Consider the following 57,671-nt stretch of genomic DNA (forward strand, 5'->3'; position numbering starts at 1 on the left):
GAGATCATCGCCGCTCAAAGCGGCCATTATCCCTTCGTCGAGGTGTATCAATTCCTCAGTGCCGACGGTGTATCAATTTACAGGTGCCGATGACACCAGTGTCTAACAAGTGCGAAGTGGGAACAGGCAGTCGGCCAAGACACGTCCTATATAAGCTTTTGGGTCCCGTACGATGCCGCTCATAAGGGGAGCTGGGACGGCGGTAGCTTTCCGCTTCATGATTTCCTTCTGTCATGCTGCAACCGACTCAACGTTACACAAGGGTACGCAGGTCTGGCAATCGCGCTCCCTCACGAGTACGCGCGCTGGGAGTCATACGAACTGGAACTTGCTCAAAAATACTACGGAGTCGAGATCGACAATCCGATTAACGTCCTCGGGATGATTGAAAACTGGCAAGGCGTTAAAGGTGCAAACTGGTACACCATTCTCGGCAAGCATTATGCGGACAAGCTGGGGGGCGGCAAAGCGATCCGCTCGAAACTTCCAGATCCAGCATTCCACGCTTATGACACTTCAGGTGGCGGAGTATTGATCCGCGCCGGAAAAGAGCCACAAATGGCTCCTGTCGAGGAAGGCTTACCCTCTCTCTATGTTGCGGTCAACGACGTAATCCGCCCGGTTCGGACGACGGAGATCCGCTCTATCGGTATGGGTTCAAACGCCGGGGAGCTTCGCTTTAATCTGCGCTTGACTGACCTCTGGATGCGCCGTTTTGATGCGCCAGGTATCTGGCCACCGGCACACCCTTGACTGCTATCAATTCTTTCTACGAAACGTGGAAGGAGGCATTAGTGTATGGCGATAACTCGCCAGGGCAGCGGGCCGACCGGCATGGAATGACGTTTGTGTGACGACCACTGAGCCTATCGGCCATCGCGTCCACTGCCCTTCTTCTGTCCGCCCTCCGCCTGGATTCTCGTTCGCATTGCCCATGACCTACCGCGCCATTACAGTAACCCTTGACGACATAGGAGGCGTTGTTTTTGAGAAAGACAGGAGTGGCGGCACGGTCGCCACAATGTTTAACGTAACAATCGCTGGACGACGTCAGTACGCCGTGAAGATGGACGGCAAGCCGAGGCTTGAAAGCGGCACGGTAGTGACCGCAGTACTGCGCGACCCGGATAACTGGCAGACACTGGTCGGCTGGGTGGATCACGCGACTGGGCAGATCTGCGGCGTCAATTCGCCCGTAAAGTCTTTGGGTTCGTTTGTCGTTATTGCCGTTATCTCAGCCGCTTTTTCAATTAAGTGGTTGGGTGAAGTCCTCAGTGGAGGCGCCAATACGGTCGGAACCGTCGTTTGCCTTCTCGCGGGTTTGGCGATGAATGCATGGGCGTTCTCCCGTTGGCGGAAGTCAGCGACGGTGTACAAACTGCTGAGGCCATGAAGTTGCATCGCTGCCACTGCGTTGCGCCTGGGGTTTTGCCACCTTTCGGCGCGGAATGGCAGATGTCATCCATAGGCTATTCGAGACAGCGATTGGGAGAATGGCCGTTTTCCCTGCACCGCAGCGGGCGTGCGGGGAAACGTAGGTGAACAAATGTTCGAACGACAGCGAGGAATACATTTTTCCGCGCAGGCCGCGATGAAAGCGTACCAAGGGCAGAGTACTCAAACCCACCCCTCCCTGCCCATACATCACCCGCCTGCAAATTCAGCCATCGCATCAACCACTTGCGCCGACTATAAGAACGTTATCCACAGCAATATGAACAATTTACGTGGATAACCCCGCTCCCCCCGCCGCCTCTTCCCGCGACTGAACCTGCAACACCGCATCGCGCTTATCAAGCAGATGCTGCCGAAGAATCGCGCTGAGCTTCTTGCCGTCGCGCGCCTCGAGCGCCTTCAGCATTTCATCGTGATCGTGAATCGCGCGATCCCACTTCGGAATCTGAAAATTCGATCGAAAGCGCAGCGCCTGCAAACGTCGGTTCACCGACACATACGTCTGGCGCAGCGCGGAATTGCGCGCGGCCTCGTTGATCTTGTCGTGAATCGCCTGATTGCGGCTGTAGTACCCGGCGAGATCGTTCTGCGCGCGACAAGCGAGCATTGCGTAATGCAATGCCTTGATTTCGGCGAGCTCGGCCGCCGTCATTCGCTCGGCCGCGAGTTCGCCCGAGAAAGCCTCGAGACCGCTCATCAGTTCGAAGGTCTCGCGCAGTTCGGCTTCCGACATCTTCGACACCGACGCGCCGCGATTCGGCGAAATCTCGATTAGCCCTTCAGCGGCCAACACCTTCAGCGCCTCGCGCAACGGCGTGCGTGAAATGCCGAGCGTTTCGCACAACTCGCGCTCGTTCAACTTCTTGCCCGGCTCCAATACGCCTTCGACGATAAACCGGCGAATGTGCTCGACCACCGTGTCGTGCAAACGCTGACGCTCCACTTTCGGCAACACTGCCGAACCCGCCGAACCTGCTTCAATTTCAGAATTTTGCATACAAACGTCCTCAGATGCCTCTCCAGCGCAATTTTATCGGATCACCGCCGACAGCGATACAGCGCGGGTAAACACCTGTGCCCGCACGCAATTTTCGCCTTTCGCTCGCGCGACTTCGTCTGATATAGTTTTTTGCATGCAAAATTCAATCGGAGGAGCGTAATGCTGAAGTTAGATTTCCATCCCGCTGGCCGTCACTTCCTGCAGATCCCTGGGCCGAGTCCGGTGCCGGATCGCATCCTCCGGGCGATGAGCTATCCCACCATCGACCATCGCGGGCCGGAATTCGGCGAACTGGGTTTGAAGGTGCTCGACGGAATCAAGAAGATCTTCAAGACGCAGCATCCGGTCGTGATTTATCCGGCGTCCGGCACCGGCGCATGGGAAGCGGCGCTCTCGAACACATTGAGTCCCGGCGATCACGTGCTGATGTACGAGACCGGCCATTTCGCGACGCTCTGGAAAAAGATGGCGGAGAGTCTCGGCCTGAAGCCCGAGTTTCTTGGCCTTCCGGGTATCGAAGGATGGCGGCGCGGCGTTCAACCGAACCTGATCGAAGAACGGCTGCGCGCCGACACGCAGCATTCGATCAAGGCAGTGTGCGTCGTGCACAACGAAACGTCGACAGGTGTCACGTCGGACATTGCTGCCGTGCGCCGCGCAATCGACGCCGCGGGCCATCCCGCGCTGTTGCTCGTCGACACGATTTCGGGTCTCGCCTGCGCCGATTATCGCCACGATGAGTGGGGCGTCGACGTGACGGTGTCAGGCTCGCAGAAGGGCTTGATGCTGCCGCCGGGCATCAGCTTCAACGCAATTTCGCCGAAGGCTCTGGCCGCCAGCAAGCACGCAAAACTGCCGCGCAGCTTTTGGGACTGGAGCGACATCGTCGAGATGAACAAGACCGGCTACTGGCCGTACACGCCGAATACGAATTTGCTCTACGGCCTTCACGAGGCAATCGACATGATTCTCGGCGAAGGGCTCGACAACGTCTTTGCGCGTCACGAGCGTCTTGCCGAGGCGACGCGTCGCGCGGTGCGTGCGTGGGGGCTCGACATTCAGTGCGCCGATCCTTCCGTGTATAGCCCGGTGCTGACCGGCGTGATGATGCCCGAGGGCATCGACGCCGACGCGGTGCGCAAGCTCATCTACGAACGGTTCGACATGTCGCTCGGCACGGGCCTCGGCAAGATGAAAGGCCGCATGTTCCGCATCGGCCATCTGGGCGATTGCAACGATCTGATGTTGCTCGCCACCTTGGCCGGCTGCGAAATGGGCATGCGGCTCGCGGGCGTGCCGCTCGACGAAAGCGGTCTGCCTGCCGCGATGGACTGGTTGAGCGAGCCGACGCAAGCCTCGGGTTTGAGGGCGGCAGCGTAAGCGAGGCCGCATCAATAACAACAAGCAGGCATCAACGAAGTCAGTTCCGTCATGAAGCCGCGCACAGAACGCGGCCCGAACAATGCGATGGCGAGGCGGCGCGTGCCGTCTCGCGACGACGAAGCGCGCCATCTCAGGAACGCCGTCGATACATGCAAATGGAGAGAGACGATGAAGCGGTTTCGTGTGACGAGTGCGACCAGTATCGTTCTATTGATGCTCTGCATCATGTACTTCATCACTTACCTGGACCGCGTCAACGTCAGTACGGCGGCGGCGGGCTTCGGCAAGGAATTCCATCTTTCGCATACGGAAGTCGGCCTCGTGTTCTCGGCTTTCGCGTATCCGTATCTGCTTTTCCAGATCATCGGCGGCTGGGTCAGCGACCGTTTCGGCGCTCGACGCACGCTGCTCGCGTGCGGCGCGGTGTGGGGCATCGCGACCTTGCTGACCGGTTTTGCCGGTGGCCTCATTTCGCTGCTGGCGGCGCGCGTGCTGCTCGGTTTCGGTGAAGGCGCGACCTTTCCTGCGGCGACATCCGCGATGGCGCGCTGGGTCGCGAAAGAAAAACGCGGTTTCGCGCAGGGCATCACGCATGCGGCGTCGCGCGTCGGCAATGCGGTCGCGCCCGGCATCGTCGTACTCGTGATGGCGAACTGGGGATGGCGCGAATCGTTCTACATCTGCGGTGCGTTCAGTCTGTTGTGGGTCGTCGTGTGGGCTTTGACGTTCACCGAGCATCCGAAAGACCATCCGCGTATCACGAAGGAAGAACTCGAAGTGCTGCCCGCGCCGAAAGCAAAGTCGGCGGGCGTGCCCTGGGGCAAGCTGTTTCGCCGCATGGCGCCGGTCACGATCGTCTACTTCTGCTACGGCTGGACACTGTGGCTGTTCCTGAGCTGGATTCCGCAGTACTTCCTGCACAGCTATCACCTGGAATTGAAGAAGTCGGCGATCTTCGCTTCGGCCGTGTTTCTCGCGGGTGTCGTCGGCGACACGCTCGGCGGCATCGTGACCGACTTCATCTATACGCGCACCGGGAGCCTCAAGCGCGCGCGTAGCTGGATGGTGTCGGTGTGCATGTTCTTCTGCCTGCTGTCGCTGATTCCGCTGATGTTCACGCACCACCTGTATCTGTCGATGGCGTGTCTCGCGTCGGGCTTCTTCTTCGCCGAAATGACGATTGGACCGATGTGGGCGATTCCGATGGACATCGCGCCGGACGCCTCGGGCACCGCGAGCGGCATGATGAACACGGGCTCGGCGCTCGCGGCGATCATCTCGCCAGTGGTGGGCGGCTTCCTGATCGACTATTTCGGCAGTTGGGAATTGCCGTTCGTCGGCAGCATGCTGTTGATGGCGCTCGGTGTCGTGCTCGCGTTCCGCATGCAGCCGGAAAGCAAGTTCGCAGGCAATGCCGCGGACAAGGGGCAGGTTTCCACCAGCATGGGCGTGTGAGCGATGCTCAAATCCCCTCACGCCGACGCAATGAAGCCGGGCGCCTCGCCCCTTAGCCGCCTGCTTGCCGATGCCCGCCACGATCATGCGACGCTCGGCAAGCCGCAGCCCAACCTCACGCCCGCCGACGCCGACGCGGCCTATGCGATCCAGCACGAGATTCTGGCGATCGGCGGCGCGCGCATCGGCGGCTGGAAGATCGGCGCCAAGTCGCCAACGGGCCCGATCCAGGGTGCGCCGCTGCCGCGCATCGACTTGCATTCCGACGGCTCCACGTTGCCGCGCGCGGCCTTTGCACCGTTGGGGCTGGAACTCGAAATCGCCTTTCGCTTCGGCCGCCGCTTCGAGCCTTCGGCCACGCCTTATAGCGAGGCCGACGTGCACGCGGCAATCGGTTCGTTCGGCGCGACGATTGAAATTGTCGCGAGCCGTTTCGCCGCGTGGCCCGACATCGACAAGCTCGCGCAACTCGCGGACTTGCAGAACCACGGCGCGCTGATCGTCGGCGAATTCATGCCGTATCACGACGATTTTCCGTTTGCCTCGCCTGCGCTGCGCTTCGATTTCAACGGACGCGATGTCGTCGAACTGACGCCCGCCAACCCGGCCGGCGATCCGCGCCGCTTGCTCACGTGGCTCGTCAATCACGCGACATCGCGCGGCATTGCGGTGACGCCGGACATGGTCGTCACCACGGGTTCATACACCGGCATGTTCTTCCCGCGAAGCGCGGGCCTCGCGCACGGACGCATCGAAGGACTGCCGTCCGTGAGCGTCACGTTGTACTGAACCTTCGCGCGATGCACGCAACGCACGCAACGCACGCAACGCACGCAACGCACGCAATGCACGTAATGCACGCAACGCACGCAATGCACGCAACGCAATAACCATCGACGTTATGACGAATCCCACTTCCGCTTTGCTGGTCAAGCCGATTCATCTTGTGCCGTCCGCCGCGCGTCTGACGAGTCCGCTCGCGCAGCATCTGCGCAAAGCGTTGCGCGGCGACGTGCTGTTCGATGCGGCGAGCCGCGGCCGTTATGCGACCGATGCGTCCATCTACCAGATCATGCCGGTCGGTGTCGTGGTGCCGCGAGATCAGGACGATTTGCGCATCGCGCTGGACATCGCGCGCAGTGAAAAAGTGCCGCTGCTCGCGCGCGGCGCCGGCACCAGCCAATGCGGACAGACTGTCGGCGAAGCGCTCGTGATCGACACGAGCAAGTGGCTCAATAACATCGTCGATTTCGATGCGGACGCACGCACGGTTACCGTCGAGCCAGGCGTCGTGCTCGATCATCTGAACGCGTGGCTCAAGCCGCATGGCTTGTGGTTTCCCGTGGATGTGTCGACGGCAGCGCAATGCACGATCGGCGGCATGGCGGGCAACAATTCGTGCGGCTCGCGTTCGATCGAATACGGCAACATGGTGCACAACGTCGAGGCCATCGACGCGATTCTCGCCGACGGCAGCGAAGCACGTTTCGCATCGTTGCGACAAGTGCCGCAAGGCGCGCGCTTGCAGCAGATACTCGAAGGCGTGAAGCGGATCGCGGAGCGCGAGCGCGACGAAATCGCGGCGCGCGTGCCGAAAGTGTTGCGCCGCGTGGCCGGCTACAACATCGACCTGTTCGATTGTCAGAACCCGCGCGCTTATACCGACGACGGCGTCGCCAACCTCGCGCATCTGCTGGTCGGTTCCGAGGGCACGCTCGCGTTCAGCCGTCAGTTGACGTTGAAGCTCGCGCCGCTGCCCGCGCACAAAACGCTCGGCGTCGTCAACTTTCCGACCTTCTGGCAGGCGATGGATTTCACGCAGCACATCGTCAAGCTGAAGCCGGTCGCGGTTGAACTGGTCGATCGCACGATGATCGATCTCGCGATGAGCAACCCCGCGTTTCGTCCGGTGGTCGCGAAGGCGCTGGTCGGCGAACCGCAAGCGGTGTTGCTCGTCGAGTTCGCCGGCGAATCGCGCGACGCACAACTCGAGTCACTCAGGCAGCTCACCGAATTGATGGCCGATCTCGGCTTGCCTGGCTCTGTCGTCGAAATGCCGGACATGAATGCGCAAAAGGCGCTGTGGGAAGTGCGCAAGGCCGGGCTCAACATCATGATGAGCATGAAGGGCGACGGCAAACCCGTGTCCTTTATCGAAGACTGCGCCGTGCCGCTCGAACATCTCGCCGAATACACGAGCAAGCTGACGGAAGTTTTTCATCGGCATGGCACGGAAGGCACCTGGTACGCGCACGCAAGCGTCGGCACGCTGCATGTGCGGCCGATTCTCGACATGCGCCGCGACGGCGCCGTCAAAATGCGTGCGATCGCCGAGGAAGCCGCGGCGCTGGTGCGCGAATACAAGGGCGCCTATTCGGGCGAACACGGCGATGGCCTGTGCCGCGGTGAATGGGTCGCGTGGCAATACGGCCCGAAACTGAACGAGGCGTTCAGCGAGATCAAAACGCTGTTCGATCCGGACAACCGCTTCAATCCCGACAAGATGGTGCGTCCGCCGAAAATGGACGACGCGCGCTACTTCCGCTTCGCTCCAGGCTATCGCGAACGGCGCATCGACACCGCGCTCGACTGGTCCGCGTGGAATGTGGAACGCGATCCGCTGACGGGCCGCGAGAGCGCGCCGGGCAGCGGCAACGATCTGTCGGGCGGTCTCGCGAGGGCCGTCGAAATGTGCAACAACAACGGCCACTGCCGCAAGTTCGACGCGGGCACCATGTGCCCGAGTTATCGCGTGACGAAAGACGAGCAGCATGTCACGCGCGGACGCGCGAACACGTTGCGCCTCGCGATCTCGGGACAACTCGGCGAAGCCGGCCTTGCCAGCGACGACGTCAAGGACACGCTCGATCTCTGCGTATCGTGCAAGGGCTGCAAGCGCGATTGCCCGACCGGCGTCGATATGGCGAAGTTCAAGATCGAGGCGCGCGCGGCGCGCGTGAAGCGGCACGGACTGACGCTGCGCGACAAGCTGGTTGCCTTCATGCCGCGTTACGCGGCAACGGCGAGCCGCGTGCCGGGCCTCATCGCATTTGCCGACAACGTGCCGCTGCTGTCGACGTGGTTCAAGCGTTCGGTCGGCTTTGCAAGCGAACGGAGCTTGCCGCGTTTCGCAAAACCGTTTCTGTCGAGCGCGAAGCCGACTGTGAACGCGCGCGGCGCGGCGTTGAACGAAGTGCTGCTGTTCGTCGATACGTTCAATAACAACATGGAGCCCGACAACGCGCGGGCCGCGCAGAAGGTGTTGGAAGCCGCGGGCTACACGGTGCATTTCAACACGCGGCAAGGCGAGCGGCCGGTCTGCTGCGGGCGCACGTTCCTGGCCGCAGGACTTGTCGATGAAGCGAAGCACGAAGCGCGGCGCATGCTTGATCTGTTCAAGCCCTACGTGGAGCGCGGCGTGCCGATTGTCGGACTCGAGCCTTCGTGCCTGCTGTCGTTGCGCGACGAATTCCTGCACTACGGTTTCGGCGACGAAGCGAAGCGGCTCGCCAAACAGGCGTTTCTCTTCGAAGAATTCCTCGTGCACGAGCAACAGGCCGGGCGCTTGCAGCTTGCGCTGAAGCCTTTGGCGACGCAGCAGGCGCTCGTGCATGGGCATTGCCATCAGAAAGCATTCGACGCCTTCACGCCCGTGCAAACCGTGTTGAAATGGATTCCTGAACTGACGGTATCGACGGTGGAATCGTCGTGCTGCGGAATGGCCGGCAGCTTCGGCTACGAAGCGGAGCACTACGCGACTTCGCAGGCGATGGCCGAGCTGTCGCTACTGCCGGCGGTGCGCAAAATGGACGCCGGTACGATCATGGTCGCCGACGGCACGAGCTGCCGTCATCAGATTCATGACGGCGCGGGTGTCGAGGCGATCCACGTCGCGCGCGTGCTGGCGATGGCGCTGCAATGACATGACGCGCGCGCTGCGCTGGAGCCCGCTGCTATCAGACCGCCGACATAGCCTGCCGGTACGCGCCCGGCGACACACCGACGCCTTCGCGGAAACGATGGCTCAAGTGGCTGGCGTTCGCATAGCCGCATAGTCCGGCGACTTGGGCGAGCGGCAGCGCGGTGGTGCGCAGCAGCGTCCGGGCGCGTTCTAGCCGCTGCTGCGCGATCCATGCAGCGGGCGGCAATCCGAACGACGTGCGGAACATCCGCGCCAAGTGAAACTCCGACAATGCGGCGACACTCGCGAGTTCGCCGAGCGTGAGCGGCTCGGCGAGATGGTTCTCGATGTAATCGCGCAGACGCCGCCGCGTCCCGACCGACAAGCCGCCCTTCAGCGCGACGCCGCTGCGCCGCACGCCTTGCGCCTGCAGCAGCAGACTCAGCACTTCATGCGCGGTTTCGTTGGTGCGCAGCAAGCCGTCGGCATCGTCCCAATGCTCGTTGGCGAGCGACTGACATAACCCGGCAATGCGCGCGTCTTCGAAATACGTGCGATCGGCGAGCGTCAGCTCGCGCGGTTCGCGGTCGAGTTCCTGCACGGCGCGCTGCGTGAAATGCTCGGGCAGAAAATACAGGTGCATGAAGTGCATATGGCCGCGGACCCACCAACGCGATTCATGATCGCCGGGCAATGCGCACAGCCGGGACGGCGCACCATAACGCCCGGGCATTTTCTGACGCTCCGTGCGATAGCCGCCGTCCAGATAGCACGACAGCGTGTGATGGCCTGGGCGCTCGTAGACGGTTTCCGCGACTTCCGTGTCGCGCGTCCAGACGGCAATCGCGAGACCGTCGCCGAGCCACGCGAAGCGGTCCAGATTCGCATTCGAGGTGCCGAGCGTGTGACATACCGACTGAATGCCGAACGGCGTTTCAGTGGCGTCGATGACGGGGACGGGCGGGCTCGTGTTCACGGAATGGGCGGGTGTCTTTCTTGCGAGGAATAGTCACAAGTATACGACCCGCCGCGCATGACGACACACGCCCCGGCGACGCGCGCCAAAAAATGCGCAATCCTGGACAAGTGCCGCGAGCCGCGCCGACGCATAGTCGAACTCCCGTATCCGCTGCTTGCAGGCTTGACCATGAATCTCTTTCTTTATGCCATTACCGTCCTGATCTGGGGCACCACGTGGATCGCGATCAAGTGGCAACTGGGCTCGGTGCCGCCGCCGGTGTCGATCGCGTGGCGCTTCTGGATCGCGGCCTTAGTGCTGTTCGCGCTGTTGCGCATCATGCGCCGGCCGATGTGGCCGCCGCGCGCCGCATGGCGCTTTCTGTTCGCGCAGGGGCTCGCGCTCTTCTGCGTCAACTTTCTGTGCTTTTACTACGCCGAACAGGTGGTGCCGAGCGGGCTCGTCGCCGTCGTATTCTCGACGGCGCCGCTTCTCAATTCGATCAACGGACGGCTTTTCATGGGGCGCCCGTTGCAGCCTTCGGCGATTGCGGGTGCGATGCTCGGCCTCGTCGGCATCGTGTGTCTGTTCGTCCAGCAGATGAGCGGGCATCTCGGCGATCACGCGGCGTGGCTCGGGCTTGGCATCGCGTTTCTCGGCACCTTGTGTTTTTCGGCGGGCAATCTGCTGTCGAGCCGTATGCAATCGATGGGCTTGCATCCGTTCGCCACGAATAGCTGGGCCATGCTGATCGGCGCGAGCGTGCTGACAGTGGGCAGCGTGGTCGCCGGTTTCCCGTTCGCGATCGAGCCGTCCGCGCGTTACGTCGGCGCACTCGCGTATCTCGCGATCTTCGGCTCGGTGATTGGCTTTACCGCCTATCTGATGCTGGTGGGGCGCATCGGCCCGGAGCGCGCGGCCTATTCGACGGTGCTCTTTCCGATCGTGGCGCTCGCGGTGTCGACGGTATTCGAAGGCTACCAGTGGTCCGCGTTGGCCGTGGTCGGATTGCTGCTCGTGGTGGCCGGCAACCTCGTCGCCTTCGACATGACCCGGCGCATCTTCGGGCGACGCGGCCATTGCACGAACATGAAGGCGTAAGGACATAACGACATAGAGACGACGACGCACGGACGCCGCGTTCATCAAGGCCATCGGTGAGCTATTTCGGGAGCGCTGCGAACCTCAGCGCGCGGGCCCGTGCGGCGAATCGCTTCGGGCTCGTCGCGCGGATCACGAATAGACGGCAACGCGCGATCGGTATATAACAAACGTGAAAGGATCGCTCGTTTACCGAAGCTTCAACGGGGAGATGCATCATCATGACGCAAGACGTAACGCCCACGCCCAAGCCGCCCACCGGCGACCGGCCCGATCTCGACAACCTCGACGCGGCGCTCAGTCACGTGAATCAGCAGGTGTCATCCGGCAGCATTGCGTCGGGTGCCGCGAAGGGCATTCTGTACAGCCTGATCGAAACGCTAGGCACGTTCGTCGGCGATCCCGACTTGCCCGAGCATGCGCGTTCCGGTTACGAAGGCTTGCTCGAAGCCGCCCGCGAACTGCGCGCGAAGCTCGAGCACTGAGCGGACTCTCGCGGCTCGCCGCTTGACCCTTGACGATTGCGGCCGGTTATCGCGATAGAGCCTGTTTGCGGGCCGAATCCGCTTCTGTGATAAAAAGGCGCACTGTTTCCAACATTGCGCCTTTTCCATGTTCTCTGTGTCCGCTATCGCGTTATTAGCCGTCGGCATTGTCGTCGTGCTCATCACGCCGGGCCCCACCAATACGTTGCTCGCGTCGGCCGGTCTGCGCCAGGGCGTGCGGCGCTCGCTGCCGCTCATAGCCGCCGAACTCGCCGGCTATCTCGTCGCCATTTCCGTCTGGGGACGCTTTCTCGCACAGGCCGCGCACGCGCTGCCCTGGCTGCCCGCGCTGCTGCGCGTGGCGGCGGGGACGTACATCGCGTGGCTCGCCGTCGATATGTGGCGCGCGGCCGTCGCGTTGCCGGACTCGACGCAAAAAGCGAGCGGCACACTGCGCCTGTTCCTCGCGACGCTGCTCAATCCCAAGGCGCTGCTGTTCGCGGGCACCATCTTTCCGGCTGCTGCTTTCGTGCTTTGGCCGGCGTATCTGCTGTCGATGCTGATATTCGCGTGCCTTCTCGCGCCGATCGCGCTCGCGTGGATTGCGTTCGGCGCGGCGCTCGGCAGCGGCAAGCTCGGCTGGCTCGATCCGGCGAAGATCCAGCGCGGCGCGTCGGTCGTGCTCGGCGTGTTTTCGCTGACGCTTGCATGGTCGGCGTTGCATTGACGGCACGCGCTGAAGGCGTGCCTATGCGCTCGCTTTCACTTTCGGTTTCGGTTTCACGTCTTCGGCTTCGGCTTCCGCTTCGTTGTCACCCGTGCTGAGCGCTTCGCGCCATTCCGGCGCCGCCGACGTGATCTGCAGATGCGGCGTGCCGTGCCAATCCGCACACCGTTGCAACGCGCGCCGCAGATCGCCCGCGAGCCGCGCGCTTGGGCGTACGCCCGCTTCCATGTGCACCGATTTCAATTCGAAAACGCCTTCTGCGCGGTGCGCTTTCGCATCGACGCGACCGACCAGACGCCCGCGGCTTAGCAGAGGCAGCACGAAGTAGCCGTATTTGCGCTTGGCCGCCGGCGTATAGCATTCGATCGCGTAGTCGAAGTCGAACAGCGCGGCCACGCGTTTGCGATCCCACACGACCGGGTCGAATGGCGAGAGCACCGTCGTCACCGTCGATGCGAGCTTGCCGCTCGCGGCGTCGTCGAGCATGGGGCCGAAGTCGCGATGCACGAACGTGTCCTGCTTCCAGCCGGGCACCTGCACAGGAATCAGTTCCCCTTGATCGGCAAGCGCATGAAGTTCGTCGCGATACGGACGGCGCGGCAGCCGGTAGTAGTCCGCGACCCAGTCGGCCCGCGCGACGCCGAGCGCGCGGCACGTGCGGCGCAGCAGTTCGTCGGCGACGGCCTGTTGCGGCGGCAGATCGCGGGCGTCGTCCCAATGCGGCAACACGCGTTCCGTGACGTCGTAGACGCGCTGAAAATTGCGCCGCTCGGCCACCATCAATTGCCCGATGGCGAACAGCACTTCCAGATGACGCTTCTCCGGCTTCCAGTCCCACCAGCCGTTGCCTTTGCCCGACTCGCGAGCGAAATCCGCCGAGCGCACGGGGCCCGTTGCGCGAATGTGTTCGAGCAGTGCGTCGATGTCCTTGCGATGTTTGTGGTGCCAATCGGCCGCGTATTTCCAGCCCATGCCGCTCGGGTCCAGCATGCGATGGCGCAGCAGCCCGTAGTCTTCGATCGGCAGAAAACAGGCTTCATGCGACCAGTATTCGAACAGCTTGCCTGCGGCGAGATGTTCGTCGAGCCATTGCTGCGGATAGGCGCCGAGCCGGCTAAAGAGCACGAGATAAGGACTGCGCGCGACCACATGAATCGTGTCGATCTGCAATTGCGCCATGCGGCGGATTGCTTCGAGCACGTCGGCCCTGGTGGCCTTGCGGCGCGGCGGCGACAGCAGACCTTGCGCGGCCAGGTGGAGTGTGCGGGCGGCGGAAAGCGAAAGAGTCTTCACGCGGACGTCGTTCAGTAAGTGACTGCGATGAAGCGGGCAGAAAGCCCGCCTGAATCAGCAGACGCTACTGTAGCGTGAATGCGTCGGCGCTGTGGTTGACGTCGTGACGAGCGAAGCGCGCAGTGACAAGCGAAGCGGCGAGCGGCCGCGTTGCTCGCTCCGACGATTACCAGCCGCGGCCGTGATGCTTGTCCCAGCCGCGATGACGGCCGTGATCGTGATGCCAGCGGCGCTCCCGGTAATAGTCGTCGCGATAGCCGTAACCGTAGACCGGCTGAGGCGCATAGACGACCGGCGGCGGCGCGTACATGACCGGCGGCGCGGCATAGACGGGGCCCGGCGTGTTGACGAACACGCCGACGTCGACGCGAGCGGAAGCGGCAGTCGATGCGCAGGCGGCGGCAAGTCCGAAGGCGGCGAAGACGATCGCGCGTGTGTTCATGCTTTTCTCCTGTGTCCCAGCAAGACAATGGCTGTTTCGACGGTCGGCATTCACTGTCGAATGGCTGACGTCTATCTTACGAGGCAGAAAGAAAAGCAGGTGCAACGAGTTGCAGGCGTGTGTAACAGGGGATTACTTCGGAGGGGACTACTTCAGGGCCGCCGCCCCGCGTGTGGCGGCGGCAACGGCCCTTGTATGAGCGCGGTTCAGGCCACGGAGGCGACGGCTTCGTCCGCGGAAACGGCCAGCAGCTGATGAATCTGCGCGACCACGGCCGCGCCTTCGCCGACCGCCGCCGCCACGCGTTTGGTCGAGCCCGCGCGGGCGTCGCCGATCGCGTACACGCCTTTGACGGTGGTCGCGAGGTCGCAAGCCGACGCGCCGTCCGCGCCCGTGCCCGTCAACACGAAGCCCTTCTCGTCAAGTTCCACGCCGCAGGTGCGCAGCCAGTCGGTGTTCGGGTCCGCGCCGGTGAAGAGGAACAGATGCCGCGTGTCGATCTGCTCCGTGCCGTCGGGCAAAGGCTTTTTCAGGGCGACCGCCGCGAGTCCGCTTTCGTCCGCGATGAGCTGGCCGATCTCCGAATTCGGATGAACGACGACGTTCGGCAACGAACGGATACGGTCGATCAGATAGCGCGACATGGTCGCCTCGAAGCCGCTGCGCCGGATCAGTACGTGGACCTTGGCCGCGTGCGTCGCCAGATAGACGATCGCCTGGCCGGCCGAATTGCCGCCGCCCACCAGCACGACCTGCTGGCGCTTGCACAGCTTTGCTTCGACGGGCGACGCCCAGTAGTACACGCCGCGTCCCTCGAAACGATCCAGGCCTTCCAGCGCGGGGCGCCGGTACACCGCGCCGCTCGCGATCACGATGGTCCGCGCGCTGATATGGCCGCCGCATTTGAGCTCGAGCCGGTACGGCGCCTCGCCGCAATGCAGCGCCTTCACATGCACAGGAATGGCGACGTGCGCGCCGAACTTCTGCGCCTGCACGAACGCGCGGCCCGCCAACGCCTGACCGGAGATGCCGGTCGGGAAGCCGAGATAGTTTTCGATTCGCGAGCTCGCGCCCGCCTGGCCGCCGGGCGCGCGGCTGTCGAGCACGATCACCGAGAGACCTTCCGACGCCGCGTACACGGCAGTCGCCAAGCCGGCCGGCCCCGCGCCGACGATCGCGACGTCGTAGACCATGCAGTCGTTCAGATCCGGCAGCAGGCCGAGCGCGGTTGCCAGTTCCGGCATGCTCGGATGACGCAGCACCGAGCCGTCGGGGCAAATCACCAGCGGCATGTCGCCGTCCTGCGCGCCGAACTGCTCGACGAGGCGCAACGCGTCCTCATCGCATTCGTCGATCGTGGAGTGCGGATGGCCGTTGCGCGACAGGAAGCCTTGCAGCATCACGAGCCGTGCGTCGGTACTGCTGCCGATCAGGATCGGCCCGCCCGCGCCTTTCTCGATCAGCGATACGCGCCGCAGAATCAGCGCGCGCATGATGCGCTCGCCAAGCTCGGCTTCCGCCACCAGCAGCGCGCGCAGCCTCTCCGGCGGAATCAGCAACGCCTTGACGTGAGTGAGCGCCATGCCGTTGACGAGCGCGTGACGCCCGGACAGTTGACCGACCTCAGCGAGGAAATGCCCCGGCCCGTGTTCGCCGATCACCACTTCACGGCCGATGCCGTCGCGCTGGGAAATCTTCACGCGCCCTTCGAGCAGCACGAACATGCCCGGGCCGGTGTGGCCCGTCTCGAACAGCAGCTCGCCAGCCTGCCATTGGCCGACTTCGCCGAACTTGCGCACGCGATCGATCTCCGCCGCGGTGAGCTCGGGAAACATCTGGTGCATGCGCGTCGACAGATTGGAAAACGGTGCGTCCGCGACTACCGCATCGGGCTGTACTTCGGGTTCTGCAGTGGAAAGCATCGAACCGCTCCCTCGATGTTCGTTGATTGACTGAACGAAGGCGCGACGGCGCGCATCCGCCAGCGCGCGCGCCAGCGAATGCGCCGCGCGCGGCGTCAGACCGCTTTCGGCGCGATGTGCTCGACGGCGGCTTCGGGTGGCGGCATGCCGGGCAAGCCCTCGACGGGCCGGCCGGAGTCGCGCCAGGCTTCCATGCCGCCGCGCAACGGCAGCACGTCGTCGAAGCCCGCTTCGTTCAACTGCTTGGCCATCCATGCGGCCGAAATTTCATTCGGGCACGAACAGTAGATCACCAGTTTCTGATCGCGCGGATAAGTGGCGACGATCTGATCGAGTTGCCGTTCATCGGCGAATTGCGAGCCGGGAATCACGAACGGATCGAGCTTGCGCTTCTCGTGCGAGCGGATGTCGAACAGCACCGGCGTGTTGCCCGCGGCGACCAGCTCGGCGAGCTCGTCCACTTCGATGCGGGCGGATGCGAGCTTGTTGATCAACTGACGACGGCGAATCCAGCGGTACACCGCATACAACAGCAGCAACGCGATCGCGACCGCGCCGGCGGTGCGCCCGAGACGCCCGGCGGCTGCGAACACCATGTCGATCTGACGCGCGAACAACGCGCCGACGATGAGCCCCGTGCCCGACCACAACGCGGCGCCAATGCTGTCGTAGGTGAGGAACGTGCGGTAGCGCGTGCCCATTGCGCCCGCCATCGGAATCGACACGATCGACAGGCCGGGGACGAACTTGGCGACGGCCAGCACGCGCACGCCCCAACGCCCGAAAAAGCGCTCGGTTTTCTTGACGCACGTGTCACGCGACAGCGACAGACGGCAGATCGTTTTCAGCGTATTGCCGCCGTACAGCCGGCCCGCCAGATACCAGGCGCTGTCGCCGATCAGCGTCGCGAAGATCGACAGCACGAGCACCGGCAGCAATTCCGTGCCGACGGACCCCGGATGCATTGCGGCCATCGCGCCGAACAACACGAGCGACGGCATGGCCGGCACCGGCAGGCCGATGGAGGCGGCCAGCACGTTCACAAAGATGAGCGCCGGGCCATATTGCTCGACGAGGTCATGTAGCATCGACTTACATCCGCGGCCTTTTCAGGCACGGCGCGCAGTAGGGAAGCAAAGGAGAATGGAGCGATTATGGACCATTTTCAAGACGTGCAAAGCCCTTGAAATGCCCCGGTTATTCGGGGTTGGAAGCGCTACCGCCGCGCGGCCCGGATTCTAATAATCAAAAACGATTAAAGCTCGCGCGCTCTGAATAAAATCGGCGCGCGAAGACTGCGGGAAAGACGAGCAACAGAGCGGCGAGCATCAGAACCGCGAGCAACAAACGCCGACTGCAATGCCGGCGAAAACCGCTGCCTACGCGGCGCCCACCGCGAGGCGCCGCGCGTTTGCGTTATTGACGATGATTGTGCTGCTCGCCTGGCAACTCGGCGCCGTGCGCGCGAATCGCGGCAATCAGTTCCGCCGGCGTGATTTCGTAGCGGACTTCCCGATGGATGCCAGGCTTGCGCTCGTCGACTTCGACCAGAAGGATGCCTTTGCCGTCTTCTGTCGATTCGAGGCGCAGCGTGCGCAGTTCACGCCCGGTTGCGTCGTCGTATTCGGTGAGCAGGGCCATTGACCCGGAGGACCCGGTAGTGCGCATCGAAGTTGTCCTTGTTCCGTTGTTGATCGAATCATTGTACGGGCAGCATGACGCGCCGTCTGTCGCGCAATGTTGACGCTTTGGCGATTGCCGGCGCCTCTGCCTGCAAGCCCGAGCGCCGCCGTGCGCGTGGCCTTGCGGGCCGCGAGTCCATGCAGGCAATGACGTTCGCAGTGACAATGAGTTTAACGGAGTCGTCGCGACGACGGCTGCATTTTTCCTGCCCCGTCGCGGTGCAATCGTTCTTCGACGTTGTCATGCGCGTGACGCGCGGTACGGTTAGACGCGACGCGCAACCGCGTGCGCGCTGATCGGCAAAAACGCCCGATGCAAAGCGCACCTGAAGAGATCATGAGGCGCGTGTCGCAGCCTCGGCCCGCAACCCTTGCGCGCCGCGACGCTATAGCGGCGGCCGATCACGCTCGTCACGCATGCGCTCCAACTCCCGCATCTCCGAGGCGCGCAGCGGCGCGTCGGCATCGAGAAAGAACTCGTCGAGTTGCGGCGGCGCGATGGCGGTGCCGCTCAACATCGCATGAACCTGTCCGCGATGATGGATCTGATGCACGAACACATGCGGCAGCACGTTGCCGATGCGTTCGCGTTGCACGCCGATCGACGGACCCCGGTCGATTTGCACTTCGCGCTGCAAGTCGTCGGCCGTCAGCGATTCGCAGAAGCTCAGCAGCGCGTGGTCGCTGTCCGCCTGGGCCTGCCATAGTTGCGCCGCGTGCGGATAGGGCACTTCGTCGTCGAAAATCGTGAGGCCCTGGCCGCCGCCGATCAGCGCGTCGAAGTAGTAGCGGTCCACCAGCAGAATGTGATTCAGCGTGAGCTGCAACGACGGAAAGAAGCTCACCCGGTGCGCGGCCAACGCTTCGTCGCTCAAGCTCAGACACGCGCGGTAAAGGCGCAGGTTGGACCACGCGTTGTTGCGCGCCATATCGCTGAAATGCTCAGACAGCACATCGCGCGGCGCAGCGCCTCGCGAGTCGGAACGAATCATGTCTGCCTCCGTGGATGGTGTGCGCACATCGACCGCTGCGCCTGAACAGCATAGACCGCGCGCAAAAAAAACGGCCCGTCTTGCGACGGGCCGCTAAACGCCGTTGTTACTTGGGTCAGTCCGCCCCATGCATTCATCGGGCACTGACGCATGCATCGTGGGTCGCCAATTCATCGCTGTCGAGGTGGGAGTAATGCTGATCTATCCGATCAATGCGTAAGGTCAATGCGTGAAAGGTCAATGCGTAAAAGGTGCCGGATGCGTCGCGCATCATCTTCAAAAAGACTACACTGCGCCGGTATAGGTCAGCAGACGTGGTTTGCCAAAGATCGCAGCGGTCTGCCTGCGCGAACCGCAACGTACTTGGGCCGATGCAGAAAATCCTTGATCGTACTCAAGAGTCACTCGCTCAGGCGTTTGCCTCGCTCGCAAAAAACGCGAAGCGCCAGCGGCGGGTTTATCTCGCGACAATCGGCTCATTGATGCTGATGGTGGTGATCTTTTCCCTCCTGCTGGCTGTGGTCGCGGGGCTGAAGCAACTGGAATACCGCCGTACGTTTGCCACGCAAAGCGCCACCGACCTGTCGCTACTCCTGCATCGCAAAGAGTCGTTCTTGCGGCGCACCGAATTCACTCTCGACTATTACTACAGCGCGACCCAGGTGCGGCGCGCGCCCGAAGCGGTGGAGCGATCCATCGCGCAGACGGGCGCGGCGCGCGGCAAGGTCGACCGGGTCGACGCGGAATTCGACATCGTCATCGGCCAGGCAACGCGCGCGGCGTGGGGTGCGCAGTTCGGCGACAAAGTCTGGCGGCTGTATGAATCCGCACAATCGACGCTGGTCACGCAGCAGGCGTTCGAACTCGCGCAGCACGCGACGCTGATCGGCCTCGATGAAAATTACGCCGTGATTTTGCCTTCGCTCGCGGATTCGGCAACCGACGTTGGAGCCGGGGCCACGCGGGCGCCGCCGCCGCAAGAGGCGGTAATCGGCACGTTGCGCGACACGATCGAGCATGAGCTGCAAGCGCAAACAGGCAAGCGCGTGCCCGGCAAAGGCGAGCACGTGTGGATCGGACCGTATCGCGATCCGCTGCGCAACACGCCGGTCATCTCGGTGGTGAGTGCCTACTACGAAGGCGACAAGCCTGTCACGCTGATCACCACAAGCGTTTCGCTCGACGTGCTCGCCGCGCGCCTTGCGCCGCCCGGCGGCGCGGGCGCGACTTTGCTGATGGGCCCTGACCGGCGCATTCTCGTATCTTCCGCCGCGCTCAGCGCGCAAACCGGCGCGAGGCTGCAACGGACGATAGCCGCGACCCCGTCTCACGCCTTCCACTTCGGCCGCGAAGGCGCGATTTTTCACGAGCCGTTGATGCCGGGCTTCGGCTCGCTGGTCGGCTACGTGCCGTGGGGCGCGCTCGCCGTGGCGCTCGGCTGGCAACTCGGCGTGATCGGCGGGCTCGCGTTGCTGGTGCTGCTGGCTATCGCGCTGACCGCGCGCTTCTTCGGACTGCGGCTTCTGCGCAGTGCGTTCGCCGAGACCTCGCGCGCGCTGGAAAGCGAGACGCTCAATCACATTCTGGTGAGCGCGACGCCGGTCGGACTGTGCATCGTCCGGCGAAGCGACTGTTCGATATTGACGGCGAATGCACTCGCCACCGAACTCCTGGGTATCGAGCCGGGCACGAGCCGCCTGCCGCCGCATATTGCCGCCGAGTTTCTGACGAAGGTGCCGGAGCAGGTGTCGGCGGCCGCGTTGGCGCGGATTGCCGCTTTCGTCGCACCGGCGAGGCCCGTGCAGGAAGTTCAGCCGGCGCCTTCGCAAGCGTCCTCGGCGCCGGTTCAGACGGACAGCACGCCCGCCCGCTTCCTGCAGTTCACCTATGCGCCCGCTCGTTATGCCGGCGAGGACGTGTTGTTCTGCGCGATCCTCGACGTGACCGCGCAGCACGAGCTCGAACAGCAACTGCGGCAAGCGCAGCAGACGTCGGAAGCGATGATGCGCGCGCGCACGAATTTTTTCGCCGCGATGAGTCACGAAATCCGGACGCCGTTGAATGCGCTGCTCGGCAATCTCGAACTGTTCGCGCGTACGCCTGGGCTCGACGCGCATGCGCAGCGGCTCGCCAGTCTGAACGTGGCGGGCGATGCGCTGCGCCGCGTCGTCAACGACATTCTCGATTTCTCCAAGATCGATGCGGGCGAAATGCTTCTGGTGCGCGCGCCCTTTGCGCTGCTCGACGCATTCGAGAACATCGCGCTTTCGTATGCGTCGATGGCGGGCGATCGGCGCGTGCGTTTCTATTCGCTGCTTTCGCCCGCGATCGATCGCACGGTGATCGGCGACAGAATGCGGATCGCGCAGGTCATCAACAATCTGTTGAGCAATGCATTCAAGTTCACGTCGAGCGGCAAGATCACGCTGCAAGCCGAACTCGCCGACGACACGCCAGGCCACCCGGTCCTGAAGTGCCGCGTCTCCGATTCGGGGCCGGGCATGAGCGAGGAGCTCGTCGGGCGGCTTTTCAAGCCGTTCGTGCAAGGCGAGGCAGGCGCCTCGCGCGGCGCGGAAAGCACCGGCCTTGGACTCGCGATCTGCGCGCGGCTGTGCGAGTTGATGGGCGGCGCGGTGTCGGCGGAAAGCGTGGTGGGCGTCGGCAGCGTATTCAATGTATCGATTCCGCTGGTTGCGTCGCCTGACGAAAAACCGGCGCCTCAGCCGGCAACGCGTGGACCGCTGCTCGCGCTGTTTCCCGATCGCGAGGTCGTCAATCTGCTCGACCGCTGGCTCGAGCACTTTGGCTGGAGCGCGCACGTCGTCTCGACGCTGGCTGACGCGCAGAACTGGCTGCGGACGAACTGCGCAATGGCGCTGATTGTCTCCGACGCATACGATCTCGAGGCGATCGCGAGCTTGCGCGCGTTGCAGCCGCTGAGCGCCGTGTGGATCACTCGCGAGGGCCCGGCGCGACCGCGCGCGCGTGATGAAGGCGTGCTCGAAGTGACCGAATTCAGCGCCACGGCGATTCGCAGGGCCATCGAGCAGGCCGTCGACGGCGTGCCTGTTGCTGCGGTGTCCGCATCGGCGGCAGCGGCGGCATCGGAGATGGACGCATCGAACGCATTGGACGCGGCGCCTGCTCCCGCGCCTTCCGTGGCGACGCATCCGGCGTTGCAAGGGCTCAGGGTTCTCGTTGCCGAAGACAATCCGCTGATCCAGAGCCTGATCGCCGAACAGCTTGCGACGCTCGGCTGCGTGCCGACCATCGCGCCAGACGGCGAACAGGCGCTCGCCACGTTTCAGGCGAAGCGTTTTGACGCCGTGCTCACCGACATCCACATGCCGGCGATGGACGGCTATCGACTGCTTGCCGCGCTGCGCGAGCGGGACCAGCAGGTGCCGGTGCTTGCCTTCAGCGCGGTCGCGGAGAATCAGGAGGCGCATAGCTGGCGCGAGCGCGGCTTCAGCGGTCATGTGTCGAAGCCCGCTTCGTTGAGCGAACTCGAGGCTGCGCTGGTCGCGGTGGCGCCCGTCGCGAAGGACAGCGCGGCGCGCACGACAGGGCCGGCGTCCGCTGCCTCGGCTGCAAGCACACTCACCGTCGATGAGAGAGCACGCTACACCGCGATGCTCAAGGAGCATTTGAAGAACGACTTGCCGCGGCTTCTCGCCATCGTCGATGAAGAAGACCGGGAGGCGCTGGCCGGCTGGGCGCATAGCGCGAGCGGCGCGTTCGTGATCGTGCAGGAGCCGGGATTCGTCGAGGAATGCAGGCAGTTGCAGCGGCTATGCAACGAAAGCGAGAGCTGGACGACGGAGATGGACGAGCGCGCCGTGTCGCTGCACGAAGCGTTGTGCGATCGCTATGGCGTCGACGAAGCGTCGGCGCATTGAGTCGGCGCATAGAAAGAGAGAAGTGTTCATTTTCACCAATGCAGTGATTGAAGCGGCGCCCTTGCCAAGGGTCCGACGGACAAGGGCGCGCTTGCAGTTCAGTCAACGCAGATCCGGTTGACGGACCGGACTTGCGTCCGATCCATCACGGCACTTACCACTGATACGAAGCACCCATGCCAACCGTCGTGTCACCCGCGCTGGTGCCCGCGCCGGCCTTGATCTTCAGGTTGTCAGTGATACGCGCCGAGATGCCGAGCGCCACAGCCTGCGCACCCTTGTACGAACCGCCGCCGATACCGACCGCGATCCTCTTGTCCTCATCGACGTCCGGGATCATCGTCAGCGCGGTGGCTGCCGCAATACCCGAGTAAGCGCTCCTGGCGACCTGGTTGACGCTGTTCTGCACCGAGTTGATCTGCTGATCGACGTAGGTCTTTGCCGTCATGCCGGCCGGCAGATTGCCGATCGCGTCGTTCAACTGACCAAAGTTGACTGCGTCGTGCGTCGCCGTACCGGCTGCGACGTTGGCGACCTGGCGCTGGTTCGTTGCCGAGCCCACCGACACCGTGTTGTCGCGGTCTGCCACCGAGTCGGAACCCAGGGCAACCGAACCCTTGCCGGTCGCCTGAGTATTGGCGCCGATCGCAGTTGCACCTTCACTGCTTGCGTTGGCATTGTTGCCGGCTGCAATCGACTGCTTGCCGCCGGCATTGGCGCTGGCACCCATCGCAGTCGAATACGAGCCAGTTGCGCTAGCCATCTGCGTGTCCTGGTTGCCGTCTGCTGCAAACATCGGGTTGCTGGCTGCTTTGGCAATGTCCGTCGCCGTCGAGATCGCTGCGTTCATCTGGTCGACGTTGACTGCGTGGTTACCGGACGTACCTGCCGCCACGTTGCGGATTGTCGTGCCGCCCGCAGCACCGTTACCCATCGTCACGCTGCTGTAGTTGGTCGTACCATCGGCGTTGTGGTCGTACGTGACTGCCGCGTTGGTCGTGCCGTTCGGGTTGATGATGCCCGAGGCCTTCAACTGAGCGAGGTTCACTGCGTCCGTGTCGGCCGTGCCGGCTGCGACGTTGGTGATCTGGCGTTCGTTGCCCGCCGAGCCGACCGACACCGTGTTGGCACGATCAGCCGCCGAGTTCGAACCCAGCGCAACCGAGTTCGTCGCGAGAGATTGCGCGTTGCCACCGATCGCCACCGATTCCGCGCCCGTCGCCTGTGAATCCGGCAACGTCGTGTTGGCGTGGAAGTACCTGGTAGCGACGCCGCCATTGGTGATGTTGTTCAGCGTGTTGTTGATGTTGGTGATGTCCGACGTGTTCTGCGTCGTACGGCCGTCCAGATTGGTGAGCGCGTCACCCACGTTGTTGACGGTCGTGCCGCCCACCGGGTACGTCGGGTTCGTGATCGTGCCCGTCGTCGTATCGTAGGTCGAACCGCCGCCCAGCGACGAGGCCGTGCTCGTACCGATCTGGTTCACCTTCGCGTCTTCCGACTGCAACTGGCTCACGTTCACCGCATCGGTCGGATTCTGACCTGCTGCCACGTTCGTGATACGACGCTCTGCACCTGCCGCGCCTACCGACACTTCGCCGCCGGCTGCCGTGGCTGCCGAGATTGCGCTGCCGCCAGGGTTGAAGCCTGCCGTCGTCAGCGTCGTCGAGTTCGCCACCGAGTTCGAGCCGAGCGCTACCGAGTTCGCCGTCGTCGCCTGAGCATTTCCGCCGATCGAAACTGCATCCGTGCCCGTTGCCGACGAGTCCGCCAGCGTCGAGTTAGCGTTGAAGTACTTGATGCCGCCGCCGCTGCTGATGTTGTTGACGACGTTCGTCAGGTTCGAGACGTTCAGGTTCGTCGCGTACAACTGCGAACCGTTCACCGCATCCACGCTCGTGGCGTTGAGCGCGCCTGCTGCTACACCGGTCAGCGTGCGCGAACCTGCCGTACCCGTGAAGTTCACCACCGTGCCGCCGGTATCCTTTGCCACCGTGACGTTGCGCGACGTCGGGTCCTGCTGCACGAGGCCGACCGTACCGTTGTTGATGTTCTGCGTCAGGCTGCCGATATTCGTGGTGTTCTGCGTCGTACGGCCGTCCAGATTGGTGAGCGCGTCACCCACGTTGTTGACGGTCGTGCCGCCCACCGGGTACGTCGGGTTCGTGATCGTGCCCGTCGTCGTATCGTAGGTCGAACCGCCGCCCAGCGACGAGGCCGTGCTCGTACCGATCTGGTTCACCTTCGCGTCTTCCGACTGCAACTGGCTCACGTTCACCGCATCGGTCGGATTCTGACCTGCTGCCAGGTTCGTGATACGACGCTCTACACCTGAAGCGCCTACCGACACTTCGCCGCCGGCTGCCGTGGCTGCCGAGATTGCGCTGCTGCCCGGGTTGAAGCCTGCCGTCGTTAGCGTGCTCGAGTTGGCAACCGAGTTGGAGCCCAGTGCCACCGAGTTCGCCGTCGTCGCCTGAGCGTTGCCGCCGATCGCCACTGCATCCGTACCCGTTGCCGACGAGTCCGCCAGCGTCGAGTTAGCGTTGAAGTACTTGATGCCGCCGCCGCTGCTGATGTTGTTGACGACGTTCGTCAGGTTCGAGACGTTCAGGTTCGTCGCGTACAACTGCGAACCGTTCACCGCATCCACGCTCGTGGCGTTGAGCGCGCCTGCTGCTACACCGGTCAACGTACGCGAACCTGCCGTACCCGTGAAGTTCACCACCGTGCCGCCGGTATCCTTTGCCACCGTGACGTTGCGCGACGTCGGGTCCTGCTGCACGAGGCCGACCGTACCGTTGTTGATGTTCTGCGTCAGGCTGCCGATATTCGTGGTGTTCTGCGTCGTACGGCCATCCAGATTGGTGAGCGCGTCACCCACGTTGTTGACGGTCGTGCCGCCCACGGAGTACGCCGGGTTCGTGATCGTGCCCGTCGTCGTGTCGTAGGTCGAACCGCCACCCAGTGATGACGCCGTGCTCGTGCCGATCTGGTTCACCTTCGCATCTTCCGACTGCAACTGGCTCACGTTCACTGCATCGGTCGCATTCTGACCTGCTGCGACGTTCGTGATGCGACGCTTCGCACCTGAAGCGCCTACCGACACTTCGCCGCCTGCCGCCGTGGCTGCCGAGACTGCGCCGCCGCCCGGGTTGAAGCCTGCCGTCGCCAGCGTCGTCGAGTTGGCCACCGAGTTGGAGCCCAGTGCCACCGAGTTCATCGTCGTCGCCTGAGCGTTGCCGCCGATCGCCACTGCATCCGTGCCCGTTGCCGACGAATCCGCCAGCGTCGAGTTAGCGTTGAAGTACTTGATGCCGCCGCCGTTCACGATGTTGTTCACGGTGTTGCTCAGGTTGTTCACGTTGTTGTTGATCGTGTTGACCTTCGCGTCTTCCGACATCAGTTGGCTCAGGTTCACCGCGTCCGTGGCGTTCAGGCCTGCCGCGACGTTCGTGATGCGACGCTCTGCACCTGCCGAGCCCACGGACACTTCGCCGCCGGCTGCCGTCCCTGCCGAAATCGCCGTGCCGCCGAGCGGCGTGAAGCCTGCCGTCGCCAGCGTCGCGGAGTTGGCCACGGAGTTGGAGCCGAGTGCCACCGAGTTCGCCGTCGTCGCCTGAGCGTTGCCGCCGATCGAAACTGCATCCGTACCCGTTGCCGACGAGTCCGCCAGCGTCGAGTTAGCGTTGAAGTACTTGATGCCGCCGCCGTTCACGATGTTGTTCACCGTGTTGTTGATGTTGGTGACATTGCCCGCCAGGTTTGCAACGTTGTTGTTGGTGTTCGAGACGTTCATGTTCGTCGCGTACAACTGCGAACCGTTCACTGCGTCCGTGCTCGTGGCGCTCAGATCACCAGCCGTGAGACCGGTCAACGTACGCGTGCCTGCCGTACCCGTGAAGTTCACCACCGTGCCGCCGGTATCCTTTGCCACCGTGACGTTGCGCGACGTCGGGTCCTGCTGCACGAGGCCGACCGTACCGTTGTTGATGTTCTGCGTCAGGCTGTCGATGTTCGTCGTGTTCTGCGTCGTACGGCCATCCAGATTGGTGAGCGCGTCACCCACGTTGTTGACCGTCGTGCCGCCCACGGAGTAAGTCGGGTTCGTGATCGTGCCCGTCGTCGTGTCGTAGGTCGAACCGCCACCCAGCGACGCCGCCGTGCTCGTGCCGATCTGGTTCACCTTCGCGTCTTCCGACTGCAACTGGCTTACGTTCACTGCATCGGTCGGATTCAGACCTGCTGCGACGTTCGTGATGCGACGCTCTGCACCCGCCGCGCCTACCGACACTTCGCCGCCGGCTGCCGTGGCTGCCGAGATTGCGCTGCTGCCCGGGTTGAAGCCTGCCGTCGTTAGCGTCGTCGAGTTCGACACCGAGTTCGACACCGAGTTCGAGCCGAGCGCTACCGAGTTCGCCGTCGGCGCCTGAGCGTTGCCGCCGATCGAAACTGCATCCGTGCCCGTTGCCGACGAATCCGCCAGCGTCGAGTTAGCGTTGAAGTACTTGATGCCGCCGCCGTTCACGATGTTGTTCACGGTGTTGCTCAGGTTGTTCACGTTGTTGTTGATCGTGTTGACCTTCGCGTCTTCCGACATCAGTTGACTCAGGTTCACCGCGTCCGTGGCGTTCAGGCCTGCCGCGACGTTCGTGATGCGACGCTCTGCACCTGCCGAGCCCACGGACACTTCGCCGCCGGCTGCCGTCCCTGCCGAAATCGCCGTGCCGCCGACCGGCGTGAAGCCCGCCGTCGCCAGCGTCGCGGAGTTCGCCACCGAGTTCGAGCCGAGCGCTACCGAGTTCGCCGTCGCTGCCGACGCTCCGGCACCCAGCGCGGTGCCGGAGCTACCTGTCACCACGCTGCTGTGACCGACAGCGACTGCGAATGTGGTTGCCGACGTGTCGGCACTATTACCCAGCGAACTTGACTGACCACCCGATTTTGAGTCTCCGCCAATTGCAATCGAATTGTTGAGAGTCGCCGCATTGGTGGCGCGTTGACCGATCGCGATGTTGGCAATGCCAGTGGCGGTTGCATTCTGGCCGATTGCAACAGCAGCCGTACCGTTGGACATACTTAGCTGGCCCACGGCAATCGCACCACCGGAGGATGCGGCCGCGGCCCCACCGATCGCGATCGCCTCGGAGCCAATCGCCGACGAATCCGCCAGCGCCGAGTTCGCGTGGAAGTACTCGATGCCTGCGCTGAGCTTGTCGCTTAACTTGCCCAGGGCTGTATCGACCGTAGCGAACGCCGAACTCACGTTGTTAGCCGGGCCCGACGTCCCATCGATTGCATTCGCTTGCGGCAGCGCGTAGCCAGGCGCAACGATCGTGCCGTTCGCCGCCATCGTCGTGCCTAGCGCGGCCGCCGTGGTACTTGCCGTACCGTAAAGCTGGGAACCGCTAATAGCATTCAGGCTTGAGGCTGTTACTGCTCCTGGCGCCAGGCCGTCCAACAACACGTTGGTGTCGGACACGCTCATTGTGAGCGTGTTCTGGGTCATCGTGCTGGCCAGGTAGTACGTTATGTTTCCAGCCTGGAGCACGATGCCGGCAGCTCCAGACGGCGAGCCGGATTCGAGGAGGGCATAGTAGTCGCTGGAGGGCACGTACCGGCTTGAACAGCCACTAGCAAATGTCGAATTACTGGAGACCTGGTCTTTTCCATTATTGTCATACAGACACAGAACGCTTGCAGATGCGGGCAAAGAAAAAATCGCAAGCGCAATGCCCGCCGTACCGCCTAACGACCAGGAAATAGCGCTCAGCCTACTCTTACAAGCGGGCTTCGAATTTTTGCTTATTCCTTTTGCATCTTCCTGCGCAGCCACCCAAGTGCCGGTTGACTCGTTCCAAACCGAGCGAAATGCTTTATTCATTTAAAACCCCTTATTGAACAAATATCGTCACGCGTCTGTCGCTGCTCAACTCAGGCTTGGGAGTGGACGTGACGATTACTGCGCTCGGCTCGTCACGATTAAATCGCACAAAAATCAACTGAATCGCACATCGATTCACGATTTTTGCGACGACTGCTCGTCCACTATGGATTTGAATTCAGCTCGATAGCTAAGTCACACCCCGTCTCAAAATTGCCGGCAACAACCGAACTTTATGAGACCTGAACGATGGCTCAATAGGACTATTCCTAAATACCAGGGAAAATTCAGAAATCAGCGGTGACGGAGATCAAGAAAATGCAAGACGCAAGAATGTGGCGCGGACGCTTTTAGGAATTGTCCTAACGAAAAACACTGCAAGGTGTGATAGCGCCGAAATGCTTGAATAGTCGCCTCAATTTCAGCAAGCGAAAATATCAGCGCCGGACATGTGCATTGAATGTCGGAAAATATTGGTCGTATTAGATTTAATAGAAACGCCGCCGCCTTCCCCGCTGCATGCAATTATTAATGGTCACAACAGGACTTTTTGCATCGCCCGTTTTAATCCATTCGCATTTGATTGGATAATTAGTCCGCTCTCAATAAGCCGGACGTCATGGAGAAGGCAATTGCCCATTCAACCGATTCCCGATTCTCGAACGGTGTCGCGAACATCGGGTGAAGGCCGTGGCACGGCACGGCCTGAAGCTGCGGCAAAACGAATTGTTCTGGATGGGCTATCGAGCCAGTGCTGAGGCGTCGACGCTCAGCCGGGCCGTCGCGCGATGAAGTCGATTTCCACCAGCGCGTCACGCGCCAATGCCGTTACGCCGATGCACGTCCGGGCAGGCAGCGCGTCGGCGGGAAAGTACGCGCGATAAGTGTCGTTCATCGCCCCGTAGTCGCGCTTGAACTCGGTGAGGAAAATGCGCACGGCAACCACGTGTTGCAAGCCGAGTTCGAGACCTTGCAGCACGAGCACGAGGTTGTCCATCACGCGCTTCGTCTGCGCGACCACGCCTTCGGGAAGCGGCGCGGCGTCGTCGGTGGGCGAGGTCGGCATCTGGCCGGTGAGGAAGACCCAGCCGTCGGTTTCCACGGCGTGCGAAAACGGACCGACTGGCGTCGGCGCGCCGGGGACCATCCAGAAAGCGGGGGTAGGGCTCATGGAGATTGCACCTCACGGCTGCGAATGTGGGTTGATACGATAACCGATCAAAAGTCGCGACGCGTGGCCGACGCCGATGCATGGACATCGTGGAATCACTTACTGATTGACGCGCTTCGCGAACGTCGAGATCGCGTCGGCCATTGCTTTCGGCTGCTCAGGCGCCATCGCGTGACCTGCGTTGGGCAACACGACCACAGTCACCCGCTCTCCGAGCAAGTTCTCGAGCACTTGCGAAAATCGGCGAGGCGCCACTGCGTCGTTCTCGCCCATCTCCGGCGCCGTCGATCGCTTTGCGCACACGGACACCAAGAAAATGATTGCAGCGAGACCCTGTTTCCTGGAGGTAGTGACTCAATCGAACTTTGCTGTGCGAAGTCGAATATGACATGACCACTAATAGGTAGTGATACTAACGTTCTATACGGCCAGCGCAGAAACTTGACGCCATGACTGGCTAGTTCATCTGCGGCGGCTCGAGCCCGGTATTGTCGAAAATCGCGACCGCATGTTCCGACTTCAGGAACGCGAGCTACCGAGATTCGCCACCGCGTCGATCGCGATTTTGCAGGAGAAGTTAGCGCGCTTGGCGAGCAACGAGCCGTGGAAAGAAGATGTCGTCTGGCTCGCAAACGATACTGGCGACTCGCCGCGCCAGATGCTGATGGGCGGTTCAGGACCAGCAGTCCCCGAACCCGCCCAAGCCCTTCTTAAACCAGCCCCGTCGTGTAATAAACGGCGATCACGAAGAACACCGCCAGCGTCTTGATGACCGTCACCGCGAAAATGTCGCGATACGACTGACGGTGCGTCAACCCGGTCACCGCCAGCAGCGTGATCACCGCGCCGTTATGCGGCAGCGTGTCCATGCCGCCGCTTGCCATTGCGACCACGCGGTGCAGCACTTCCATTGGAATATGCGCCGCCTCCGCTCCCTTGATGAACACGTCCGACATGGCCGCGAGCGCAATGCTCATGCCGCCCGACGCCGAACCGGTAATGCCCGCCAGCGAACTGACCGAGACGGCCGCATTGACGAGCGGATTCGGAATGCTCTTCAGCGCGTCGCTGACCAGAACAAAGCCAGGCAATGCCGCGATCACGCCGCCGAAACCATATTCCGACGCCGTATTCAGCGACGCCAGCAGCGCGCCCGCCACCGCGGCCTTCGTGCCGATCGCAAAACGCTCGCGCACGCGGCCGAACGCCGTAACCACAACCATGACGATGCCGAGAAGCAGCGCGCCTTCGACAGCCCAGATGCCCAGCACGGTTTTGATCGTCGTGGTGAGCGGCGTGTGAACGCCCGGCAGAATATCCGGCGCGACGGTGTACGAGGTGCCGTACGCGTCGGGGATCCAGCGAGTCAGGAAGAAGTTGGCGACGCCCACCAGAACCAGCGGCGCAATGGCCAGCAACGGATGCGGCAATTGCTTCGACTCGACGCGCTCCGGCTCGTTGACGAGTTCCGTGCCGTAGCCTTCGCCGGTTGCCATCGCCGAGCGGCGGCGCCACTCGAGATAGGTAAGACCCACCACGATGATGAACAGCGAGCCGATCACGCCGAGCGCGGGCGCGGCCCACGACGTCGTCTTGAAGAACGTCGTCGGGATGATGTTCTGAATTTGCGGCGTGCCCGGCAGCGAATCCATCGTGAACGAGAATGCGCCGAGTGCAATGGCGCCAGGCATCAGGCGCTTCGGAATATTGCTCTGGCGATACAGTTCGGCGGCGAACGGATAGACCGCGAACACCACGACGAACAGCGAGACGCCGCCGTAGGTAAGCAGCGCGCACACCGCGACGATCACTGCATTGGCGCGGGAGCGGCCGATATAGCGAATCGCTGCCGCCACGATCGACTCCGAGAAGCCGGACAGTTCGATGACCTTGCCGAACACGGCGCCGAGCAGAAACACCGGGAAATACAGTTTGACGAAGCCGACCATCTTCTCCATGAAGATGCCCGTGAACACGGGCGCGACGGCGGCGGGATCGACCAGAAGGACGGCGCCGAGCGCGGCGATCGGCGCGAAAAGGATAACGCTGTAGCCGCGATACGCGGCGAACATCAGAAACGCCAGCGCGGCAAGGACGATGACAAAGGACATTGAGTCTCCAGAAGCTTGGTTTGTTCTACGTGTACGCCGTCTCCCGCTGACGACGGCATGGCGCCCGCGAACGCAGGTTCCATGCCATGCGGCCGGCATCGGCTCGCGCGCTGACGCGGCGGGCCAAAAGCCGGCAAAACCGGGAGACGTGGCGCCGCCGATTGTACCCAAACGTCTCCAAACGGGGACGTCAATCGTGCTAAGTGTGTCCGGTATTGACACGAAATCCGCATGGCGATGGGCTTGTCGGCGATCTCCACCTTGAGATAAGCTTGTCCACGAAAAGAGACAAGCGACAAATAGAACGATAGCCGGAGACAGCGACAACATGATGAACGACTGGGCGGGACTTCCCGCCATCTACGGCGACGTGCTGCGCCGCGCGATGGATTCCCTCTTCCGCACATTCGAGAACTTCAGCGAAGGCACGTTTATCGTCGACGCCGACGCGCGCGTCGTGTGGATCAACAAGCGCTATGCGGCGCGCTTCGGCTTTGCCGACCCCGAGCAGGCGATTGGCCGCGATTGCGAAGCGGTGATTCCAAACAGCCTGATGCGCGAGGTCGTCAAAACCGGCAAGCCGATTCTGCTCGACATTCTCGAAACGGACCGCGAGCCGCTCGTCGTCACGCGTCTTCCGCTGAAGGACGACGCCGGTGCGACGGTCGGCGCCGTCGGCTTCGCGCTGTTCGACGAGTTGAAGGCGCTCACGCCGCTTTTTTCCCACTACTCGCGCGTGCAGGAAGAGTTGATCGCGACGCGTCAGTCGCTCGCGCAGGCCCGCAGAGCCAAGTACACGTTCGGCAGTTTTGTCGGCACCAGCGCGGCCAGTCTGGAAGTGAAGCGCCAGGCGCGCCGCGCGGCGCAGCTCGAATCGCCGGTGCTTTTACTGGGTGAGACCGGCACCGGCAAGGAATTGCTTGCGCATGCGATCCACGGCGGCTCGGCTCGCGCGAATCAGCCGCTCGTGACCGTCAACGTGGCCGCGATTCCGGACACCCTGCTCGAAGTCGAATTCTTCGGCGCGGCGCCTGGCGCCTACACGGGCGCGGATCGCAAGGGACGGGTCGGCAAGTTCGAACTGGCGAACGGCGGCACGCTTTTTCTCGATGAGATCGGCGACATGCCGCTGCCTTTGCAGGGCAAACTGCTGCGCGTGCTGCAGGACAAGGAGTTCGAGCCGCTCGGCTCCAACCGGATCGTGCGCGCCGACGTGCGGATCATCGCGGCCACGTCCGCGGATTTGCCGGCGCTGGTCGCGGCGGGCCGGTTCCGCGCCGATCTGTTCTATCGGCTGAACGTGCTGACGATTCATGCGCCGCCGCTGCGCGAGCGCACGTCGGACATTGAAGCGCTCGCGTACGCAATGCTCGAGGACCTGTCGACGCAAGCGCGCGGCGGCAGTCACTACGAATTGCAGGACGACGCATTGCGCCTCTTGTGCTCGTATGCGTGGCCAGGCAACGTGCGCGAGTTGCGCAATACGCTGGAGCGCGCGGTGATGCTGTCGGACAGCGAGCGGATCGACGCGCGCGCGCTGGCGCCGTTCATCGGTTCGGGACAAAGCGGCGCGCAAGGCGCGACGGCGCAGACGCCGGACGGCTCATCACAGACGGCTGCGAGCGGCGCGGATGCGGCGCGCGAGCCATCGTCATGGAGCGCCGCGATGGCGGCGTTCGAAAAGCGCTTCCTGAGCGATGCGTTGCGCGCGAACGGCGGGCGCGTGATCGAGACCGCTGCGCAAATCGGCATGGGGCGCGCGACGCTGTACAAGAAGATCGCGGCACACGGCATCCAGGTTTGAGCGGAGCGGGCCTGCATCCTGTCACGCAGCGTCATGGCTGCGTGGCACAATCGCGTGATCGAAAAACAAGACGTGATCGGGGTTTCATATGAACCGGAGCTTCTCTTTCCTTGCGCGCTATCTCGGCCTGATGCTGGCGGTGTCAGCCGGCGCCGCGCTGGGCGGCTGCGGCAGCAGCGCGCCGCTGTTTCTGTCGGACGGCCGCCCGACGACGCTGGTCGAATGCCCCGCGGGTTCCGACTCCTGCGCGCAGCAGGCGGCCGCAAGCTGCAGCGGCGGCGCGTTCGACACCGTGCGCCAATCCACGAGTAACGGCACGCTTAGCCTGATCTACGCCTGCCGCGCGAAGTAACGCGATGCGCGCCGCGTCATGCGGCGCGCGGCCGGACTTGCACTGTCTTCTGCGATTCGCAACCCGTCGACGGGCTGCGCTCGCCTTCCTTTAAAAAGCGGCTTAATCCGCGCACCGTTGTCTGCGCTCTCCTCATTACTCCACGTGCGCGTTTCCCGATACGTGCATCCGCGTCATAAATATATGCTTCTAATGCGGCGAGACGAAGGAAGTTCCACTATGCGCGCCGCATAATGAATTTCGATTTGACAAGATTTATTCCGAACGGATCGACAGCAATAAAAAGTCACTGTATTTTTTCGCACTGGAGTGAAGTCGGTGCGGAAGGTAACGGAACCCTGAATTAAGCGGCAGTATTCTATTTTCACAGGTTCGCTAACGCATGCGATCAGCAGCTTTTGCCGGATAGGGAGGCCAATCGGCAAAAGGCGGGAAGAACTTGCCGACCAAGAAAAACAGGCTTTGAGAGCGGCACAATCTGTGCTTAACGTTGCGTTTCGAATTAAGTCAACGAGCATTCCGGGGAAACGAATGAATCACCATCAACTCGAAAAAGACATCCGACATCTAGAACACGTCATTTCACACATTTCCGCTGAAGACCGAATACCGCTGTCTTATTGGCGCAATCGCATCGATTCGGTTTCCGGCGCGGTTCGCGTGCCAACGCAAGTCAATCGCATCAAACGGCTGAATGCCGCGCTCGCCGCACTCGAGGAGCGCCAAAAAGCCTGAGGCGATAGCCTCTGCTGTCGGCAGCGGTTTTTCGCCTCATTACGATCCATCGACGAAGCCAGGCCGGACAACATCGATATGCAAGCAGTGGGATTTTCATCGCCTCGGCTCGCGGTGCTGACGGGTACGTTGCAGGGCTACGTCGAACGAGGCGATGTGGCCGGCGTCGTCGCGCTCGTCTGGCGGCGCGGCGCAACCGCATACTTCGAGGCGCTCGGTCTGCGCGACGAAGCCGTGTCATTGCCGATGGAGCGCGATACGCTGTTTCGCATCGCGTCGATGACCAAGCCGGTGACGAGCGCCGCCATCCTCATGCTGGTGGAAGAAGACCGGCTCACGCTCGACGCGCCGATCGCGCAGTGGCTGCCTGAATTCGCCGCGCCGCGCGTGCTGCGCGACCCCGGCGGCCCGCTCGATCAAACCGACCCGGCGCGCAAGCCGCTGACCGTGCTCGACTTGCTGACTCATCGCGCGGGCTTCGCTTATCACTTCACGGCGACCGGGCCGCTAGCCGAAGCCTATGCGGCCGCCTTCAACGGTCTCGACGCGCGCGGCGATGTGAGCGCGTGGCTCGCGCGCATCGCCGAATTGCCATTGATGTTTCAGCCCGGCTCGCGCTGGCACTACAGCGTCGCCACCGACGTGCTCGGCGCATTGATCACACGAGTGACCGGCATGCCGCTGGGCGAGTTTTTCCGCACGCGGATTTTCGAGCCGCTCGGCATGCGTGACACCGCTTTCTGGGTGCCCGAGCCGCAGCTCGCCCGCCTTGCCACCGCCTATGGCGTCGATGCCGGCACGCGTCGGCGCGTGGTCGAGGATCACGCGTCGGCGAGCCGTTGGGCGAACCCGGCGCGCTTTCAAAGCGGCGGCGGCGGGCTCGTTTCGACCGCGCAGGACTATCTGCAATTCGCGCAGTTGCTGTTGCGGCGCGGACGCGTCGGCGACACGCGCTTGCTCTCGCATCGCTCGGTCGATCTGATGCGTTCGAACTTTCTGACGCGCGAGCAGCGCCGCCTGCCGGCGTTCGGTCATGCGATGTGGGCGGGTCAGGGCTTTGGCCTCGGCTTGTCGATCGTCGACGATCCCGCGCAGCAGTTGCCGCAAGGCTATCGTTCGATCGGCTCTTTCGGCTGGCCCGGCGCTTTTGGCACGAGCTGGTTCGCCGATCCGGTGGAAGATCTTATCGGCGTCGTGCTGATTCAGCGCCGTTCAATCGATCCGTTTCCCATGGCAGTCGACTTCGAACGTCGCGTGTACGATGCAATTGATGATTGAGCGCGCGCCTCGCCGATGGTCCGCCGCTCGTTCAAGCGCCGCACGATGACGGGCTTTCTCTTTCCAGCGTTTTTTGGTCTGATAGCGTCCGCATGTCGGTCCGCCACAATCAATGGGAGCATTTCGTCATGGCCTCTTACAAGCAGTTGACCGCTCAGCTCGAAAAGCTTCACAAGGAAGTCGCGGCGGCTCGCGAAAAGGAGATCGCGCAGGCGATCGCCGACATCAAGCAGAAGATTGCCGAGTACGACCTGACGGCCGAGGAACTCGGCTTCGCGAAAACTCGTACGGCGGCGAGCAAAGGCGCTGCAGTCGCCAAGTATCGCAATCCGAAAACCGGCGAGACGTGGAGCGGGCGTGGCCGTTCGCCGGGCTGGCTTGCGGGCAAGAATCGCGATCGTTATCTGATCGACGCGTAGCGCGCATTGCGTGATCCATCACTCTCAGGTGACGATGCCCGCGGCTTTTTTCGCACCGCTGCGCAAGTCCCGAAAACGCTCACCTTTGCTTCAAATTCCCGATTCGACTGGTGAATAGAAACCGGCGGCTTGCACCTGGCGGCATTGCTTCGGTGAGCCTGGTTTCTCTGCGGCGCGCACCGGCCGCGAGGTGAGCCCCGCGCAAGCATCGGGTCTCACCGACGCGCCGCAAACCCGCGCCAGCCTTTGCTGGCGGGCATTCCCAGGCTGTGCGAAGAATCCGGCGAAGCTCCGGCTGCGTCCGTCGGTCTTTCGCGGATAGGCGTCGGTGCGCGGGTCGCGCGGTATCGTCGGTGCAATAAGCACTTCGCGGATGCTCACCTTTCGCTGTCCTCCACGCCTCGTCGCTGCTAGTCCCGAAAACCCTCACCTTTGCGCGCGTCGTCACCGGCAACGCGATGCGTCGTAACGTTCGTGCGCACTCGTCGGGACAAACCCGGAGTTGAGTTCGCCTCATACCCCGGATCAAAACTCATCGATACATGGTCGCGGACGCCGAACGCCACAATCGGTCATCCACTTAACTCGACGGAAAGACCATGAGCGTATCGGCGGACAAACAACTCTTTATCGGCGAAGGATTCGAAGGGCCGGGCGTGAACCTCGCGCATATCAACGTGCTGGTCGGCCCACGCAACGGTCCTGCGGGGCAAGCGTTCGCGACGGCGCTGGCGACGCCTTCGGCGGGTCACGCGCCGTTCGTCGTCATCGCGCGGCCGGGCGTGCCGACCAAGCCGTTGACGCTCTACGTGAACAAGGCGCAGATCGGCAGCGAGTTTCACGGCAACGCGACGTGGGGCGCGTCGCAGGCGGGCATCGCGAAGGCAGTGGCCGAGTCGCTCGAGAACGGCACGCTCCCGGCCGAAGCGGAGAACGACTGGGTGGTCGTATCGGCGAACTGGGTCAATCCGGCCACCGACGACCTCGACGCCGTCTTCGAAAACAACTACCGCGCGTGCAGGAACGCCATTGTCGCGGCGATGAAAGGCCTGCCGCATCGCGACGAAGTGTTCGCGGCCGCGCGCGACGTCCCGAATCCCTTCTACACGCCGAAACAACGCTGACCACACGCTGAGCGCGGCGTCGACTGCACGCGCCGCATCCGAACTACAAGGAGACAGGTTTCATGGAATACATTCGCCTCGGCCAATCCGGCCTGAAGGTTTCGCGCTTGTGCCTCGGCACGATGAACATGGGCACGCCGCACTGGAAGCCCTGGATTTTCGACGAAGCGCGCAGCGAGCCCATCGTTCGACACGCGCTCGAAGCCGGCGTCAATTTCATCGACCTCGCCGATTTCTATTCGACGGGCGTCGGCGAAGAAGTCGTGGGCCGCATTCTGAAGCGCCTCGCGCGCCGCGAGGAAATCGTCGTGACGACGAAGGTCGGCTACGACATGGGCGTCTATCAGAACGCCGGCGGCCATTCGCGCAAGCACATCATGGACGGCATCGACGGCTCGCTCGCGCGCCTCGGCATGGACTACGTGGACATCTACATGCTGCATTTCTTCGACGTGAACACGCCGGTCGAGGAAACCATGAGTGCGCTGAACGATATCGTTCGCGCGGGCAAGGCGCGCTATATCGGCGTATCGACCATGTACACGTGGCAGTTCGCGAAGATCATGCAGGTCTGCGAGCGCAACGGCTGGCATAAGCCGATCAACATGCAGTTGCAGTTGAATCTGGCGTATCGCGAAGAAGAGCGCGAGATGATCCCGTATTGCCAGGATCAGGGCGTCGGTGTGTCGGTATTCAGTCCGCTCGCGCGCGGCCTGTTGACGAGCGACGCCAACTCGACGCGCAATCAGACCGACTCCTTCACCGCGCAAATGTACGGCGATAACGTGTCGCGCGAAATCGCGGCGTCGGTCGCGCGCGTCGCCGCGCGGCGCGGCGTGTCCGCTGCGCAGATCGCGCAGGCATGGGTGCTCAACCACGAAGGCGTAGCGAGCATGCTGGTCGGCGCCGATACGCCGGCGCAGTTCGACAGCGCGCTCGCCGCGCTCGGCACGACGCTCTCCGACGATGAGCTGTTCGAACTGGAACGCAATTACACACCGTGCGATCTGATCAACGATTACACCGCGGGCAAGCGCATTGCGCGCGAGCCGCGGCTTGCTCAAGGCGCGTTCGTCGAAAACCTGGAGAAAGCGGCATGAGCGAACTTCTTCGAACCGGACATTACATCGGCGGCGAGTGGTGTGAAAGCGCGGAGACCTATCCCGTCCGCAATCCCGCGACAGGCGAAGTGATCGCGCAAGTCGCGAAGGGCGGCGCGGCGGAGACGGCGCAAGCCATTGCTGCTGCCGAGCGTGCGCTTTCCGCGTGGCGCTTGTTGACCGCGAAAGAGCGTGGCGCGCGCGTCAGGCGTTGGGGCGAGTTGATGCTCGAGCATTGCGATGCGCTGGCCGAGCTGTTGACGCGCGAACAAGGCAAGCCGCTTGCGGAAGCGCGCGGCGAAGTCGGCTATGCGGCGAGCTTTTTAGAATGGTTCGCGGAGGAAGCGAAGCGCGCCTATGGCGACGTGATTCCGAGCCCGAATCCGAACGCGAAGATCATCGTGACGCGCGAACCCGTGGGCGTCGTCGCGGCCATCACGCCGTGGAATTTCCCGCTCGCGATGATCACGCGCAAGGCCGGTCCCGCGCTCGCGGCCGGTTGCACGATGGTGCTCAAGCCATCGGAAGAAACGCCGTTGTCCGCGCTTGCACTGGCCGTGCTGGCCGCGAAAGCGGGCATTCCGCCGGGCGTGTTCAACATCGTTTCCGGCGATGCCGCCGCGATAGGCGGCGCGCTGACCGAATCGGACGTGGTGCGCAAGCTGTCGTTCACGGGCTCGACGCGCGTGGGCAAATTGCTCGCGAAGCAGTCGGCGGATACGTTGAAAAAGCTCTCGCTCGAGCTTGGCGGCAATGCGCCGTTCATCGTTTTCGACGATGCCGACATCGACGCCGCCGTGCAAGGCGCGATGGCTTCAAAGTTTCGCAACACCGGGCAAACCTGCGTGTGCGTTAATCGCTTCTATGTGCAGGACGGCGTCTACGATGCGTTCACGCAGGCACTCGCACAGGCCGCGCGCAAGATGCGCGTGGGCGACGCGTTGCAAGGCGACGTCGAACAGGGTCCGCTGATCAATCAGGCTGCGTTGAGCAAGGTCGAAGCGCACGTCGCCGACGCATTGCAGAAGGGCGCCAAGGTGTTGACCGGCGGCAAGCGGCACGCGCTGGGCGGCACCTTTTATGAGCCGACGGTTCTCGTCGATGCATCCAGTTCGATGCTGATCGCGCAAGAAGAAACCTTCGGGCCGGTCGCCGCGTGCTTTCACTTCAAGACCGAAGACGAAGCCGTTACCGCTGCCAACGCAACGCCGTTCGGACTCTCCGCGTATCTGTACACGCGCGATCTGGCGCGCGCGTGGCGTGTCGGCGAGGCGCTCGAAAGCGGCATGGTCGGCATTAACGAAGGGATTCTGTCCACCGAAGTCGCGCCGTTTGGCGGCGTGAAGCAATCGGGCCTTGGCCGCGAAGGGTCGAAGTACGGACTCGATGAATACACCGAGCTTAAGTACATGATGATGGGCGGCTTGGGGCGCTGATCGTTAGACCGTTGGCGGATGCCGTTACGCGGCATCCGCCGCTCAGAACAATCACAGGAGACAAGATGAATAATCAGGATATCCAGGCAAGTGCGCTCGGCCTCGCGCCTGCGTTCCCCGCTGCGGCGTCGTCCGCGACGCGCGCCGTTTCCATCGACGACGTGCCGCTGAACGCCTTTCACGTCAAGATTGCGGGCCTCACGTTCGGCGCGCACTTCACCGAGGGATTCGCGCTCGGCACCATCGGCTACGCGCTCGCCGCGATGAATCGTCAGATGCCGATCGACGCCTTCTGGATGGGCATGATCGGCAGCTCCGCGCTGATGGGCATTTTTCTCGGCAGCCTCGTGTTCGGCTGGCTGTCGGACCGGCTCGGTCGGCAAAAAATTTTCCTGATGAGCTTTGTCATCATCACCGTGGCTGCGTTCGCGCAGTTCTACGTGCACTCGCCTTTCGAACTGTGCTTGCTGCGCGTGCTGATCGGCTTCGGCATGGGCGGCGACTTCGCCGTCGGACATGCGATTCTCGCGGAATTCTCGCCGCGCAAGCATCGCGGAACATTGCTTGGGTCGTTCAGCGTGATATGGACCGTCGGCTATGTGGTCGCAAACGTGCTGGGCATGCATTACGCCGATGCGTCGCCCGATGCGTGGCGCTGGTTGCTTGCTTCAGCGGGTATTCCTGCGGTGATCGTGCTGGTCGCGCGCATGGGCACGCCGGAGTCGCCGCGCTGGCTGCTCGGCAAGGGCCGCGTTGCGGAGGCGAAGTCGGTCGTGCTGAAGCACTTTGGCGAAAACGTGACGCTCGACGGCGTGCACGACGAACACGCGCAAACGGCTAGCGGGTTCATGCGTCTCTTCGAAAAAGACCTGATTCGCCGGACGATTTTCAACTGCGCGTTTTTCGTGTGTCTCGTCATTCCGTACTTCGCGATCTACACGTTCTTGCCGACCATCCTGAAGGCGATTCACCTGAACAACGATTCAGGCGCGGATCTGCTGCTGAACGGCTTTCTGGTGCTTGGCGCACTGATTGGGATCTGGCTGACCATCAAGCTGTCGCGGCGTGTTTTCCTGATCGGCTCGTTTGCGGTGACGTGCGTTTCGCTGATCGCGTTGAGCGTGCTGCCGGAGTCGGCGACGCTCGCGATGATCGTCGCGTTCGGCATTTTCACGCTGACCATGTCGGCGTTCTCGAATCTTGTCGGCGTGTTCCCGCCGGAGTGCTTTCCGACCGAAGTGCGCGCGTGCGGCGTCGGGCTGGCTATTGCGTGCAGCCGGCTGGGCTCGGCGGTGGGTACGTTCCTGCTGCCGCTCGGCATTGCCGGCTTCGGGTTTCACGTCACGATGATGGTGCTGGCGGCGGTGCTGCTCGTCGGCATGGTTGTGTCGATCGCGTGGGCGCCTGAAACGAAGCATTTGACGTTGAACCAGGCGAGCGGCGGGTAGGGCGTATTTGCCGGGAGCGGGGAGCCGGAAGCCGGGCGCCGCGAACCGCGAACCTCGAACCTCGAACCTCGAACCTCGAACCTCGAACCTCGAACCTCGAACCTCGAACCTCGAACCTCGAACCTCGAACCTCGAACCTCGAACCGCGCGCGAACTGCCCGGCGCCCGCCGCCAAGTTCCGCTCGCCACGGCGACCACTACGGCACGAAGGCACGACCGCCCGCGGACCACTGCAACGACCTAACGCACTCTCCGCCTCCCCAATCCCCCTCCCCAGACAGCCGCCCCTCGCGGGCGGCTTTCCCACGTCCGGCGCCCCGGCGTGTATCATTCGTTCCCTGCGCTGTTCTGCGCTGGCGATTATCCGTATTGTCGAACGCTCGTTCCCGACCTGTTTTCCGACGCGGCCCGGTTGCCATAGTGATGCGGGTTCCCGACCCGACTCCCGCAGCTCGACGCCGCCGCGCCACGCGCGGCAGCCCGGAAGCCAGCCGCTTCCGAAGACCGCCGAACCCCTATCCGTGACCGCCAGACCCGATGTCAGTCTCCGAACTCAAACGCCGCCGCACCTTCGCGGTTATTTCCCACCCGGACGCGGGTAAGACCACGCTGACCGAAAAACTGCTGCTGTTCTCGGGCGCGATTCAGATCGCCGGCACCGTGAAGGGCCGCAAGAGCAATCGCTACGCGACATCCGACTGGATGGAGATCGAAAAGCAGCGCGGCATTTCCGTGGCCAGCTCGGTGATGCAGTTCGAGTACGGCGACGCGGTGATCAACCTGCTCGACACGCCGGGCCACGAAGACTTCTCCGAAGACACGTACCGCGTGCTGACCGCGGTCGATGCCGCGGTGATGGTGATCGACGGCGCGAACGGCGTCGAAGCGCAAACGCTCAAGCTGCTCGAAGTCTGCCGCAGCCGCAAGACGCCGATCGTCACGTTCATCAACAAGCTCGACCGTGAAGTGCGCGAGCCGCTCGACCTGCTCGACGAGATCGAGCAGCATCTGGGCGTGGCGGCGGTGCCGTTCACGTGGCCGATCGGCATGGGCAAGGAATTCCAGGGCGTCTACGATATTCAGCGCGATCAGGTTCGCGTGTTCCGCGCCGGGCAAGACAAGGCGGGCGGCGACGTCGAAACGCTGCAAGCGCTGAGCAGCGAGGAAGGCGAACGCCGCTTCGGCCAAAGCTGGGTGAAGGCGAAGGAAGAGATCGACCTGATTACCGGCGCGACGCCCGATTTCGACCGCGAGCAGTTTCTTGCCGGTCAGCAGTCGCCGGTGCTGTTCGGCTCCGCGATCAACAACTTCGGCGTGAAGGAAATTCTCGACGCGCTCGTCGACCTGGCGCCGCCGCCGTCGATGCGCATGACCGTGCAGCGTCCGGTGATGCCCGACGAGCCGAAGTTCACCGGCGTCGTGTTCAAGGTGCAGGCGAACATGGACCTGGCGCACCGCGACCGCGTGGCGTTCATCCGCGTGTGTTCGGGGCGTTTCGAGCGCGGCATGGCCGTGAAGGTGACGCGTTCCAACAAGACATTCCGCGCGAATAACGTGGTGACGTTTCTGTCGCAGCGGCGCGAGACGGTGAGCGAGGCGTATCCGGGCGACATCATCGGTATTCCGAATCACGGCACGCTGAGTCTCGGCGATACGTTGACCGAAGGCGAGGCTCTGCAATTCGTCGGGCTGCCGTTCTTCGCGCCGGAAATTTTTCAGACCGTCGAAGTCGTTGATCCGATGCGCGCCAAGCAGCTTGGCGAAGCGTTGAAGCAACTCGGCGAGGAAGGCGCGATTCAGGTGTTCCGTCCGGAAGTGGGCGGCTTGATGATCCTGGGCGCAGTCGGGCAACTGCAGTTTGAGGTGGTGTCGCATCGGCTGTCGACTGAGTACAAGGTCGATGTGCGCATGGCGCCCGCGCGCTACCGCATGTCGCGCTGGGTCACTTGCGACGATCCCGCCGAACTGCGTCGCTTCACCGATTCATACGCGGCGCGGATCGCGCTCGACGCATCCGACGCACCGACGTATCTCGCTTCGCATGTCTCGGAAATCGAAGTCGCGCAAAAGGCGTGGCCGAAGATCGTGTTCAACGAGTTGCGCGAGCATTCGGGCGCGCCGTTCAAGAAGGCGATGTAACGCAGGCGGGCCGCGAGCTCACAGCGGCTTACGTAACAAACTTACGCAACAACAAAAAGCCGCGTGGTGCAGTCATGCCCACGCGGCTTTTTCAATTCTATTGCGGGCTCATTGCCTGCATGGGCACTGCCGCCGCACCACCGCTTCATCAGCCCATCTTCAATACTTCTTCCCGCAGCCAGGCCGCAAACGCCTGCACGTATTCAAGCGCGGCGTGCTGCGGCGCGACGTCGAGCCAGTAGCCGAACGGGCCGGCCACTTCCACATCCGAGAAGCGCGCAAGACTGCCGTCCGCGAGTTCCTCGACGATCATGTTCCTGTCGACGATAGCCAGTCCCGCGCCCTTGCGCGCCGCGCGAATCGCCTGTTCGAGCGTCGAGAATTCAATGCCGTTTTCCGCGTAACGCGCCGGCAGCCCCGCCGTGGCCAGCCAGTTCGGCCATAGGTCGAGCCTTGCGTCGTTGTGCAGCACATGCAGCGCGGGCATGTGTTCGAGCAGCCTGTCGAGCGGCTCGCCGAGCAGCCTCGGCGCACCCACGAGCACATGGCGCTCGGTCATCAGCAATTCGGAATGCGTATCGGCCAGTGCGTGCCGGCCAAAGCGGATATTGCAATGACAGTCCGTGGTGGGCTCAGTGCGGATCGACAATTCGACGTCGGGCATTTCGTCGGCCAGCGAACCGAGCCGCGGCGAGAACCACTGCGTCGCGAACGTGGGCGGCACGGCAACCACGAGACGGCGCCGGCCCTTGGCCGCGGTGATCTGACGGAAGCCGCGCTCGATCGTATCGAATGCGTCGGACAGGCAAGGCAGAAACTGCACGCCCACCGGCGTCAGACGGATGCCCTTGTGGTCGCGCTCGAACAGCTTCGCGCCGAGCGATTCCTCGAGCAGCTTGATCTGCCGGCTGACGGCGCCTTGCGTCACGCACAGTGCGCTCGCCGCGCGGTTAAAGCTCATGTGGCGCGCGGTTTCCTCGAAAAAGCGCAACGCGATGAGCGATGGCAAGCGTCGCATACATCACCTTCTGATTCTTTGACATCCGGGGCAGTGCGGCCGATGGGAAGGCGCGCGGATCGTCTGCGATTGTCGCACTGAAGCGCGGTATTTTGCCTGCGCACGCTAAAAAAATCCCGGCGCGCGGTCGCGTTAATCAAGCGTCGATTGACGGCGGCCAAGGCTTGCGTTCGAGAAGCGCCGCGCGATCGCTCCACTTCGCCTATCCTGACGAAGACGCGCGCGTCGACGCCCGAGCGGCGCGCCCTTTCATCTGCGGAGCGCCTGTGACCGTTCGCAATCTCGACGCGTTGTTCCGACCGAAATCCGTCGCCGTGATCGGCGCTTCCGAGCGGCCGGGCAGCACCGGCGCGATGGTGTGGGCGCGGCTCCTGGAAGGCGGCTTCGACGGCCCGCTGTGGCCCGTCAATCCGAAGTACCACACGCTCAACGGCCACGCCGTGATCGCCGATGCCGGCGACTTGCCTCAAGCGCCGACCGTCGCGCTGATCTGCACGCCGCCCGCGACCTGGCCTTCGATCATTCACAAGCTCGGCGGCTTGGGCACGCGCGCGGCGATTATCGTCGGCGAAGCACGCTGCGATGACGACCGGCTCGCGTTGCGGCATGCGCTTTCGGCGGCGCGGCCGCATCTGTTGCGGATCGTCGGGCCGGGTAGTCTCGGCGTCGTGTCGCCGGCGCTGCGCGCGCATTTCGGCGCGCCGTCGTGCACGGTGAAGGCGGGCGGCGTCGCGTGGGTGTCGCAATCGAACGCGCTGACCAATGCCGTGCTCGGCTGGGCGCACGCGCGCGGCCTCGGTTTTTCGCACGCGGTCGCGCTGGGCGGCGAGGCTGATGTCGACGCGGGCGACGTCCTCGACTATCTGGCGAGCGATCCCGGCACGCGCGCGATTCTGCTCGAACTCGACAGCGTGCGGGCGGCGCGCAAGTTCATGTCGGCGGCTCGCGCGGCGGCGCGCAACAAGCCGGTGCTCGCGCTGCGCTCGGGCCGCGCCGATCCGGCGGACGCGCTTTACACCGCTGCGTTCCGCCGCGCGGGCATGGTCCGCGTGGACGCGCTCGACGATCTGCTCGACGAAATCGAGACGCTCGGCGTGGGCCGCGTCGCGGCGGGCGCGACGGCGACGCTGATTACGAGCGACCGCGGCCTTGCGACGCTCGCCTGCGACGCCTTCGCCGCCGCCGGCGATACGCTCGCGCCGTGGCCGGAGGAAGCATCGCAGGCATTGCAGCAAGCGTTGCCGAACGTGATGGGCGGCAATCCGCTGCAACTCGGCGACGACGCGCGTCCCGAGCATTTCGGCACGGCGCTAAAGCTGCTGGCGCAACATCGCGGCACCGGCACGGCTTTCGTCGTGCATGCATCGACGCATAGCGCGCCGGTCGACGAGGTCGCGCAGGCATTGATCGCGAATCAACGGTTCGCCTATCGCGGTCTGCTCGCCTGTTTCTTTGGCGGCGTGGACGCGGCTACGCGCGATGCGTTGCACGCGCAAGGCATTCCGGTTCACACGACGCCGCAGCGGCTCGCCCGCGCGTTCGCACGTCTCGTCGATTATCGGATGGGGCGCGAATTGCTGATGCAGACGCCGGAGGGTTTGCCTGCCGAAGTCCCCGACGCAATCGACGCCGCGCAAGCGCAGGTTTGCGCGGCGCTCGCGGCAGGTGAGCACCAACTAACCGGCGAAGCCGCGGCGGGCCTATTGGAGCGGTTCGGGCTTCGGGTCGAAAACGAAGCGGGCGGCGCGCATGAGGCCAAGCCGATAGTCGGCATTGCGGTCGCGCTTCACGACGACGATAACTTTGGCCCGGTGTTCCGCTTCACGGCGCCATCCGCGGATGCTGTCTCCGAGCCGTTGCGCGTGTACGGCCTGCCGCCGTTGAACCCGGTTCTCGCGCGCGACATCGTCACGCGGTCGCCCTATGCGCGGCTCGTCGCGCCCGAGCCGGCGCTCGCTGCGCTCACGGCGCTGTCGCACGCGGTGTGCGATGTGAAGGAGATCGTCGGATTGTCGTTGACGCTCAATGTGTACGACGATCACGTCGCGGTGCTTGAGCCGATCGTCAACATTGCGGCGAAACGCAGCCGGCTCGCGATCGTGCCGTATCCGCGCCGTTTCGAAGAGACGCTCGACTGGGAAGGTCTGCGTGTGACCGTGCGGCCGATTCGCCCGGAAGACGAGGCCGCGCATCACGATTTCGTCGAAGCGATGACGCCTGAGGATTTGCGCTTGCGGTTCTTCGGCGCGGTCGGCAGCTTCGATCATTCGCAGCTCGCGCGCATGACACAGATCGACTACGACCGCGAAATGGCGCTGATCGCGACCGTGCGGGACGAAGCCGGCGTTTCGCGCACGCTCGGCGTGGTGCGCGCGGTTGCCGATCCCGATAACGAAACGGCCGAGTTTGCGGTGGCGATCCGCTCGGATCAGAAGGGGCGACGGCTCGGGCGGTTGCTGACGGACCGGATCATCCGGTATGCGCGGGCACGCGGCACGCATTGGCTGGTGGGCGAGGCGCTGCGCGAGAACACCGCGATGATCGCGCTCGCAAGGGCGAGCGGCTTCACGATGACGCCGACGGAAGATCCGGGCGTGGTGGGGTTTCGGATGGCGCTGGATGACTCTGGCGAGAGCGAAACGCCGTCTATCCGATGACGAAAGCACACATCGGTTCGGACGTTTCTTCAAGTTCTTCGGCTGAGAGTATCCCTACAATCTTACGACGCGGTTACGTTCCGACTTCAATTGCTGGAACGCCTGCCGTGCGACGCTCAGCGTTCGCGTGAGAAATTTAGTTAGCTCTCTTAAAAGGTCAACGAATGAATAAGAAATGTATCCGCGAGCCAATCGGGCGCGGGGTGGCGCCGAATTATCGTCTGGCGCTGCTGCCAGCCATGTTGATGGCAGTCGTGGGCACTGCGTGGGCCGTGGACGGCGGTGTCGTAGCGGCGGGCGCCGGCGCGATCAAGACGCAAGGCAAAACGACGACGATTTCGCAGTCGAGCGACAAGATGATCGTCAACTGGAAGAACTTCAACATCGGCAAAGATCAGTCGGTGATTGTCAATCAACCGGGCGCTACATCGGCTGTGCTCAACCGCGTGACTACCGCGAATCCGACCCAAATCGACGGCACGCTGAAGGCTAACGGGCGCGTGTTCGTGGTGAATCCGGCCGGGGTTGTGTTCGGCAAGAGCGCGAAAGTGGATGTTGGGAGTCTGGTGGCGTCGACGCTGGATGCGAATGATCAGCAGTTCATGAATATGGACGGCAAACCAGACCGATACCTCAATCTTTCCGCTGGCGGCAGACAAGGGCAAGTAACGAATAACGGACAGCTGACCGCTCAGGAGTCTGTGATCCTGTTGGGCCCTCAAGCGGCAAACTACGGCACCATTCGCGCTAAAAACGTGACGCTTGGCGCCGCCGATGGCGCGGCGATGGTACTTAGGGATTCCGGCATCTCGGTCTCGCTTGGTCGGGAAGCGCAGAATGCGTTAGCCGCGAATTATGGTGTTATTGCTGCAGATGGTGGCGACGTAAAGCTGTCCGCAGCCGCTGCTGGTGCGATGCTTGGCACAGTGGTTCACAATGCGGGGGTGATCGAGGCGACGCGCGCATCGCCAGCTTCGGGCGGCTCCATCGTACTTGGTACTGAGCGTGACGGGAAGGTCACTGTGGGTGGCCGCTTGACGGCTGACGGCAAGGTTCGGGTAACGGGGCAAATGCCATCCACATATGTGCCATTCGACCCATCCACAGCACCCACTAGCGGCCGGGCTCCTGCGGGTCACGACATAACTGTGAATTCTGGCGCGAAAATAGAAGCCGCTAACGGCACCGTTGAAATTGACACCGTCGGCGGCAACGTCTCAGTCAACGGCCGGGTCGCTTCATCCATCGCCGATATCAGCGCTTACGGCGGTGCCCTTGCCATCAATAGCGCCATCAACGCCGGCCAGGTGGGGATTACTGGCGGCACTGTCAGCATCAACGCGCCGGTGAACGGCGGGAGCCTTGTGCACATATCCGGTACCGAGCGCCTGGAACAGAATGCGAATGTGAACGCAAGTACCGGCTCGGTTTTCCTTGAATCGTGGCATGGGGATATCGCCCAGTCCGATGGCGTTAAAACATCTGCCGCGACATCCCTCACATTGTTCTCAGGGTCGCTTGCGCCCGATCGACCAGCCACTGGCAACCTTCGTGTCGCAAATCTCAATGCCAAGACCATCAGCATTTCTGGTGGCGATGTCACGTTGGCGGGTAACCTTAAAGCGGACGGCGACATCTCGGTTCAGTCCAAACTGTATAACCCGCCGTGTCCCAGCGACGCGACGTGCGCGGCGGTCATGGCCGGCGGGCGTCTCCGTCAGGTTGGCAACGTGACAAGTCAGGACGGTAACGTCACGCTAAAGGCACACAGTTCGATTTCGCAGCAGGTTTCCTCGCGCACCATGGCGGGCGATAGCGTCATGCTGAGTGCCTCCAGTGTCGAGACCGGCACAATTCGCGCAGACAACCGGATCGCGATCGATGCCCGTGTCTCGCGCCTTGGCGGTAGGCTGACGGCTCAGGAAGTCGATCTGCCGGCGAATACGCAGAACACGGACCACAACATTCGCATCCTGCCGAAGTCGGCGAACCTATAACCGTCCGTTTGATTTGACGGCGTGATCGCGTGCTCGCACGCGGCAACTTGCGGCGGAGCAACAGACGGGAGAGGCGCCAACCGCGTCTCTCCTATCCGCTAACTCACACTGCCCACCAATACTTCACCTTTGCGCGCCGGCCAGGCTTTGGCGAGCCGCTGCGGGCGCGTCACTCCCAAAGCACCAGATTTGAAAACCGTTGCCCGATATCGGTATCCGCATCGTCTGTTGCGCACCGCATGGTTGCCGTTGCTTGGCGCGGCCGCTTGGCATGCTACCGCCGATGCATATGAGCCGACGAACGCAGGCTCACTGCTTCGTCAAAATCCTGAACTGACACGAGGCTTAGGTGGCGAGCCCAGTGTTGATCGAGTGGCTCCAGTACAACCTCCTTTTCCCGAAGCGTCTCAAAACGGCGAGTTCTCGTTTTCTGTCAATGCCTTCGACTTTGGTGGCGCCTTGTCTGCGCAGGAGCAGCAACGCGCCGACGAGTTTCTCGCGCCTTGGCGCGGGCGTCATGTCACGCTTTCGCAATTGCGCGTAGTGCGCGATGCGCTAACCGCAGTTCTGTACCACGATGGAGACGCGCTTATTCGCGTCATCCTCCCGCTGCAAACGGTGACGGACGGCGTTATACACTTTCAGATCGCGCGGGGCCATGTCGAGTCGGTCGTGGTCCGAAATACATCTGACGTAGCGACAGACCGACTAAGAGAGATTCTCGAAAGCGCGAACGAGAGCGCGTCTTCATTGCGCTACATCGAGCGTAATACACATTTGGTCGAAGAAATTCCTGGTGTGGGATTGGTAACGCCTACGTTGTCAGCCGGGACGGAAACAGGCGGCACGACTGTCACGGTCGATGTCGAGCCGGGCGACCGCTTCTACGGCGCCGCAGTGATCGATAACGCCGGTTCCAGGCAAGCGGGCTGGCGCCGACTAGGCGTGACAGGCGGCGTCAACAATACCTTGGGACTCGGCGATCAGTTCCAGGCGACAGCCTATCTGACGCCTCGCTTCATGCAGACCAAAGCGGGCGAAGATGGCCATACCCGCCTGGGCCGTGTTTCCTACGACCTGCTCACGGGCGTAGGTGCGAGTCGAGCCGGTATCGCATACTCGCGCGTCGACTACAAACTCGGGGAAGCGTTCGCGGGCCTGGGAACGGGTTCCGCCAATGTAATCAGTCTCTACGGGACGAACCCCGTGATTCGCTCAGGCACCGTGAGTCTCGACGTGGGCGCCAGTCTCAACTTCAAACGATCCAGCGACGAAAAGTTCGGCGAAATTCTTCGCACCGACGAGCGCAGCGTTCTTGCTTCGGTGCGCGTCGACGGCACCATGCTCGGGCAGCTCGACGAGCGCCCGAACGCGATTCAATACAGCGCGATTGTCAGTCGCGGTACGGCGAAGCAGAGAGAATCCGACTACTCGGGCAGTGTTGCTGCGTTGAGCGGGCGACGATTCGACTTCTATAAGGCCGAGCCGGCGCTCGCCTACGTGCAGGCGATTACGCCGACCATTCGCGCGTCCGTTCAGATGCGCGGGCAATGGGCGAGCCGCAGTCTCGATAGCTCAGAGCGGCTCGGGCTTGGTGGTCCATCGGCGGTACGCGCCTATGATCAGAACGCGGCCTCGGTGGACGATGGGTTCGTGTTTTCCGTCGCCGCGAGCAAGTCCTTCAGCAGTATTCCCGGTACATCCCTGCAAATCTTCTACGACGATGCACGAGGGAGAACGCGCGGCGACGGCCCCATACCCGGTGGCAGCGTCAGACTGCAAGGCTACGGGATCGGCGCAAGTTTCAGCGGCAAACGCGTGGCCGCGCAACTGAGCTATGCGATGCGAGCAGGGCACGCTCCGGCGCACACGGCTCGTCAGCAGACTTGGGTTACGGTTTCCACAACGTTTTAGGGAATAGCGCGCGATTGCGCTGGCTTGTTGCCGTGCGCCGACTCGTTAAAAACGCCGTTCAACCGGGAGGCTGAACGGCGTTTTTACGTTAGAGAACGTCAGCGTGACAATTGCGCGGTGAAGATCTCATCAGCGATAGATCACCGCGAATGGTCGAGTCACGACGTCTTGACCGAAACCGACACTCCAGACCGGATGGTTGGAGCCCGCCCAGATCGGGGGGGCAGTCGCCATTTGCAACCTATAACTGTCGAGGCGAACGAACGAGTAATACGGAATGCCGTCGTCCCAGTACTGGCCCATCGTGAACACTGTTTTGCCGTCCGGTGAATAGACGAACGGGAGAGACCAATTGTCCGGAATCCCGTCGGTTATCGCTTTGAACGACTTTGCGCCGACATCGTAAACAAGCGGTGCGATTCCTTGCTTATTCGTTCCAAGTAGAACCTGGTTGCTGTCGAGCACGTGGAGATCGTGAACACCGGCATCGGCGGGGGTAATTGGCTGCAGAACATTGTATTGGCCAGACTGTGTATCGAGGTTGGCAATGAACGGAACGAGCTGATTTTCGGTACTCGGATCGGCGAGATACAGCGTCTTCTCGTCGGGCGTCAGACCTACCAGCAACGCTTGCGAATGCGTTGTCCCGACAGGGTAGCTGGCAATCTGGCTGTGCGAGTTGATATCCACCACGGCGATCGACTGCGCGCTACCGGTTCCTGCGTTCTTGACCACATAGAGCCGCTGGCTGGAGACATTACGTTGTGCCGCGATTCGCTTAGCCCCCGCAATAGGCAGGTTCCAGGCGACATTCAGGGTGCTCATGTCGTAGGCGCGAAGTCCGGTAGTACTACCCTGCTGCCATATGACATAGGCGTACTTGCTGTCGCCGGACAATTGCATGTCCACGATTTCTTCGGCGATCGTTTTCTGAAGCTTTAGCGTATCGGAGTGCGTATCGATGTAGCCAAGCATCGTGCTGTGGTTTTGCCGATTGACCAGCGTGTATGCGACTTTGTTGCCGTCGGGCGTAGCCGCGAAATGACGAACCACGAAGCCGTCCGCATTGGGAATGGTCAGGTAGTCCGCAGCATAGTCGAAAGTCTTACTATCCTGGATCACTACGATGGGCGGATCATTAGCTGTATATACAGAATAAATTTTGCTTCCCGGTTTTCCGTAATACGCTTGCACGAGGCTGACGTCGCCCGGGCTCAAAACGCCAAAGCCCATCCAATCGGGGTTGCAGTAGTTCATTACGGAATGCAGGTCCCAAGGTCCAAAGACCACGCCGTCTGCTGTCTTAGGTTCGCGCAGGACCTCCGGCAGATCTTTGCACCATTGAGGCGTTTCTGGTCGATCCTGCTCATGAGCAAACGCTAATAGATGGCCGAATTCGTGCACGGCGATTGTCTTAACGCAGACCTCCAGGTCGTCCCAGTTGTAACAAGGCAACCACTTCACGCAGTTTCTTGAATCGTCCCATTTCGCACATATCGAACCTCCGAACGCACCCAGCAGTTGGACGTTGTTTTGAAAGTGGATCCCTGCTTCGCCGGCCTTCCTTGTTTTGGAACTGTCGCTCGTGAAGACCAGTCGAATCCCCAAGTAAACCGGCCCCTGCTCATAGTCGGGGCACTGGGTCCAGTCGGCAAATGTGACGTCCGAATTCGCGTCCCAGGTACTGGTTACGGCTTCTCTGACCCATTTACGTTGCGTTTCATTCCAATCCGCTGCGTTCTCCCAACATACGTTGATCCGGTGCGAGTTCCAGATCCACGGAGCAACAACATAACCCCCCAGCGAAGCGCTGCTCAGCTGAGACGCTCTAAATGACATTGGGGCATTCGTCGAGGCGCGCGCAGCAGAGGACAACTTCACCTCCGTGAACTTCGGCGTCTGCAGAGATGTCTTGCTCGCGCTTTTCGCCGTGTTTGCTCCGGTAGACGTGGGCTGGGACGACACACCGTCGCCTGCGCCGCATGCAGCCAGAGATGCCGCGAGCGAGCCGGCCATGAGCCATCTAACGATGTTTCTCGTCAGGCTCCTTCTAATATTTTTGATCATCAGGATAAAAGGATTGTGAGTGAATAGGATTGTTCTTGTTCGAAACACTCGCGTTTCAGATCGTCCGATGCTTCCTCGACTTTCTCTCATGTCTCCATCAAAAGTCTAAGAGTCGATTGGAATCCTAACTAAGTAGAGGCCACGCAACCTGGCTTTCGGCAAACTCGTAGAAGGTGAGTCATCCCTCCTGCGGCTTACTCTCAACTGTGATAGTTAATTTCGGCGATTTGTAAGCGAACTGACGAGTTTGTAATATCCGGGGCCATGTGACAAGAGTCACCCATTCGTTACAGCCGAATTTGTGTAATGGCGGAAGTTTCCGCTCTCTGCATTCCTACGCGCGTAGGGCGCGACTGGCTTTTTCTGCGTGGTTTGTCGGCGTATGCCGTCAGAAGTGCGAGCAGCGGATCGGACACGAGACATGAGACGCCGCCCTACGAGACGCAGCGCGGCGGTTGCTTTCGCGTTGCGGAAAGCGCACCAAAGGCGGAGATGAGAAGGCAATTGCAGAGCAAGCCGCGCAGGTGCTCGCTCTAGGACAATGATCTGTACAAGACAAGATCAGCAAGCCGGCACCACCGCGCTGGTGCCCGGCCAACAATTATTTAGGCAGGCAACTTCCCCGCCGCCTCATCAACCTGCGCCCGCGTCACCGCCAACTCTTCGAGCCACGCATCCGCATACACCGCACCGGTTTCACGCTCCAGACGCGCGATCGTCGCCGCGCAACGGTTCGCATCTTTCGGCGTCGCGATAAACGACTTCACCGACTGCCCCGCCTTGAACGCATCGAACAGCGGCACGCGAATGTCGTCCGGCAGCGCGCGCGTCGTCCATTGGTACGGCTTGCCGTTGAACGTGAACGACGGCGGCAGCACGCGCTCCTTCTTGGCCGCCGGAATCAGGCCATAGGTGCGCGCCGCTTCGCCAATCTGTTCCGGCGAAAACAGCTCGTCCGGGCTGATGTCGAATTGCTGGATGAAAGTCTCGATGCTCTGCATTGCCGCCGCGCGATCGTCGCGGCGCTTCTGCGCATGAGCGACGATGTCGCGCAGTTCGTCGGCTTCTTCGGGTGTGATCGTGAAGCTCGATTGCTTCTGCTGGAGTTCGGAAAAACGCTGGAATTCGGAGTCGGTCAGAAGTTTCGCCATTGCTTATCGATGGATGCGCACGAATGACTTCACGCGGCGTCGTTTTTTGAGAGGGCCGCCATTCTAAACCATATACGCGAGCGGCCCGAACTGAACGTGCCGCCGCGAATTCCATCAACCACACGCCACGCACATCTCAACTGCACTTCCACCACACCTCAAACCGTCTGCTCGCGAAACATCGAAAGCGCCTGCACCGTTTCGCGCAGCAGCGTCGTTGCGGCCGCGAGCGTGGGCGCGACATATTCGTCGATACGCTTCAGATACGGGCAGGTGAGCGCCGCAATCGCCTGGCCGGACGGGCCGAGAACCGGGAATGTGACGTCGGTCACGCCGAACGTCTGCTGGCTGTCCTTCTGCGAAAAACCGGCCGCTCGAATCCGCTCGCACGCGGCTTCGAGCGCCTCGCGGTCTATCGTCACTTCGCCCTTGACCTTGGTGTGCTCGGCAAGCATCTGCGCGCGCTGTTCGACGGTCTGGAACGCGAGCATCACGCGGCCTGAGCCCGTGTCGATCAAACCGACGCGCGAACCGAGCCGCACCGACATGCCCCACGTGCCCGGTCCATCCACTTGCGCGATGACGAGCAGATTGCCGCGGTCGTACACGGCCAGATGGCACGATTGTTCGGCGGCATCGGCGAAACGTTGCATCAGCGGCAACGCCTCCGAGATGAGCCGGTTCATCGGCGGATGACGATGCGCCAGCGCATACAGCTTCAGGCTAAGCGAATAGCGGTCGCCGCCCGTGGAGCGCACCACGTATTGCCGCGCGACCAGACGCTCGAGCATCCGATACATCTCGCTCGCGTTGCGCCCGAGCAGCTTCGTGATCTCGGCGCGCGTGAGCCCTTCCTTCTGCTCGGCCAGCAACTCGAGGATGTCGAGGCCCTTGTCGAGCGCGGGCGCGCGATAACGGTCGGCATCGTCCTTGTCTTCTGCGTCCATCGTGAGCGAGTTCCGTGAGCTGTTCTCAGTAAGTGGCGCTTGAGTGTAAGTGCCGCAGCGCGCTCCGTGCGCGCCGATGCGTCCAGGGAAAACACGGACGGTTGGTGCAGTGCACTTCGCTTGACTTCGAAAAGTCCGTATATGAATAATACGTTCATTGGTGAATGAGCGCACGCCAAGATTCGCACAGAGTCGCCAATGCACATAAGAAAGCGCAGGACGAAGTGCCGGCATCCACGACCGGTTCACGCAGTTCAACAACGCATATCAGGAGACACAGTCATGTCGTTCGCGAAAGAGCCGAAGCCGGCTCGCCAATTGTTTTCCCGTTCGTACCGTCAGTCGCTCTTCACCGTGGCCGCGTCCGCGTGCATCGCCGGTTTGAGTCTGGGCGGCGCTGCGCAGGCCGCCGAGGCGGGCAAGGTCGGCCTCGGCCTGCCGCTGCTGACGTCGCCGTTCTGGCAGTCGTACAACAACTATCTGCCGAAGTACGCGAAGGAGATGGGCATCGACATCCTCGCGCCGGTGAATTCGAATGGCGATCCGGTGCAGCAGATCACCGACATGAACAACCTGTTGAACCTGGGTGCGAAGGGCATCGTGGTCGGCCCGCTCGACTCCGCCGCGATCAGCCGCGCGCTCGACGCCGCGACGGCGCGCAACGTGCCGGTCGTCGCCGTCGACGTCGCGCCGACGCAAGGCAAGATCGCGATGGTCGTGCGCGCCGACAATCACGCGTACGGCGAGAAGGCGTGCAAGTACATCGGCGAACACGTGAAGTCGGGCAAGGTCGTGCAGATCATGGGCGACCTCGGTTCGGTGAACGGACGCGACCGCTCCGAGGCATTCCGCTCATGCCTGAAGGGCTTTCCCGGTTTGAAGCTGCTGGAAATTCCGGCGAGCTGGAAGGGCGACGTCGCGGCTACCGGACTCGACAGCCTGCTTACCGCGAATCCCGACGTGAAGGCGATCTACATGCAGGCGGGCGGCGTGTATCTGTCGCCGACGCTGCAAACGCTGCGTCGCAAGCAAATGCTGTTTCCGGCCGGCGACGCAAAGCACGTCGTGATCGTCAGCAACGACGGCATTCCGCAGGAATTCGACGCGATCCGCCGCGGCGACATCGACGCCACCGTGTCGCAGCCCGCCGATTCGTACGCGAAGTACGGCCTCTACTACATCAAGGCGGCGTTGGCCGGCCAGACCTTCAAGCCGGGCCCGACCGATCACGGCAGCACGATCATCCAGCTCGCGCCGGGCATCCTCGAAGACCAGTTGCCCGCGCCGCTCGTCACGAAGTCGAATGTCGACGACAAGGCGCTGTGGGGCAATACCGTCAAATGAGCGGCGACATGAGCGGCGACATCAGCGAGCGCACGTCACGCGCGCGAATTGCTTCGGTGGTCGAAGCATTGTCGGTCACCAAACGCTACGGCTCGACGGCGGCGCTGAACGACGTGAGCATTCGCGTGATGCCCGGCGAGTCGCATGCGCTCGTCGGGCGCAACGGCGCGGGCAAGTCGACGCTCGTGTCGATCCTGACCGGCTTGCGCAAGCCCGATACCGGCGACGTGCGCTTTAACGGCGAGCCCGCGCCGCCGCTCGCGGACCGCGATGCATGGCGCGAGCGCGTGGCCTGCGTCTATCAGCATTCGACGATCATTCGCGACCTGTCCGTCGCGGAAAATCTGTTCATCAACCGGCAGCCGTCGCGAGGCGGCGTGATCGACTGGCGAACCATGCGCCGCGACGCGCGCGCCTTGCTCGACCACTGGAAGATCGACGTGCGTGAAGACGCGCGCGCCGGCGACCTGAGCGTCGAGGCGCGGCAACTCGTCGAGATCGCGCGGGCGTTGTCGTACGGCGCGCGCTTCATCATCCTCGACGAACCCACTGCGCAGCTCGACGGCGACGAAATCAAGCGGCTCTTCCGGCGTATCGAGGAACTGCAGCGCGAAGGCGTGACCTTCCTGTTCATTTCGCACCATCTGCAGGAGGTGTATGAGATTTGCCAGGCGGTCACGGTGTTGCGCGACGCGCGGCATATCGTCAGCGCGCCGGTTTCCGCGTTGCCGCGCGAACAGTTGATCGAAGCGATGACGGGCGAACGCGGCGGCCTTCTGGTCGCGGACGCGGCGGCGCGCGAACCGTTGCGCGCCGACACCGCGATTGCGCTGCAAGTCGACCGGCTCAGCGGCGCGGATTACGAAGACGTGTCGTTCGCCGT

At 62.6% G+C, this 57,671-nt stretch carries 40 protein-coding genes and 3 pseudogenes (1 of these 43 running past the window's edge); 26 read left to right on the forward strand and 17 right to left on the reverse strand.

Features of this window, described 5'->3' with window-relative positions:
* Positions 1 to 117: 117 nt before the first annotated feature.
* Both C8K18_RS33420 and C8K18_RS29005 read left to right on the forward strand, forming a co-directional pair.
* Positions 118 to 753: pseudogene (locus C8K18_RS33420) on the forward strand (type VI immunity family protein); the annotation flags it as partial.
* 181 nt (positions 754 to 934) lie between these two features.
* The gene (locus C8K18_RS29005) at positions 935 to 1,393 is read left to right on the forward strand and encodes a hypothetical protein (RefSeq protein ID WP_107710654.1); all 459 of its coding nucleotides are present in this window, start codon (positions 935 to 937) and stop codon (positions 1,391 to 1,393) included.
* 330 nt (positions 1,394 to 1,723) lie between these two features.
* On the opposite strand, the gene C8K18_RS29010 is transcribed toward C8K18_RS29005, so the two are convergent.
* Positions 1,724 to 2,452 carry a GntR family transcriptional regulator gene (locus C8K18_RS29010; protein ID WP_006047482.1) on the reverse strand — a complete coding sequence of 243 codons (729 nt, stop codon included), beginning with the start codon at positions 2,450 to 2,452 and terminating at the stop codon, positions 1,724 to 1,726.
* A gap of 162 nt (positions 2,453 to 2,614) precedes the next feature.
* Between C8K18_RS29010 and C8K18_RS29015 the strand changes: the two genes are divergently transcribed.
* The 4 genes from C8K18_RS29015 (at position 2,615) to C8K18_RS29035 (ending at position 9,215) form a co-directional block, all read left to right on the forward strand.
* A complete protein-coding gene (locus C8K18_RS29015) occupies positions 2,615 to 3,835 on the forward strand; it encodes an alanine--glyoxylate aminotransferase family protein (protein WP_107710655.1) in 1,221 nt (406 codons plus the stop codon).
* 171 nt (positions 3,836 to 4,006) lie between these two features.
* Entirely contained in the window at positions 4,007 to 5,293 is a 1,287-nt protein-coding gene (locus C8K18_RS29020) for an MFS transporter (protein ID WP_107710689.1), read from the forward strand.
* A gap of 3 nt (positions 5,294 to 5,296) precedes the next feature.
* Complete coding sequence (locus C8K18_RS29025) at positions 5,297 to 6,082, forward strand: 2-keto-4-pentenoate hydratase (RefSeq protein WP_107710656.1); 786 nt, start codon at positions 5,297 to 5,299, stop codon at positions 6,080 to 6,082.
* A gap of 112 nt (positions 6,083 to 6,194) precedes the next feature.
* On the forward strand, positions 6,195 to 9,215 hold the full coding sequence (locus C8K18_RS29035; protein ID WP_107710658.1) for an FAD-binding and (Fe-S)-binding domain-containing protein: 3,021 nt from the start codon (positions 6,195 to 6,197) through the stop codon (positions 9,213 to 9,215).
* Between the two features lie 34 nt (positions 9,216 to 9,249).
* Here the strand turns inward: C8K18_RS29035 and C8K18_RS29040 are convergent, their stop codons facing one another.
* Positions 9,250 to 10,170, reverse strand: a complete 921-nt coding sequence (locus C8K18_RS29040; protein ID WP_107710659.1) for an AraC family transcriptional regulator — start codon at positions 10,168 to 10,170, stop codon at positions 9,250 to 9,252.
* A gap of 171 nt (positions 10,171 to 10,341) precedes the next feature.
* Between C8K18_RS29040 and C8K18_RS29045 the strand changes: the two genes are divergently transcribed.
* From C8K18_RS29045 to C8K18_RS29055, 3 genes are all read left to right on the forward strand, one after another.
* Positions 10,342 to 11,253, forward strand: a complete 912-nt coding sequence (locus C8K18_RS29045; RefSeq protein ID WP_029967329.1) for a DMT family transporter — start codon at positions 10,342 to 10,344, stop codon at positions 11,251 to 11,253.
* Positions 11,254 to 11,474: 221 nt separating this feature from the next.
* On the forward strand, positions 11,475 to 11,738 hold the full coding sequence (locus C8K18_RS29050) for a hypothetical protein (RefSeq protein WP_006047489.1): 264 nt from the start codon (positions 11,475 to 11,477) through the stop codon (positions 11,736 to 11,738).
* 127 nt (positions 11,739 to 11,865) lie between these two features.
* The gene (locus C8K18_RS29055) at positions 11,866 to 12,465 is read left to right on the forward strand and encodes a LysE family translocator (RefSeq protein ID WP_107710660.1); all 600 of its coding nucleotides are present in this window, start codon (positions 11,866 to 11,868) and stop codon (positions 12,463 to 12,465) included.
* A 21-nt stretch (positions 12,466 to 12,486) separates the two neighbouring features.
* On the opposite strand, the gene C8K18_RS29060 is transcribed toward C8K18_RS29055, so the two are convergent.
* The 6 genes from C8K18_RS29060 to C8K18_RS29090 form a co-directional block, all read right to left on the reverse strand.
* Positions 12,487 to 13,758 carry a winged helix-turn-helix domain-containing protein gene (locus C8K18_RS29060; RefSeq protein ID WP_107710661.1) on the reverse strand — a complete coding sequence of 424 codons (1,272 nt, stop codon included), beginning with the start codon at positions 13,756 to 13,758 and terminating at the stop codon, positions 12,487 to 12,489.
* A 166-nt stretch (positions 13,759 to 13,924) separates the two neighbouring features.
* On the reverse strand, positions 13,925 to 14,200 hold the full coding sequence (locus tag C8K18_RS29065; RefSeq protein ID WP_006047492.1) for a hypothetical protein: 276 nt from the start codon (positions 14,198 to 14,200) through the stop codon (positions 13,925 to 13,927).
* A gap of 206 nt (positions 14,201 to 14,406) precedes the next feature.
* Positions 14,407 to 16,122 (reverse strand): FAD-dependent oxidoreductase, encoded by a 1,716-nt coding sequence (locus C8K18_RS29070; protein WP_006047493.1) that lies wholly within the window; start codon positions 16,120 to 16,122, stop codon positions 14,407 to 14,409.
* Positions 16,123 to 16,217: 95 nt separating this feature from the next.
* On the reverse strand, positions 16,218 to 17,210 hold the full coding sequence (locus tag C8K18_RS29075) for a DedA family protein/thiosulfate sulfurtransferase GlpE (protein ID WP_006047494.1): 993 nt from the start codon (positions 17,208 to 17,210) through the stop codon (positions 16,218 to 16,220).
* 328 nt (positions 17,211 to 17,538) lie between these two features.
* Positions 17,539 to 17,790: a hypothetical protein gene (locus C8K18_RS29080; protein ID WP_006047495.1), complete on the reverse strand. Its 252-nt coding sequence runs from the start codon at positions 17,788 to 17,790 to the stop codon at positions 17,539 to 17,541.
* A gap of 400 nt (positions 17,791 to 18,190) precedes the next feature.
* On the reverse strand, positions 18,191 to 18,796 hold the full coding sequence (locus C8K18_RS29090) for a DinB family protein (RefSeq protein WP_107710663.1): 606 nt from the start codon (positions 18,794 to 18,796) through the stop codon (positions 18,191 to 18,193).
* A 371-nt stretch (positions 18,797 to 19,167) separates the two neighbouring features.
* On the opposite strand from C8K18_RS29090, the gene C8K18_RS29095 reads away from it, so the two are divergent.
* Positions 19,168 to 22,695 (forward strand): response regulator, encoded by a 3,528-nt coding sequence (locus C8K18_RS29095; RefSeq protein WP_107710664.1) that lies wholly within the window; start codon positions 19,168 to 19,170, stop codon positions 22,693 to 22,695.
* A gap of 154 nt (positions 22,696 to 22,849) precedes the next feature.
* Here C8K18_RS29095 and C8K18_RS29100 read toward each other — a convergent pair whose 3' ends face one another.
* Both C8K18_RS29100 and C8K18_RS34190 read right to left on the reverse strand, forming a co-directional pair.
* Positions 22,850 to 28,201, reverse strand: coding sequence for a YadA-like family protein (locus C8K18_RS29100; RefSeq protein ID WP_258230485.1), 5,352 nt, complete (start codon positions 28,199 to 28,201; stop codon positions 22,850 to 22,852).
* A gap of 273 nt (positions 28,202 to 28,474) precedes the next feature.
* Positions 28,475 to 28,576 (reverse strand): annotated as a pseudogene (locus C8K18_RS34190) (ESPR domain-containing protein); the annotation flags it as partial.
* Between the two features lie 616 nt (positions 28,577 to 29,192).
* Here C8K18_RS34190 and C8K18_RS29105 point away from each other — a divergent pair.
* A pseudogene (locus C8K18_RS29105) lies at positions 29,193 to 29,299 on the forward strand (IS5/IS1182 family transposase); the annotation flags it as partial.
* A gap of 46 nt (positions 29,300 to 29,345) precedes the next feature.
* Here C8K18_RS29105 and C8K18_RS29110 read toward each other — a convergent pair.
* The 3 genes from C8K18_RS29110 to C8K18_RS29120 all read right to left on the reverse strand — a co-directional run bounded on the left by C8K18_RS29110 (position 29,346) and on the right by C8K18_RS29120 (position 31,858).
* On the reverse strand, positions 29,346 to 29,747 hold the full coding sequence (locus tag C8K18_RS29110; protein WP_053859743.1) for a RidA family protein: 402 nt from the start codon (positions 29,745 to 29,747) through the stop codon (positions 29,346 to 29,348).
* 99 nt (positions 29,748 to 29,846) lie between these two features.
* A complete protein-coding gene (locus tag C8K18_RS29115; protein ID WP_258196213.1) occupies positions 29,847 to 30,020 on the reverse strand; it encodes an alpha/beta fold hydrolase in 174 nt (57 codons plus the stop codon).
* 437 nt (positions 30,021 to 30,457) lie between these two features.
* Entirely contained in the window at positions 30,458 to 31,858 is a 1,401-nt protein-coding gene (locus tag C8K18_RS29120; RefSeq protein ID WP_006047500.1) for a GntP family permease, read from the reverse strand.
* Positions 31,859 to 32,186: 328 nt separating this feature from the next.
* Between C8K18_RS29120 and C8K18_RS29125 the strand changes: the two genes are divergently transcribed.
* From C8K18_RS29125 to C8K18_RS29170, 10 genes are all read left to right on the forward strand, one after another.
* On the forward strand, positions 32,187 to 33,662 hold the full coding sequence (locus C8K18_RS29125; protein ID WP_107710665.1) for a sigma-54-dependent Fis family transcriptional regulator: 1,476 nt from the start codon (positions 32,187 to 32,189) through the stop codon (positions 33,660 to 33,662).
* An 88-nt stretch (positions 33,663 to 33,750) separates the two neighbouring features.
* Positions 33,751 to 34,014 carry a hypothetical protein gene (locus C8K18_RS29130; RefSeq protein WP_006047502.1) on the forward strand — a complete coding sequence of 88 codons (264 nt, stop codon included), beginning with the start codon at positions 33,751 to 33,753 and terminating at the stop codon, positions 34,012 to 34,014.
* 531 nt (positions 34,015 to 34,545) lie between these two features.
* Positions 34,546 to 34,749, forward strand: a complete 204-nt coding sequence (locus C8K18_RS29135) for a hypothetical protein (protein WP_006047503.1) — start codon at positions 34,546 to 34,548, stop codon at positions 34,747 to 34,749.
* Between the two features lie 78 nt (positions 34,750 to 34,827).
* Positions 34,828 to 36,027, forward strand: coding sequence for a serine hydrolase (locus C8K18_RS29140; RefSeq protein ID WP_107710666.1), 1,200 nt, complete (start codon positions 34,828 to 34,830; stop codon positions 36,025 to 36,027).
* A 128-nt stretch (positions 36,028 to 36,155) separates the two neighbouring features.
* On the forward strand, positions 36,156 to 36,446 hold the full coding sequence (locus C8K18_RS29145) for an H-NS family nucleoid-associated regulatory protein (protein WP_006047505.1): 291 nt from the start codon (positions 36,156 to 36,158) through the stop codon (positions 36,444 to 36,446).
* 599 nt (positions 36,447 to 37,045) lie between these two features.
* The gene (fae, locus tag C8K18_RS29150) at positions 37,046 to 37,570 is read left to right on the forward strand and encodes a formaldehyde-activating enzyme (protein WP_107710667.1); all 525 of its coding nucleotides are present in this window, start codon (positions 37,046 to 37,048) and stop codon (positions 37,568 to 37,570) included.
* A gap of 62 nt (positions 37,571 to 37,632) precedes the next feature.
* Positions 37,633 to 38,670: an aldo/keto reductase gene (locus C8K18_RS29155; protein WP_107710668.1), complete on the forward strand. Its 1,038-nt coding sequence runs from the start codon at positions 37,633 to 37,635 to the stop codon at positions 38,668 to 38,670.
* Entirely contained in the window at positions 38,667 to 40,106 is a 1,440-nt protein-coding gene (locus C8K18_RS29160) for an NAD-dependent succinate-semialdehyde dehydrogenase (RefSeq protein WP_107710669.1), read from the forward strand. Before C8K18_RS29155 ends, C8K18_RS29160 begins: the two co-directional genes overlap by 4 nt.
* A gap of 65 nt (positions 40,107 to 40,171) precedes the next feature.
* Positions 40,172 to 41,554 carry an MFS transporter gene (locus tag C8K18_RS29165; RefSeq protein ID WP_107710670.1) on the forward strand — a complete coding sequence of 461 codons (1,383 nt, stop codon included), beginning with the start codon at positions 40,172 to 40,174 and terminating at the stop codon, positions 41,552 to 41,554.
* Positions 41,555 to 42,091: 537 nt separating this feature from the next.
* Positions 42,092 to 43,693, forward strand: coding sequence for a peptide chain release factor 3 (locus C8K18_RS29170; protein WP_006047510.1), 1,602 nt, complete (start codon positions 42,092 to 42,094; stop codon positions 43,691 to 43,693).
* Between the two features lie 148 nt (positions 43,694 to 43,841).
* Here C8K18_RS29170 and C8K18_RS29175 read toward each other — a convergent pair whose 3' ends face one another.
* Positions 43,842 to 44,711, reverse strand: coding sequence for a LysR substrate-binding domain-containing protein (locus C8K18_RS29175; protein ID WP_029967355.1), 870 nt, complete (start codon positions 44,709 to 44,711; stop codon positions 43,842 to 43,844).
* A 266-nt stretch (positions 44,712 to 44,977) separates the two neighbouring features.
* On the opposite strand from C8K18_RS29175, the gene C8K18_RS29180 reads away from it, so the two are divergent.
* From C8K18_RS29180 to C8K18_RS29190, 3 genes are all read left to right on the forward strand, one after another.
* Positions 44,978 to 47,368 carry a GNAT family N-acetyltransferase gene (locus C8K18_RS29180; protein ID WP_107710690.1) on the forward strand — a complete coding sequence of 797 codons (2,391 nt, stop codon included), beginning with the start codon at positions 44,978 to 44,980 and terminating at the stop codon, positions 47,366 to 47,368.
* A gap of 164 nt (positions 47,369 to 47,532) precedes the next feature.
* Positions 47,533 to 49,365, forward strand: coding sequence for a filamentous hemagglutinin N-terminal domain-containing protein (locus C8K18_RS29185; protein WP_107710671.1), 1,833 nt, complete (start codon positions 47,533 to 47,535; stop codon positions 49,363 to 49,365).
* A 189-nt stretch (positions 49,366 to 49,554) separates the two neighbouring features.
* Positions 49,555 to 51,279 carry a ShlB/FhaC/HecB family hemolysin secretion/activation protein gene (locus C8K18_RS29190; RefSeq protein ID WP_258196214.1) on the forward strand — a complete coding sequence of 575 codons (1,725 nt, stop codon included), beginning with the start codon at positions 49,555 to 49,557 and terminating at the stop codon, positions 51,277 to 51,279.
* A gap of 129 nt (positions 51,280 to 51,408) precedes the next feature.
* Here the strand turns inward: C8K18_RS29190 and C8K18_RS29195 are convergent, their stop codons facing one another.
* From C8K18_RS29195 to C8K18_RS29205, 3 genes are all read right to left on the reverse strand, one after another.
* The gene (locus C8K18_RS29195) at positions 51,409 to 53,295 is read right to left on the reverse strand and encodes a hypothetical protein (protein ID WP_107710673.1); all 1,887 of its coding nucleotides are present in this window, start codon (positions 53,293 to 53,295) and stop codon (positions 51,409 to 51,411) included.
* A 656-nt stretch (positions 53,296 to 53,951) separates the two neighbouring features.
* On the reverse strand, positions 53,952 to 54,497 hold the full coding sequence (locus C8K18_RS29200) for a hypothetical protein (protein WP_006047515.1): 546 nt from the start codon (positions 54,495 to 54,497) through the stop codon (positions 53,952 to 53,954).
* Between the two features lie 158 nt (positions 54,498 to 54,655).
* Positions 54,656 to 55,444 carry an IclR family transcriptional regulator gene (locus C8K18_RS29205; RefSeq protein ID WP_006047516.1) on the reverse strand — a complete coding sequence of 263 codons (789 nt, stop codon included), beginning with the start codon at positions 55,442 to 55,444 and terminating at the stop codon, positions 54,656 to 54,658.
* A 282-nt stretch (positions 55,445 to 55,726) separates the two neighbouring features.
* On the opposite strand from C8K18_RS29205, the gene C8K18_RS29210 reads away from it, so the two are divergent.
* Both C8K18_RS29210 and C8K18_RS29215 read left to right on the forward strand, forming a co-directional pair.
* Positions 55,727 to 56,788 carry a sugar ABC transporter substrate-binding protein gene (locus C8K18_RS29210; RefSeq protein WP_165919881.1) on the forward strand — a complete coding sequence of 354 codons (1,062 nt, stop codon included), beginning with the start codon at positions 55,727 to 55,729 and terminating at the stop codon, positions 56,786 to 56,788.
* A gap of 8 nt (positions 56,789 to 56,796) precedes the next feature.
* Positions 56,797 to 57,671, forward strand: partial view of a sugar ABC transporter ATP-binding protein gene (locus C8K18_RS29215; protein WP_107710691.1) — the 5' portion only. The gene runs 667 nt beyond the window's last position; 875 of the gene's 1,542 nt are visible here — the first part of the coding sequence; the start codon lies at positions 56,797 to 56,799; its stop codon lies beyond the right edge, outside the window.

This window comes from Paraburkholderia sp. GV068, assembly GCF_003058125.1.
Lineage (GTDB): Bacteria > Pseudomonadota > Gammaproteobacteria > Burkholderiales > Burkholderiaceae > Paraburkholderia > Paraburkholderia graminis.

Coding starts and splice junctions, on each gene's coding strand:
- C8K18_RS29025 (WP_107710656.1), top strand. CDS start 5,297: ATGCTCAAATCCCCTCACGCCGACGCAATGAAGCCGGGCGCCTCGCCC.
- C8K18_RS29055 (WP_107710660.1), top strand. CDS start 11,866: ATGTTCTCTGTGTCCGCTATCGCGTTATTAGCCGTCGGCATTGTCGTC.
- C8K18_RS29145 (WP_006047505.1), top strand. CDS start 36,156: ATGGCCTCTTACAAGCAGTTGACCGCTCAGCTCGAAAAGCTTCACAAG.
- C8K18_RS29140 (WP_107710666.1), top strand. CDS start 34,828: ATGCAAGCAGTGGGATTTTCATCGCCTCGGCTCGCGGTGCTGACGGGT.
- C8K18_RS29070 (WP_006047493.1), bottom strand. CDS start 16,122: ATGCTTTCCACTGCAGAACCCGAAGTACAGCCCGATGCGGTAGTCGCG.
- C8K18_RS29110 (WP_053859743.1), bottom strand. CDS start 29,747: ATGAGCCCTACCCCCGCTTTCTGGATGGTCCCCGGCGCGCCGACGCCA.
- C8K18_RS29035 (WP_107710658.1), top strand. CDS start 6,195: ATGACGAATCCCACTTCCGCTTTGCTGGTCAAGCCGATTCATCTTGTG.
- C8K18_RS29130 (WP_006047502.1), top strand. CDS start 33,751: ATGAACCGGAGCTTCTCTTTCCTTGCGCGCTATCTCGGCCTGATGCTG.
- C8K18_RS29125 (WP_107710665.1), top strand. CDS start 32,187: ATGATGAACGACTGGGCGGGACTTCCCGCCATCTACGGCGACGTGCTG.
- C8K18_RS29095 (WP_107710664.1), top strand. CDS start 19,168: ATGCAGAAAATCCTTGATCGTACTCAAGAGTCACTCGCTCAGGCGTTT.
- C8K18_RS29010 (WP_006047482.1), bottom strand. CDS start 2,452: ATGCAAAATTCTGAAATTGAAGCAGGTTCGGCGGGTTCGGCAGTGTTG.
- C8K18_RS29050 (WP_006047489.1), top strand. CDS start 11,475: ATGACGCAAGACGTAACGCCCACGCCCAAGCCGCCCACCGGCGACCGG.
- C8K18_RS29185 (WP_107710671.1), top strand. CDS start 47,533: ATGAATAAGAAATGTATCCGCGAGCCAATCGGGCGCGGGGTGGCGCCG.
- C8K18_RS29160 (WP_107710669.1), top strand. CDS start 38,667: ATGAGCGAACTTCTTCGAACCGGACATTACATCGGCGGCGAGTGGTGT.
- C8K18_RS29170 (WP_006047510.1), top strand. CDS start 42,092: ATGTCAGTCTCCGAACTCAAACGCCGCCGCACCTTCGCGGTTATTTCC.
- C8K18_RS29075 (WP_006047494.1), bottom strand. CDS start 17,210: ATGCTACATGACCTCGTCGAGCAATATGGCCCGGCGCTCATCTTTGTG.
- C8K18_RS29065 (WP_006047492.1), bottom strand. CDS start 14,200: ATGAACACACGCGCGATCGTCTTCGCCGCCTTCGGACTTGCCGCCGCC.
- fae (WP_107710667.1), top strand. CDS start 37,046: ATGAGCGTATCGGCGGACAAACAACTCTTTATCGGCGAAGGATTCGAA.
- C8K18_RS29020 (WP_107710689.1), top strand. CDS start 4,007: ATGAAGCGGTTTCGTGTGACGAGTGCGACCAGTATCGTTCTATTGATG.
- C8K18_RS29080 (WP_006047495.1), bottom strand. CDS start 17,790: ATGCGCACTACCGGGTCCTCCGGGTCAATGGCCCTGCTCACCGAATAC.
- C8K18_RS29195 (WP_107710673.1), bottom strand. CDS start 53,295: ATGGCCGGCTCGCTCGCGGCATCTCTGGCTGCATGCGGCGCAGGCGAC.
- C8K18_RS29155 (WP_107710668.1), top strand. CDS start 37,633: ATGGAATACATTCGCCTCGGCCAATCCGGCCTGAAGGTTTCGCGCTTG.
- C8K18_RS29115 (WP_258196213.1), bottom strand. CDS start 30,020: ATGGGCGAGAACGACGCAGTGGCGCCTCGCCGATTTTCGCAAGTGCTC.
- C8K18_RS29015 (WP_107710655.1), top strand. CDS start 2,615: ATGCTGAAGTTAGATTTCCATCCCGCTGGCCGTCACTTCCTGCAGATC.
- C8K18_RS29045 (WP_029967329.1), top strand. CDS start 10,342: ATGAATCTCTTTCTTTATGCCATTACCGTCCTGATCTGGGGCACCACG.
- C8K18_RS29005 (WP_107710654.1), top strand. CDS start 935: ATGACCTACCGCGCCATTACAGTAACCCTTGACGACATAGGAGGCGTT.
- C8K18_RS29165 (WP_107710670.1), top strand. CDS start 40,172: ATGAATAATCAGGATATCCAGGCAAGTGCGCTCGGCCTCGCGCCTGCG.
- C8K18_RS29135 (WP_006047503.1), top strand. CDS start 34,546: ATGAATCACCATCAACTCGAAAAAGACATCCGACATCTAGAACACGTC.
- C8K18_RS29205 (WP_006047516.1), bottom strand. CDS start 55,444: ATGGACGCAGAAGACAAGGACGATGCCGACCGTTATCGCGCGCCCGCG.
- C8K18_RS29210 (WP_165919881.1), top strand. CDS start 55,727: ATGTCGTTCGCGAAAGAGCCGAAGCCGGCTCGCCAATTGTTTTCCCGT.
- C8K18_RS29090 (WP_107710663.1), bottom strand. CDS start 18,796: ATGATTCGTTCCGACTCGCGAGGCGCTGCGCCGCGCGATGTGCTGTCT.
- C8K18_RS29200 (WP_006047515.1), bottom strand. CDS start 54,497: ATGGCGAAACTTCTGACCGACTCCGAATTCCAGCGTTTTTCCGAACTC.
- C8K18_RS29120 (WP_006047500.1), bottom strand. CDS start 31,858: ATGTCCTTTGTCATCGTCCTTGCCGCGCTGGCGTTTCTGATGTTCGCC.
- C8K18_RS29100 (WP_258230485.1), bottom strand. CDS start 28,201: ATGACCCAGAACACGCTCACAATGAGCGTGTCCGACACCAACGTGTTG.
- C8K18_RS29175 (WP_029967355.1), bottom strand. CDS start 44,711: ATGCGACGCTTGCCATCGCTCATCGCGTTGCGCTTTTTCGAGGAAACC.